The sequence below is a fragment of the Lysinibacillus sp. NPDC056220 genome, assembly GCF_049315265.1.
In the GTDB taxonomy this organism is placed as follows: domain Bacteria; phylum Bacillota; class Bacilli; order Bacillales_A; family Planococcaceae; genus Lysinibacillus; species Lysinibacillus pinottii.
This window is the reverse complement of the sequence record NZ_JBMOXD010000001.1, coordinates 115,343-173,013: the sequence shown is the minus strand read 5'-3', so window position 1 is coordinate 173,013 and position 57,671 is coordinate 115,343. Positions and strand designations below refer to the sequence as shown.

Annotated in this window: 57 protein-coding genes, 1 pseudogene and 1 riboswitch (1 of these 59 cut by a window edge); of the genes and pseudogenes, 35 read left to right on the top strand and 23 right to left on the bottom strand. The window is 35.9% G+C overall.

Annotation, left to right across the window (positions count from 1 at the left end; genetic code table 11):
- The 4 genes from ACOZBY_RS00825 to ACOZBY_RS00810 all read left to right on the top strand — a co-directional run.
- On the top strand, positions 1-712 hold the 3' portion of the coding sequence (locus tag ACOZBY_RS00825) for a helix-turn-helix transcriptional regulator (RefSeq protein ID WP_197150374.1). The gene continues 116 nt to the left of window position 1, outside the view; only the last 712 of its 828 coding nucleotides appear in the window; its start codon lies off the left edge, out of view; the stop codon is at positions 710-712.
- An 83-nt stretch (positions 713-795) separates the two neighbouring features.
- Positions 796-1,776, top strand: coding sequence for an ABC transporter substrate-binding protein (locus ACOZBY_RS00820; RefSeq protein ID WP_422761254.1), 981 nt, complete (start codon positions 796-798; stop codon positions 1,774-1,776).
- A 27-nt stretch (positions 1,777-1,803) separates the two neighbouring features.
- A complete protein-coding gene (locus ACOZBY_RS00815) occupies positions 1,804-2,133 on the top strand; it encodes a cupin domain-containing protein (protein WP_012293526.1) in 330 nt (109 codons plus the stop codon).
- Between the two features lie 246 nt (positions 2,134-2,379).
- On the top strand, positions 2,380-2,586 hold the full coding sequence (locus ACOZBY_RS00810; protein WP_012293527.1) for a TM2 domain-containing protein: 207 nt from the start codon (positions 2,380-2,382) through the stop codon (positions 2,584-2,586).
- A 222-nt stretch (positions 2,587-2,808) separates the two neighbouring features.
- On the opposite strand, the gene ACOZBY_RS00805 is transcribed toward ACOZBY_RS00810, so the two are convergent.
- The 3 genes from ACOZBY_RS00805 to ACOZBY_RS00795 form a co-directional block, all read right to left on the bottom strand.
- Complete coding sequence (locus ACOZBY_RS00805) at positions 2,809-3,132, bottom strand: zinc-ribbon domain-containing protein (protein WP_036161079.1); 324 nt, start codon at positions 3,130-3,132, stop codon at positions 2,809-2,811.
- A 170-nt stretch (positions 3,133-3,302) separates the two neighbouring features.
- The gene (locus tag ACOZBY_RS00800) at positions 3,303-3,584 is read right to left on the bottom strand and encodes a zinc-ribbon domain-containing protein (protein ID WP_031417829.1); all 282 of its coding nucleotides are present in this window, start codon (positions 3,582-3,584) and stop codon (positions 3,303-3,305) included.
- Between the two features lie 18 nt (positions 3,585-3,602).
- Complete coding sequence (locus ACOZBY_RS00795) at positions 3,603-3,941, bottom strand: DUF2085 domain-containing protein (RefSeq protein WP_063389796.1); 339 nt, start codon at positions 3,939-3,941, stop codon at positions 3,603-3,605.
- A 701-nt stretch (positions 3,942-4,642) separates the two neighbouring features.
- Between ACOZBY_RS00795 and ACOZBY_RS00790 the strand changes: the two genes are divergently transcribed.
- The 9 genes from ACOZBY_RS00790 (at position 4,643) to ACOZBY_RS00750 (ending at position 17,430) form a co-directional block, all read left to right on the top strand.
- Positions 4,643-6,508: an S-layer homology domain-containing protein gene (locus tag ACOZBY_RS00790; RefSeq protein WP_422761251.1), complete on the top strand. Its 1,866-nt coding sequence runs from the start codon at positions 4,643-4,645 to the stop codon at positions 6,506-6,508.
- Positions 6,509-6,587: 79 nt separating this feature from the next.
- The gene (locus ACOZBY_RS00785) at positions 6,588-10,736 is read left to right on the top strand and encodes a chitobiase/beta-hexosaminidase C-terminal domain-containing protein (protein WP_422761249.1); all 4,149 of its coding nucleotides are present in this window, start codon (positions 6,588-6,590) and stop codon (positions 10,734-10,736) included.
- 466 nt (positions 10,737-11,202) lie between these two features.
- A complete protein-coding gene (locus ACOZBY_RS00780) occupies positions 11,203-12,108 on the top strand; it encodes an NAD(P)/FAD-dependent oxidoreductase (protein ID WP_325881247.1) in 906 nt (301 codons plus the stop codon).
- Positions 12,109-12,633: 525 nt separating this feature from the next.
- Positions 12,634-12,811: riboswitch (cobalamin riboswitch) on the top strand.
- 117 nt (positions 12,812-12,928) lie between these two features.
- Positions 12,929-13,153: a glutaredoxin family protein gene (locus ACOZBY_RS00775; protein WP_031417836.1), complete on the top strand. Its 225-nt coding sequence runs from the start codon at positions 12,929-12,931 to the stop codon at positions 13,151-13,153.
- The gene (gene nrdI, locus ACOZBY_RS00770; RefSeq protein ID WP_012293534.1) at positions 13,150-13,509 is read left to right on the top strand and encodes a class Ib ribonucleoside-diphosphate reductase assembly flavoprotein NrdI; all 360 of its coding nucleotides are present in this window, start codon (positions 13,150-13,152) and stop codon (positions 13,507-13,509) included. The genes ACOZBY_RS00775 and nrdI overlap by 4 nt, the downstream gene beginning before the upstream one ends.
- On the top strand, positions 13,506-15,599 hold the full coding sequence (nrdE, locus tag ACOZBY_RS00765) for a class 1b ribonucleoside-diphosphate reductase subunit alpha (RefSeq protein WP_031417837.1): 2,094 nt from the start codon (positions 13,506-13,508) through the stop codon (positions 15,597-15,599). Before nrdI ends, nrdE begins: the two co-directional genes overlap by 4 nt.
- Complete coding sequence (gene nrdF, locus ACOZBY_RS00760) at positions 15,587-16,555, top strand: class 1b ribonucleoside-diphosphate reductase subunit beta (protein WP_031417839.1); 969 nt, start codon at positions 15,587-15,589, stop codon at positions 16,553-16,555. The genes nrdE and nrdF overlap by 13 nt, the downstream gene beginning before the upstream one ends.
- 11 nt (positions 16,556-16,566) lie before the next feature.
- Positions 16,567-17,004 carry a dUTP diphosphatase gene (dut, locus tag ACOZBY_RS00755; RefSeq protein WP_012293537.1) on the top strand — a complete coding sequence of 146 codons (438 nt, stop codon included), beginning with the start codon at positions 16,567-16,569 and terminating at the stop codon, positions 17,002-17,004.
- Positions 17,005-17,163: 159 nt separating this feature from the next.
- The gene (locus tag ACOZBY_RS00750) at positions 17,164-17,430 is read left to right on the top strand and encodes a hypothetical protein (protein WP_289449272.1); all 267 of its coding nucleotides are present in this window, start codon (positions 17,164-17,166) and stop codon (positions 17,428-17,430) included.
- 152 nt (positions 17,431-17,582) lie between these two features.
- Here ACOZBY_RS00750 and ACOZBY_RS00745 read toward each other — a convergent pair whose 3' ends face one another.
- Both ACOZBY_RS00745 and ACOZBY_RS00740 read right to left on the bottom strand, forming a co-directional pair.
- Complete coding sequence (locus tag ACOZBY_RS00745; RefSeq protein ID WP_031417842.1) at positions 17,583-17,819, bottom strand: indolepyruvate ferredoxin oxidoreductase subunit alpha; 237 nt, start codon at positions 17,817-17,819, stop codon at positions 17,583-17,585.
- Positions 17,819-18,334 carry a YwhD family protein gene (locus tag ACOZBY_RS00740; protein WP_036215124.1) on the bottom strand — a complete coding sequence of 172 codons (516 nt, stop codon included), beginning with the start codon at positions 18,332-18,334 and terminating at the stop codon, positions 17,819-17,821. The genes ACOZBY_RS00745 and ACOZBY_RS00740 overlap by 1 nt, the downstream gene beginning before the upstream one ends.
- Before the next feature lie 1,048 nt (positions 18,335-19,382).
- On the opposite strand from ACOZBY_RS00740, the gene ACOZBY_RS00735 reads away from it, so the two are divergent.
- A complete protein-coding gene (locus ACOZBY_RS00735) occupies positions 19,383-21,860 on the top strand; it encodes an S-layer homology domain-containing protein (RefSeq protein WP_422761246.1) in 2,478 nt (825 codons plus the stop codon).
- A gap of 92 nt (positions 21,861-21,952) precedes the next feature.
- On the opposite strand, the gene ACOZBY_RS00730 is transcribed toward ACOZBY_RS00735, so the two are convergent.
- Positions 21,953-23,080 (bottom strand): acyltransferase, encoded by a 1,128-nt coding sequence (locus ACOZBY_RS00730; RefSeq protein ID WP_031417847.1) that lies wholly within the window; start codon positions 23,078-23,080, stop codon positions 21,953-21,955.
- A 290-nt stretch (positions 23,081-23,370) separates the two neighbouring features.
- Positions 23,371-24,363 (bottom strand): NADPH:quinone oxidoreductase family protein, encoded by a 993-nt coding sequence (locus ACOZBY_RS00725; RefSeq protein ID WP_099805122.1) that lies wholly within the window; start codon positions 24,361-24,363, stop codon positions 23,371-23,373.
- 126 nt (positions 24,364-24,489) lie between these two features.
- Here ACOZBY_RS00725 and ACOZBY_RS00720 point away from each other — a divergent pair, with 126 nt between their 5' ends.
- From ACOZBY_RS00720 to ACOZBY_RS00665, 12 genes and pseudogenes are all read left to right on the top strand, one after another.
- Positions 24,490-25,080: a TetR/AcrR family transcriptional regulator gene (locus ACOZBY_RS00720; protein WP_099805123.1), complete on the top strand. Its 591-nt coding sequence runs from the start codon at positions 24,490-24,492 to the stop codon at positions 25,078-25,080.
- A gap of 279 nt (positions 25,081-25,359) precedes the next feature.
- Positions 25,360-25,694 (top strand): annotated as a pseudogene (locus ACOZBY_RS00715) (transposase); the annotation flags it as partial.
- 489 nt (positions 25,695-26,183) lie between these two features.
- Positions 26,184-27,089, top strand: coding sequence for an arginase (gene rocF / locus ACOZBY_RS00710; protein ID WP_200991037.1), 906 nt, complete (start codon positions 26,184-26,186; stop codon positions 27,087-27,089).
- Between the two features lie 276 nt (positions 27,090-27,365).
- Positions 27,366-28,793, top strand: coding sequence for an amino acid permease (locus ACOZBY_RS00705; protein WP_031417916.1), 1,428 nt, complete (start codon positions 27,366-27,368; stop codon positions 28,791-28,793).
- Positions 28,794-29,031: 238 nt separating this feature from the next.
- Complete coding sequence (locus ACOZBY_RS00700; RefSeq protein ID WP_422761245.1) at positions 29,032-29,805, top strand: DUF817 domain-containing protein; 774 nt, start codon at positions 29,032-29,034, stop codon at positions 29,803-29,805.
- Positions 29,806-29,935: 130 nt separating this feature from the next.
- Positions 29,936-30,523: a pyridoxamine 5'-phosphate oxidase family protein gene (locus tag ACOZBY_RS00695; protein WP_031417918.1), complete on the top strand. Its 588-nt coding sequence runs from the start codon at positions 29,936-29,938 to the stop codon at positions 30,521-30,523.
- A gap of 227 nt (positions 30,524-30,750) precedes the next feature.
- On the top strand, positions 30,751-31,443 hold the full coding sequence (gene vanR, locus ACOZBY_RS00690) for a VanR-ABDEGLN family response regulator transcription factor (RefSeq protein WP_036166074.1): 693 nt from the start codon (positions 30,751-30,753) through the stop codon (positions 31,441-31,443).
- Positions 31,444-31,465: 22 nt separating this feature from the next.
- Complete coding sequence (locus ACOZBY_RS00685) at positions 31,466-32,560, top strand: sensor histidine kinase (protein WP_051800228.1); 1,095 nt, start codon at positions 31,466-31,468, stop codon at positions 32,558-32,560.
- 90 nt (positions 32,561-32,650) lie between these two features.
- Positions 32,651-33,565, top strand: a complete 915-nt coding sequence (locus tag ACOZBY_RS00680) for a D-alanyl-D-alanine carboxypeptidase family protein (RefSeq protein WP_031417922.1) — start codon at positions 32,651-32,653, stop codon at positions 33,563-33,565.
- Between the two features lie 148 nt (positions 33,566-33,713).
- Positions 33,714-34,109, top strand: coding sequence for a VOC family protein (locus ACOZBY_RS00675; protein ID WP_422761244.1), 396 nt, complete (start codon positions 33,714-33,716; stop codon positions 34,107-34,109).
- A gap of 280 nt (positions 34,110-34,389) precedes the next feature.
- Complete coding sequence (locus tag ACOZBY_RS00670) at positions 34,390-35,520, top strand: CamS family sex pheromone protein (protein ID WP_422761243.1); 1,131 nt, start codon at positions 34,390-34,392, stop codon at positions 35,518-35,520.
- 226 nt (positions 35,521-35,746) lie between these two features.
- Positions 35,747-37,030, top strand: a complete 1,284-nt coding sequence (locus ACOZBY_RS00665) for an NtaA/DmoA family FMN-dependent monooxygenase (protein ID WP_197223748.1) — start codon at positions 35,747-35,749, stop codon at positions 37,028-37,030.
- 38 nt (positions 37,031-37,068) lie between these two features.
- On the opposite strand, the gene ACOZBY_RS00660 is transcribed toward ACOZBY_RS00665, so the two are convergent.
- Together ACOZBY_RS00660 and ACOZBY_RS00655 are read right to left on the bottom strand one after the other, a co-directional pair.
- A complete protein-coding gene (locus ACOZBY_RS00660) occupies positions 37,069-37,344 on the bottom strand; it encodes a hypothetical protein (protein ID WP_324611333.1) in 276 nt (91 codons plus the stop codon).
- Complete coding sequence (locus ACOZBY_RS00655) at positions 37,235-38,425, bottom strand: AraC family transcriptional regulator (RefSeq protein ID WP_422761241.1); 1,191 nt, start codon at positions 38,423-38,425, stop codon at positions 37,235-37,237. Before ACOZBY_RS00655 ends, ACOZBY_RS00660 begins: the two co-directional genes overlap by 110 nt.
- 165 nt (positions 38,426-38,590) lie before the next feature.
- Here ACOZBY_RS00655 and ACOZBY_RS00650 point away from each other — a divergent pair, with 165 nt between their 5' ends.
- Positions 38,591-39,349 (top strand): SDR family NAD(P)-dependent oxidoreductase, encoded by a 759-nt coding sequence (locus ACOZBY_RS00650; RefSeq protein WP_099806150.1) that lies wholly within the window; start codon positions 38,591-38,593, stop codon positions 39,347-39,349.
- Positions 39,350-39,404: 55 nt separating this feature from the next.
- On the opposite strand, the gene ACOZBY_RS00645 is transcribed toward ACOZBY_RS00650, so the two are convergent.
- The 7 genes from ACOZBY_RS00645 to ACOZBY_RS00615 all read right to left on the bottom strand — a co-directional run bounded on the left by ACOZBY_RS00645 (position 39,405) and on the right by ACOZBY_RS00615 (position 45,099).
- Entirely contained in the window at positions 39,405-41,066 is a 1,662-nt protein-coding gene (locus tag ACOZBY_RS00645) for a methyl-accepting chemotaxis protein (protein ID WP_036161109.1), read from the bottom strand.
- The gene (locus ACOZBY_RS00640; protein ID WP_036215168.1) at positions 41,063-42,049 is read right to left on the bottom strand and encodes a BMP family lipoprotein; all 987 of its coding nucleotides are present in this window, start codon (positions 42,047-42,049) and stop codon (positions 41,063-41,065) included. The genes ACOZBY_RS00645 and ACOZBY_RS00640 overlap by 4 nt, the downstream gene beginning before the upstream one ends.
- A 265-nt stretch (positions 42,050-42,314) precedes the next feature.
- Positions 42,315-43,583 (bottom strand): PTS ascorbate transporter subunit IIC, encoded by a 1,269-nt coding sequence (locus ACOZBY_RS00635; protein ID WP_012293562.1) that lies wholly within the window; start codon positions 43,581-43,583, stop codon positions 42,315-42,317.
- Between the two features lie 33 nt (positions 43,584-43,616).
- The gene (locus tag ACOZBY_RS00630; RefSeq protein ID WP_008174366.1) at positions 43,617-43,880 is read right to left on the bottom strand and encodes a PTS sugar transporter subunit IIB; all 264 of its coding nucleotides are present in this window, start codon (positions 43,878-43,880) and stop codon (positions 43,617-43,619) included.
- A complete protein-coding gene (locus ACOZBY_RS00625; RefSeq protein ID WP_099806152.1) occupies positions 43,877-44,335 on the bottom strand; it encodes a PTS sugar transporter subunit IIA in 459 nt (152 codons plus the stop codon). The genes ACOZBY_RS00630 and ACOZBY_RS00625 overlap by 4 nt, the downstream gene beginning before the upstream one ends.
- A 61-nt stretch (positions 44,336-44,396) precedes the next feature.
- Positions 44,397-44,525, bottom strand: a complete 129-nt coding sequence (locus ACOZBY_RS00620; protein WP_012293564.1) for a hypothetical protein — start codon at positions 44,523-44,525, stop codon at positions 44,397-44,399.
- Between the two features lie 88 nt (positions 44,526-44,613).
- On the bottom strand, positions 44,614-45,099 hold the full coding sequence (locus ACOZBY_RS00615) for a LysR substrate-binding domain-containing protein (RefSeq protein WP_422761238.1): 486 nt from the start codon (positions 45,097-45,099) through the stop codon (positions 44,614-44,616).
- Between the two features lie 331 nt (positions 45,100-45,430).
- Between ACOZBY_RS00615 and ACOZBY_RS00610 the strand changes: the two genes are divergently transcribed.
- From ACOZBY_RS00610 to ACOZBY_RS00600, 3 genes are all read left to right on the top strand, one after another.
- Positions 45,431-46,729 (top strand): M48 family metallopeptidase, encoded by a 1,299-nt coding sequence (locus ACOZBY_RS00610; RefSeq protein ID WP_031417934.1) that lies wholly within the window; start codon positions 45,431-45,433, stop codon positions 46,727-46,729.
- A gap of 83 nt (positions 46,730-46,812) precedes the next feature.
- Positions 46,813-47,631: a YitT family protein gene (locus ACOZBY_RS00605; protein WP_012293567.1), complete on the top strand. Its 819-nt coding sequence runs from the start codon at positions 46,813-46,815 to the stop codon at positions 47,629-47,631.
- A gap of 98 nt (positions 47,632-47,729) precedes the next feature.
- Complete coding sequence (locus tag ACOZBY_RS00600) at positions 47,730-48,104, top strand: MmcQ/YjbR family DNA-binding protein (protein WP_031417935.1); 375 nt, start codon at positions 47,730-47,732, stop codon at positions 48,102-48,104.
- Positions 48,105-48,170: 66 nt separating this feature from the next.
- Here ACOZBY_RS00600 and ACOZBY_RS00595 read toward each other — a convergent pair whose 3' ends face one another.
- From ACOZBY_RS00595 to ACOZBY_RS00570, 6 genes are all read right to left on the bottom strand, one after another.
- Positions 48,171-48,512: a GIY-YIG nuclease family protein gene (locus tag ACOZBY_RS00595; protein WP_036162625.1), complete on the bottom strand. Its 342-nt coding sequence runs from the start codon at positions 48,510-48,512 to the stop codon at positions 48,171-48,173.
- Positions 48,513-48,529: 17 nt separating this feature from the next.
- Entirely contained in the window at positions 48,530-49,285 is a 756-nt protein-coding gene (locus ACOZBY_RS00590) for a DUF2087 domain-containing protein (RefSeq protein WP_422761235.1), read from the bottom strand.
- 134 nt (positions 49,286-49,419) lie between these two features.
- Positions 49,420-50,295 (bottom strand): ABC transporter permease, encoded by an 876-nt coding sequence (locus ACOZBY_RS00585; RefSeq protein ID WP_197150403.1) that lies wholly within the window; start codon positions 50,293-50,295, stop codon positions 49,420-49,422.
- Complete coding sequence (locus ACOZBY_RS00580) at positions 50,295-51,215, bottom strand: ABC transporter ATP-binding protein (protein WP_036165936.1); 921 nt, start codon at positions 51,213-51,215, stop codon at positions 50,295-50,297. Before ACOZBY_RS00580 ends, ACOZBY_RS00585 begins: the two co-directional genes overlap by 1 nt.
- A gap of 5 nt (positions 51,216-51,220) precedes the next feature.
- The gene (locus ACOZBY_RS00575) at positions 51,221-51,625 is read right to left on the bottom strand and encodes a DUF3021 domain-containing protein (RefSeq protein ID WP_422761233.1); all 405 of its coding nucleotides are present in this window, start codon (positions 51,623-51,625) and stop codon (positions 51,221-51,223) included.
- A gap of 1 nt (position 51,626) precedes the next feature.
- Complete coding sequence (locus ACOZBY_RS00570; RefSeq protein ID WP_031417941.1) at positions 51,627-52,076, bottom strand: LytTR family DNA-binding domain-containing protein; 450 nt, start codon at positions 52,074-52,076, stop codon at positions 51,627-51,629.
- A gap of 223 nt (positions 52,077-52,299) precedes the next feature.
- Between ACOZBY_RS00570 and ACOZBY_RS00565 the strand changes: the two genes are divergently transcribed.
- The 4 genes from ACOZBY_RS00565 to ACOZBY_RS00550 all read left to right on the top strand — a co-directional run bounded on the left by ACOZBY_RS00565 (position 52,300) and on the right by ACOZBY_RS00550 (position 56,432).
- Positions 52,300-53,328, top strand: a complete 1,029-nt coding sequence (locus ACOZBY_RS00565; protein WP_422761231.1) for an AbrB family transcriptional regulator — start codon at positions 52,300-52,302, stop codon at positions 53,326-53,328.
- A 272-nt stretch (positions 53,329-53,600) separates the two neighbouring features.
- Entirely contained in the window at positions 53,601-53,741 is a 141-nt protein-coding gene (locus tag ACOZBY_RS00560) for an RAxF-45 family protein (protein ID WP_012293577.1), read from the top strand.
- A gap of 104 nt (positions 53,742-53,845) precedes the next feature.
- Positions 53,846-55,648 carry a ribosomal protection-like ABC-F family protein gene (abc-f, locus tag ACOZBY_RS00555; RefSeq protein WP_422761229.1) on the top strand — a complete coding sequence of 601 codons (1,803 nt, stop codon included), beginning with the start codon at positions 53,846-53,848 and terminating at the stop codon, positions 55,646-55,648.
- Positions 55,641-56,432, top strand: coding sequence for a GNAT family N-acetyltransferase (locus tag ACOZBY_RS00550; protein ID WP_031417944.1), 792 nt, complete (start codon positions 55,641-55,643; stop codon positions 56,430-56,432). Before abc-f ends, ACOZBY_RS00550 begins: the two co-directional genes overlap by 8 nt.
- A gap of 117 nt (positions 56,433-56,549) precedes the next feature.
- Here ACOZBY_RS00550 and ACOZBY_RS00545 read toward each other — a convergent pair whose 3' ends face one another.
- Positions 56,550-56,744: a hypothetical protein gene (locus tag ACOZBY_RS00545; protein ID WP_036165948.1), complete on the bottom strand. Its 195-nt coding sequence runs from the start codon at positions 56,742-56,744 to the stop codon at positions 56,550-56,552.
- Positions 56,745-56,901: 157 nt separating this feature from the next.
- On the opposite strand from ACOZBY_RS00545, the gene ACOZBY_RS00540 reads away from it, so the two are divergent.
- Positions 56,902-57,636, top strand: a complete 735-nt coding sequence (locus tag ACOZBY_RS00540) for a hypothetical protein (protein ID WP_012293581.1) — start codon at positions 56,902-56,904, stop codon at positions 57,634-57,636.
- The last annotated feature ends 35 nt before the right edge of the window (positions 57,637-57,671 follow it).

The window sequence follows — 57,671 nt, the reverse complement described above, 5'->3', positions numbered from 1 at the left end:
TTTTCCTGGATTTATTTTTCCGCTTAATGGAAAAATACAATTTCATTTCAATGGCACACCTTATATCTTTTCTCCAGGAAAAATTGTGCATGGCGGTGCAAAAATGAAACTGGATCAAAAGAATTTTGATAATACGAATTGGGAATATATCCTTGTTCTCTATCGCATATGTAACTCAGAACCGCAGGAGGCAGGCTTTTCTCATCAACATTTTGAATTATCAACTGGACAATCTCCTCGTCTTATCGAATTAGTTATGCGTCTTTGGCATGTGTATAATCAGCGCGGAGGCATTTCTAGGTTTCAGACTGAAATGCTATTTCGTGATGTATTGAATGAGGCTTTATTATGTGTGGTTAATCGGCAAAATAGCTGTCAATCACATATTTTATTTGAGCAGGTATCTTCCTATATTCATGAACACTATTATCAAAGCCTTACAATTCCCTTGCTTGCAGAACAATATAACGTGAATCGAAATCGGCTATCTTATGTATTTAGAAAACATGCAGGGATGGGACCAGCAGAATATTTATTGAAATACCGTATAAACATGGCACAAGAAATGCTCTTTAAAAGTGATGCTCCTGTACAACAAATTGCGCAGGCTGTTGGAATGGATGACCCCTTTTATTTTAGTAGAGTGTTTAAGAAACAATTTGGTATACCTCCTAAAGAGTTTCGTGAGAAGTTCATTAATAATCCATGCTAGTTTCAACAAGCATCCATTCAAATCTATCAATGCCTTTACTATACTAATGGCATATCAAAGATCATATGTTGGAGGAATTTAGGATGCAAAAGATGAAAGGATTGTGTTTCTCAATACTTTTATTAGCTGGAATACTAGGAGGCTGTAATGAAACACCAACTGAAAATAAAGGAATATCTACAAAAGAGACATCTACTTCAGCGATTCAGCAGGATACTACTGATTGGCCAAGAACCATTAAGGATGCCTTAGGTAAAGAAATAGTTATCGAGAAGAAACCTGAAAAAATAGCGTCGCTTTGGTATTTTTACCCAGAAATATTAGTTGCACTGGGTGAGCCGCCTACAGCTTCTACAGATAAAGAGTATCTATCTTCTTTAGCCTATTTAAATGGAAAACTAGATTCAACCGAAGAATTAGGAGATAAATTGTCTCCTATTATTGAAAAAACTCTATCGACCGAGCCTGATTTTATTTTAGCAACAGAACATCATGAAAAACTGTATGAATCACTTGAAAAAATAGCGCCAGTCATTACTTTAAAATACCAGGATATTTATGAAGATTGGCAATATGGTCTCCGTACAGTAGCCGAGATTATTGGCAAAGAGGACGAAGCTGAAAAAGTAATTGAAAAAATGATGCAAGCAATTACAACTGGGCGTGAAGATTTAAAATCGATTGAAGGAGAGTCAGTAGCACTTATAGTGTCATGGGATGGAAAAACTTTTAATGTTTTGGGTGAAGATAACCCTGTTTATACACTTGCGTTTGATAAAGAAAAGGGGTTGGGACTTACACCAGATATCACATTTAATGGTAAGAGCAATCAGTTTTCTGCGTTCGAAGGAATTTCAACTATTCAAGCAGACCATATTTTCCTTATAGGGGATATAACCAAAAAAGAAACATTACTGAGTGAGTTAAATGAAAATAATGTTTGGAATAATATGAACGCGGTAAAGAAAGGAAATATTCATTTGATGGATACATCTGCTATTACTGGTGGCCCACTAGCTATGGAATACGCTTTGCAAAATATAACAAAAGCTCTAAAAAATTAAGTAGAACAAATAAAGGGAGAGAAGTATATGTATTATCAAGCTATTAATCTGAATGAGAGTGCAGCTCAAATAAATGAACTATGGGCACCAAAAGTTATTGGTGAAATACACGATTTCCAATTCAAGCTGGTTAAGATTGATGGAGATTTTATATGGCATGAGCATCAAGGAGCGGATAAAGTATTTATTGTCCTCCAAGGAGAGCTATTTATCGCTTTTCGCGATGGCCAGGTGAAAATTTCACAAGGGGAGATGGTTATAATTCCAGGTGGCCCTGCGCATAAGCCTTTTGCCGAAAAAGAATGCCATATTATGCTAGTGGAGCCTAAAGGCATAGTAAATACTGATAGTAAATAAAATAACAAAAATTCTAGAGCTGCATAGTCAGCTCTTTTTTATTGTACGAACGAGGCAAGCTAGAGATGGAGATAAGTGTGTTAATAACAATATATCGACCTTCAGAAGAACTATTTTATAGGAGTAAAGTATCAAAAAAATAGAATGAATTTCGAGGAAAAAAATGTTGAAAAATACTTAAATTGTAATATACTTATTTGGTAGGGTCTCATACTATAGTATTTATAAATTTATTGGAGGTATTTTATGTCAGACAGAAGTTTCGTAGCAACATTATTACTTTGTTTCTTTTTAGGAAGTCTAGGTGTTCACCGTTTTTATGCTGGTAAAATCGGTACAGGAATTTTAATGTTTTTAACATTAGGTGGATTGGGTATTTGGACAATTATTGATTTAATTATGATAATCGTTGGTAAATTTACTGATAAGGACGGCAACATTATTAAATCGTAATAGAACATAATTAGTAAATTATTGAAATATAAAAACGATGGGCTTGTACATAGATTATTTTCAGCTTGTTGATTTTATTTATAGTAATGCGATAAAAGAAGGGAGACTTTTCTAAATGTCTACCCTTCTTATTTATTTAGTGGTTAACTAATTGAGCGGATCTTATTGTTTAAGTACTTTAAGCTAACAGTATACTGCAGCTACATTAAAATAATCACTTTTTTAGTAATAATAGCTATCATTCATCATCTCTACTACAACGCCTATTACAAATGAAATAATCGTGATAATGATTGATATAGCTATACCAAACAAAGCATATATTAAAGCTGATTTTGCTGCTTTAGGTTGTGTATCTTTCCATACAAAATAGATAATAATTCCAAGTATAGGGAAACAGCATAAACTGAGTACATTAATCCAAATGTTTGGTGTATCATTTTTTGCCGCAGTTACTTGACCGCTAAATTTTAATATGTTAACGCCACAGTGTAGACAAATTTCGGCATTCTCGTTAACGCTAGAACCACAATTGGGACAATACATATTAAAGACCTCCTGCATCTTAGAAAATGCCCATTTACCAACTTTTTTCTGCTGTTCAGCTAATTAGTATAGTATCGATAACGGTTGAACGTACATCCCTTATAGAGCATATTTAGCTAAAAAAGATTATGTTCACTACAATAAATACCTTACATATGTAATCACTCGATTTAGGAACTAAATAATCCTATAAGGAGCATGGCAATATAGAATAATATGATAAGTCCTAAGTTAATAAAGAAGAAAGTTAAAGCAGATTTAGCCGCAATTGGTTTTTCGTCTTTCCAAACAAAGAACAACACTAATCCAACAAGTGGCACACAGCAAAGTGTAAGTATGTTAACGGCCCAGTTGGGTTTGTCTTCACCACTTGCATTTTTTACGCGGACTCCACAGTGGATACAAATTTCTGCGTGCTCCGAAATTTGTTCGCCGCAATTTTTACAATACATAATAGGTCCTCCAGTATTTTATAGATTTCTTCCAACATATTGGCCAAGTAAAAAAAATTGGTAACCAATAGTATAGAAAAGATAAATAATGCCGATTCCACCAGGTAATCCAGTGAGGAACCGCCTATTATTATTACTTGTCCATTTACCAAATAATTGTCCTATACCATCGATAGCCATTGGTAAAATTAATAAGGCTATAATCCATAAATCAAATCTTCCTAAAAGTATGACTAATAGTATGGATAAGAGATAGCCTACTGCCATACCAGTACACCTTGCACATAGTGGGAATTTTTTTCCATTATAATGAAATGACCGGTCTGGTCTTTGATGGCAAAAGAAAACAACCTTCAAAAGAAAATTAATACTATTTTCCAAAACTGTAACTCCTTTATTATTCTAGCGTATAGTATATAACATAAATAGAATTTATGGAATATACTACATAATTTAGTTTTAAATATATAATTTTTTAAATATTGATTGAATGAGAAATTAGTTGTTCGGAAAGATAGTTCAAAAGAGCGTTTGACAGAGGATAATAAAGTTTTTTTTGAGCTATTAAGAAGTCGACAGCTTCGGCAAAGATATATAGGCCATCTTTATATTATGGGGGGTCAATAGTAATAAATAAGTGCGGTTTCCAAAGCTGATTGAGTAGCTGAAACTCATCAGCTTTTTTCAGTTAAAGTGATTATCGCATTGTGAAAAAGGTTGAGGAGAAAGGGGCAAATGTTTCAATTTCTTTAAAAGTGATAGAGCGTTTACCTTGTCTCTGGCTTATATAAGCGGAAAAATTTAGTGTAACGGCAGGGGAAAAAGACAAAGAGCTGATATTACTTCTCTTATTCATATTGTTAAAGTTTACTATAGATTATTTTACATAGTATTTAGAATATTAATAATAAATTAGAATGTTTTTATTATTTTTCTGTTAAAATTACTATGTTAACCAATATTTTGGTAGTGTTAATTTTGACAATTACCTTGAATTCATTCATTGGATTAAACAATACCCTTATTAAATAGGAAAATGGGGAGGTATTACTCTAAGTATGAGTAAATGGAGGAAATCGAAGTATTTAAAAGCAATAACAGCAATGGCATTAACGGCTTCAACAGTAGTGGTGGTAGCACCGATTGCATCAGAAGCAAGTAGCTTTAAGGATGTCCATCGAACGCATCCATTTTATGACGACATTAAGCATTTACATGATCGTGGCATGATTAATGGGTTCCAAGATGGCACATTTAAACCTGAACAAAACTTAACACGTGGACAAGCTGCTAAAATTATTGCAAGTGTTTTAGGACTAGACACATCCAATGTTAGCAATCCCAATTTTAAAGATATTTCTACTACTCAGCCATATTTTGGAGCTATTGCGGCTTTAAAGCAAGAGGGGATTATTGATGGGTATGAAGATGGAACATTTCGTCAGGGTGATTATATTCAACGTAACCATGTAGCAAAGATTTTAGCGAACGCGTTTCATTTAAAAGCTTCGAATACAAATTCATTACCATTCACGGATGTGCGTGCTGAGTACAAAGAAGCGATTGCTGCTTTATATGAAAACAACGTAACGAATGGCAAGACAGCTACATTATTTGATGGTTCTTCAAATGTAACACGAGGGCAAATGGCTGCATTTATTAATCGTTCAGAAGCGGTTGGTCCTTCGATTTCTCACCCCTCTCAAAGTGTAACGTTTAAAGTTGAAGACTATACAGCGAATGAAATTACTATTAATGGCAAGACCTATCTTTTTAATGATTCAGTAAAGTCAATTTTTACCACTGAAAACAGAACCGCACTATTGGAGGCTGAAATTACAGCAACAATTAAAAATGGTGTGATGACAAAAGTAAATAATGTTGTTTTAAATAATGCAGGTTCAGTAGAGAAGGGAGTTGTATTCAATACAAATGCAACGCTTGATTCCATAACAATTAACGCAGATGGTGTGACAGTTAAAAATATATCGGTTACAGGAAAAGCGACTATTACCCCAACTGTTAAAACAAAAGTGGAATTTGATGGAGCCACAGTTACTGACGGAATTTTAGTAGATACCATGGATGGAGCTAATGCTTCTTTAGAAAATAAAATTGCAAATCAAAGTACACCTGTATTGAAAATTAAAAATTCGCATACTGGAAAAGTACATGTCAAACGAAATAATATTTCGATTGTGTCGAACACAGTCATTCCTGAAATTATTATGACAGCTGCTATATCCGCTATCAATATTGATGGAGCAGCAAATAAGGTAACAATAGATTCTACGGCAAAACTGAATATGACTGGAAATGTAAAGTTTGAACGACTTTTGCTTTCCACGCCCGCGGAATTAGCGTTAAATGCTGCTGGTGTAGTTAATTATTTAACGATTCTAAACCCTGATGCAAGAGTTTCAATCGGTTCAGATTTACTAATAAATAACTTATCGATCCCAACAGGTTCATCTGTAACAAAGATTATTACGAATTATGCCTCGGTGGCTAGCAAAATTAAGGCAATTATTGGAGGTTCTTCGCCGAGTACTGGGGCACCAAACACAGGTGGAGGAAATGTGGCCCCTGATCCAGTTATTCCCCCAGAAAAAGTGAATGAATTTAATGTTAAGAATGCTGAGGAATTAAAACAAGCATTAAAAAAAGCTAAAGCAGGAGACGTAATTAAATTAATAGCTCCAGTGTCTTCAGATGTAACATTAACAGATTTAGTCATGATTGATTTGAATGGTCATACCTTGATGGGGAATGTAACGATAACAGCTCCAACAGCTAAAGGGAGATATTCTTTAATGCCAACTGGTAGTACTGGTATTATTGCAGGTGATTTAATCATTGATGCACCAAATGTTAACATCAGTTTAGATGGGTTATCTGTTGAAGGAAACACAGTAATTGAGTAATTGACTAATAACTTTTCTGTAAATTCCTTTGCAAGATAGAGAAAAGGTTAAAAGATAAAAAATCTAAGGAGCTAAATGAATGAAGAAATATGAATTTAATGTCGTTTCCAAAATAGCGTTATCATTTTTACTTGTAATTTCTATGATTTTGCCCTACCTAACAGTTGTAAAGGCGGAAACGACAGAAGCTATTGGAGTGGGGGAAGCTGTCAACCAATTTGATCCCAATTCAGCTAGGAATAATGTTACTGTGGAAGGATATATAGTTGGGTTTGTTAAAGGTGAAACTTCGTATTCAGTGATAGCAGATAGCGACACAAATCTGGCTATTGCCGACACACCTGGTGAAACAGATGTCACGAAAATGCTGTATATTCAATTACCAACCTCCCCAAGCTCATATAGAGCCAACTTTGGTTTAAAAACAAACCCAAGTAATCTTGGGAAAAAAATTAAAATAACAGGGACACTAGATAAATATTTTGGTAGTCATGCAGGGCTAAAATCACCCACTTCAATTGAGTTCGTTGGAAGTGAACCAACAGAACCGACTGAACCGACTAATCCTTCTGTCACAGAAGGGACAATTGCCGAAGCTCGTGCAGCTGTTGGAACAGACCGTATAGTTCAGATTCAAGGGACCGTTACAGCAACACCTGGTAGCTGGGGTGGCAAGGCCTTCTATGTACAGGATGAGTCTGCAGGGGTATATGTTTTCTCTAATTCAACTGAAGCAGGGAGCTTAGCTGTTGGAGATATTGTCAAAATCACAGGGAAAACGAGTTTATTTAGTGGAGAAGTTCAATTTAATTCGCCAACAATTGAACGCATTTCTTCAGGGACAGCACCAGCACCACAAATAGTTAATCTACCCATTGATGACAGTATACAAGGTAAGTTAATTACACTGGAAAATGTGAAGATTAAAGATTTAGCGTCATCTGGTACGTATGGAACATTTGAGTTTAAAGCAGTTGATGCAGAAAATAACGAGCTTTTAATTCGCCATGATAACCGTACGGGCTATCAGTTCTCTCAATTTGAAGCAGGTGGGTTCAATAACAATGATGTGATTACAGTGACAGGGATTGCTTCCATTTTTAACGGGGCATATCAGTTAAAAACGTTAAACGCGGAAAGCTTTCAATTAGTATTAAATTATGAGCCTACAGAAGTAACGAATGTGAAAGCTTTTCCAGCAACGGGTGAAGTTTTTGCAGGTACAAAGGTAACATTGTCTACAGATACACCAAATGCAACAATCTATTACACGTTAGATGGTTCCGAACCGTCAACAGCTAGTGAGGTTTATAATACAGCAGCGGGCATTGTTGTAAATGAAGCAATGACGATTAAAGCATTTGCTACAGCAACGGGCTTAAACGATAGTGGAATGACGACCTTTAATTTTACAATTAAAGATGCACCAACCCATATTTCGATTACGGAAGCACGTAATAAAGAAATAGGACAAGTGGTAACCGTATCAGGTATTGTAACAGCAAAATTAGAAACAGCGACTGCTCACATTCAAGATGAAGACGGAGCGGCGATAGCTATTTATCCTGTAGATAGTCTTACTGCAAAAGTCGGTGATCGGGTGTTGGTGCAAGGTAAAGTAGATGAATATAGTGGACTAAAGCAATTAACGAATATTTCGCTTGTTGGCATGCCTGTTCCTTCTCCAATACCAGAGGCACATATTATTAAAAGTATTGAGGTTGGAGAAGACAATGAATCGAAATTAGTAACCATTAAAAATGTTGCTATTACTGGTTCAGGTCAAAACTTTACCGGAACTGATGATGCAGGCACATTTGCTATTTATGATAAAACAAGAGACTCTGGTTTAGTAAGTGGAAAAACGTATGGGGAAATTACAGGCATTGTTGGTCAATATACAAACCATCAACTCCTCCCGCTTCGCATTATTGAAGATGTAACAAAGGTTCAGGATATCAAAGCTTCTCACGTTGGTGGAATAACAGCTGGTACGAAGGTTACGCTTTCTACCATGACAGAAGGTGCAACGATCTATTACACATTGGACGGCTCTGCACCAACAACAGCTAGTACAAAGTATACAGGGGAAATTATTGTTAATCAGCCATTGACGATTAAAGCGATTGCAGTGAAAGAAGGTTTAACGAATAGTGCGATTGCTACATTTGTTTATGAGATGATTGATACTAACAATGCCACAATTAGCGATATTCAAGGGGCAAGCCACCTATCACCATATGTCAATTTAGCAGTAAATGATGTAGAAGGAATTGTAACATTCGTTATTAATTCAAGTAGCTTCATTATGCAAGAAGGCGATACAGCATTCGATGGCGTAAAATCGACAGCGATCAAGGTAAGTAAGTCGGCACATAATGTAGTAGTAGGGGACGTTATTAAAGTATCAGGAAATGTAACTGAAGCGGGTGGCAACTCTCGATTAAGAGATACGCAAATTTCAGCAACCAATATTACAAAAACAGGTAAAGCAGTAATTCCAGAGCCTCTTGTGATAGGAGAGGATCTATTCCCGCCAAATAAAATTATTGATAATGATGGCTTGGCAATTTTTGATCCACAAGAAGATGGCATCGATTTTTGGGAATCCATTGAGTATATGCGAGTATCGTTCCCAGAGGCGAGAGTGATTGGACCAATGTACAATAATGATTCACCAATTGTTGTACCAAGCACAACAAATAATACATTTAATGTGAATGGCGGTTTAAATATTGCAGCCGATGATTATAATCCGGAAAAAATTATGCTTGAAGGAGTAGCTGGAAAAAATTATGATTCAGGGGATCGCTTTAATGAACCGCTTATCGGATTTGTAGAAAACTTTACAGATGGCTATCGACTGAACACGAATAATGTTTTTCCTAATGTAACAAAGGCACATCTTCAACAAGAAGTGACGCATCTTCAACCAGTAGCGGACAAATTAAATGTCGCTTCTTATAATATCGAAAACTTTTCGAATAATCCTGCCAATACATCTAACGAAAAAGTAGACAGAATTGCAGCGACATTTGTAAATAATATGAAGTCACCAGATATTATTACATTAGTCGAAGTTCAAGATAACGATGGTCAAATTGATTCAGGAAATGCAGATGCATCTGAAAGCTACATGCGATTAATTCATGCGATAAAAGCTGCGGGTGGTCCTGCTTATGATTGGATTGATGTCATGCCAATTAACAATACAGTAGGCGGTGCACCAGGCGGTAATATTCGTGTTGGCTATCTATATAATCCGACAAGTGTTTCATTAGTGTCAGGTATAAAAGGGTTAGGCAACCAAGCGAATACATGGACAGCAGATGGAAGCCTTGCTTTAAATCCTGGCTTTGTTGATCCATCAAAATTTGTAGATACACGAAAACCAATTGCAGCGGAATTTGAATTCCAAGATGAACGTGTAGTTATTATCGGAGCTCACTTAAATTCTAAAGGTGGGGATGGTTCACTTTGGGGACCAACACAGCCACCAGTTTTAGAATCAGTTAAGAAACGTATTCAACTTGCTCAGGCCATCAATGATTTTATCGATGAAGGACTTGCCATAAATCCGAATTTAAATTTCATAGTGGCAGGGGACATGAATGACTTTGAGTTCACACCAGCACTTGAAACATTGAAAGGAGATGTTTTAACGAATATGATAGATAAAGCCCCAGAGCAAGATCGTTTTACGTACTTCTTCCAAGGGAACAATCAAGTGTTGGATCATATTTTAGTTTCGAATCATCTTGCGGATGTTACGGAAATTGACCTAATTCATATGAATGCGAACTTTACAGAGGCACAAGGCAGAGCATCGGATCATGACCCTGTATTAGTTCAAATTGATTTGCAAGCAGGAAAAGAAGAAATACCAACACCAATAGTACCTGAAAATGTATATAGCTTTAATCACTACAAGACTGGTAAATTAATAGTGAATCGTCCAAGCATTTCATTAACGTTAGGGGAAAATACCATTATTAAAAATGGCATTGCAGTATTTAGTCAATATGCCGAATTCCATGGCGAAGGATTTGCAAACAAAACTGTAGTGATCAGTCCTAAAAAAGGAAATGCGATTATTGACTTTAAAGGTACGAAAATTGGTTCCATTATTATTGAAGGAAAAAATGTAAAAGAAATCCGTAATTTACCTGCTGGATCGACCATAACGTATACAAAAGGGGCATCGGCAGAGGAAATTGAATTTAAGTAATGACTACTTGCAGGAACAATGTAAAGCATATGCTAATCATACTTTATTTTGATAATTAAACAGTATGGACAGTATTCATGAAGTACAGTAAAAAAATTAGCCATTCCAAACTTTTGGAGTGGCTTTTACTTTACCTCATTCATAACTAGCCTATAGTAGATTCATTTCTGTGGACAAGAATTCTTTCAACGGCAGATATTTGATGGTCCTATGTATTTTAAATATGAAAACGAAAAAATTGACGAAAAAAAACTAAATAGATATTATAGATATGTTAAGTCTTTAATAGGGCGGTAAGACCCGACAAACTAAACGTTATTTTATGCTACGTAATCTTTAATGAGGTAGTTAAACATTAAGGGTTTAATGACTCATAATTGAAAAGGTATATAACTTTTGCGGTGTCTTTTGCCTTAATTACAGATATTAAAGGTCTATAATATATTTTGATGTGGAGGAAAAAAGGATGAATAAATACGATTGTGTAATTATAGGTGGTGGCCCTGCTGGTTTAAGTGCTGCCTTAACATTGGGAAGGGCGCGCAGAAAGATTGCTATATTTGATAATGGAACTAATCGAAATCGTGTAACTCAAGAGTCGCATGGTTTTTTAACAAGAGATGGGATAAAGCCACAAGAATTTAAGAATATAGCTAGTAAAGAAATAAAATCTTACCCATCTATATCTATGTTAGATCAAACAATTATCGAGATAACTAAAGATGATAAAAGCGGTTTATTTCTTGTCAAAACTTCGGAAAATAAATCATATATGTCTGCAAAAGTATTGTTAGCTACTGGAATACAAGAGGAGTTTCCCCTCCCGCAAATCAGACAATATTATGGTAAAAGCTTGTTTAGCTGTCCTTATTGCGATGGTTGGGAGCTGAGAGACAAGCCATTGGCTATCATAGCAGAAAAAGAGGAGCATATTAAACATATGACCAAATTGGTTTTTAATTGGTCACAGGATTTAATCGTTTTTACGAATGGTCATCAACTTTCCGATAACGTTCAAAGTGAATTTGAACGTAAAAAAATTAAACTGTATACAGAATGTGTAAAAAACTTGCATGGGGAAGATAGTAACTTAATTAGTATTGAATTAGAAACAGGTGAACATATTTTAAGAAGTGGTGGATTTGTCGTACCTAATTTTTATCGTCCAAATAAATTTGCTAAACAGCTAAATTGCCAAGTTGATGAAAATGGGACAATTATTACTGATGGTACTGGACGAACAACAGCGGCTGGAATATATGTTGCAGGTGAAACGGAAAAGGGGGGTGCCTCTTCTTTAATGATCGCTGCTGCGGAAGGTTTTAAGACAGCCTCTAGTATAAATTTGGATATCACAATAGATAGGTTTTAAGTAAAAGGTTAGCTGATGAGTATAGAAAATTCATCAGCTATTTTTGTAAATAAAGGATAAAGTTAATATACCTAGTTGAGCGGACAGAGAAAGAACTTGGATATGTTATACTATGAATACAGAATAACTGGATAAAGGTACCTGTTTATTATGAATAGTTGCAAAGGGACAAGTACAACGAAAAATCTGCAAAGATAGGATAAATTGAGTATGATGAATGATATACATCTTTCTCAAAGTGGGTTGACGATTATGTAGTTTTAGTCATAATTGCATCTTTACTATTATGGAAAGATGCCTTTTTTATGAATAAAATTTCAATTGGGCCTCCGTTATTAGGTAAATAAATGATCAGCATGTAACTTCCTATTTTTTTATAGTTATATTTTTATATGATTATGTTTTATCTCTTTCGATTAAGGTTATGTCAGAAAATATGAATAGTCTCAAATTGATGAACTTTTATTTCGCGATTTACTTTTTATATAAAGGATGGTACACTTAAAACTATTGAAAAACAATATATTGTGTTCGTTTTGTATAGGTACTACTATATGTAGTTTAATAGGGAAGTTCGGTACTATTCCGACGCTGTCCCCGCAACTGTAAAGCTGACGATGATTGTAACCACTGTGCATTCGCATGGGAAGGAAATCAGAGATTGAAGCAAAGCCAGGAGACCTGCCTTTATAAAACAAATTTATCATTTCTTCGGGGATTAAGAGATGGGAACGTCAGTATTTTTAGTATGTTAACGTTTCCATGTAAGCTATCTCTTTAGAAGAGGTAGCTTTTTTATTTTATGAAAAGAGGGATTACTATGAAACTTTATACGAAAACAATCTGTCCAAAATGCCTTTGGGTAAAATCCGAATTACAACGAGCAGGACTTGAAGCAGAAATTGTTAATATTGATCACGATGAACAAGCTAAACAAACAATTATTGATGCAGGTTTTTTAAGTGTGCCTGTTTTAGAGGTGGATGAAACATTTATAGGGGATGTTCAGGAAATTGTTTCTCGTATTGAGATGATTACACTATGATCGTTTACGCTAGTCGTACAGGAAATGTCCGCAATGTAGTATCTAAACTAAGGGCAGAATCTATTGAACTCTCAGAGGAATTAAGCTTGAATAAGCCTTATCTTTTAATTACATACACAGATGGTTTAGGCGACATTCCAGCAAAAGTGCAACGTTTCTTAGATAAAAACAGAGATTTTTGTAAAGGAGTAGTTGCTAGTGGCAACAGTAACTTTGGACATCATGTATTTGGCGCAGCAGGAGAGAAAATTGCTACTACCTATCATGTACCATTAGTGAGGAAATTAGATTTGCGCGGCAATCAAACAGATTATGAAGCTATACAAACGTTTTATGAAACGAGGGTAATGGGATGAAAACTTATTTAAAGCTTAATAATGACGTACTGAATCGTTATAGTACAACGGGGCTACTAGAGTTAGAAAAGGATCGTGAGGCTACGCGCCGCTACTTTTTAGAATATGTCAACGTACGTTTACGTTACTTTATAGATATAGAGGAAAAAATCCGCTATTTAGTTGATGAAGGCTACTACGAAAAAGCTTTTATCGACATGTACGAGATGGATTTTATTAAAAAGTTGTACAAAAAAGCGTATGATTATAATTTCCGTTTCCCATCATTTATGAGTGCTAGCAAATTTTATGACAGCTACGCTATGAAAAGTCGTGATGGAGAAGAAATCTTAGAAAAATATGAGGACCGGATTGTCATTATTGCCTTGTACTTGGCACAGGGGAACACGGTACTAGCAGAACGTTCTGTAGAAGCGATGATGGAAGCCTATCAACCTGCAACGCCTACTGCATTAAATAGTGGGAAGAAAGCTCGTGGCGAATTAGTAAGTTGCTTTAAATTATCCATGGATGACTCCATGAATAGCATCGCTGAAAATATTGGTTATTGTTTAGAGCTATCACGTCTAGGTGGAGGGGTCGGGGTCAACTTAACGGATTTACGTCCTTTAGGTGATCCAATTAAAGAAATACTAAATCGTGCAAGTGGTGTGATTCCAGTGGCGAAACTATTAGAAAATTCTTTTAGTTATTCTAATCAGCTTGGTCAGCGTAATGGCTCAGGAGTTGTTTACCTAAATATTTTCCATGCAGATATAGAGAATTTTATTTCATCAAAAAAACCAAATGCTGATGATAAAATTCGCCTCGCAACACTATCAACAGGTATTATTATACCAAGTATTTTCTTCGAACTGATGAAGCGTGATAAAGATATAGTGTTATTTAGTCCATATGATATTTTTAAAGTATATGGTAAACGAATGTCGGAAATTTCAATTTCTGATATGTACTATGAACTACTAGATAATCCTAAAATCCGTAAAATTAAACGTTTGAATGCGCGTAGACTCTATACAGAGGTAAAAAAAGCTCAATTCGAATCCGGTTATCCCTTTGAAATTTTTGATGATAATGTTAATGACGTACATCCACTAAAAAATATCGGTCGCGTAAAAATGTCAAACTTATGTACTGAAATCTTGCAAGTTCAAGAAACTAGTGTTATCACAGATCAAGATCAACCTAACGAATATGGGTTAGATGTGTCGTGTAATTTAGGGTCAATTGATATCCACGCAGCGAGTAAAGTAAATGATTTTGAAGCATTAATCGATACAGCTATGCACTTATTAACAAATGTATCCCAAATGACGCACATCAAAAATGTTCCGTCGGTCGCAAAAGCCAATCAATTAATGCACTCAGTAGGTCTAGGGTGTATGAATCTCCATGGACATCTTGTTACGGAGGGAATTATGTATGGCTCGAAAGATTCTATTCATTTCATGGACCGCTTTATGGAAGCAATGAACTATTATTCTCTAAAATCATCGATGGAAATGGCTAAAGAAAAAGCAGAAACGTTCTATCGATTTGAAGATAGCGATTATGCTTCAGGTATCTATTTTGATCAATATGTAAATAAGACTGAAGAAGAGCTTTCACCTGCTGTATTAAAAGCACTCGGAAACATTCCAATCATTACTAGTAAAATGTGGGAATTATTAAAGCAAGATGTTATGCAATATGGCTTATTCCATTCATATCGTTTAGCTATAGCACCAACTGGTAGTATATCGTACATTCGTAGCTGTACGGCCTCCATCTCTCCATGTACAGAACGTGTAGAGGTTCGTGATTATGCAGATAGTCGAACAATTTATCCAATGCCACATTTAACAAATGAAAACAGTCATCTATATGTAGAGGCATATGATGTTGATCCTTATGATTTAATTGATTTATACGCAGCTTCTCAAAAACATGTTGACCAAGGTATTTCAATGACTCTTTATGTCACTGATAATTGGACAACAGAACAACTAGCTAAAGTATACATTTATGCATGGGTTAAAGGGATTAAGTCCGTTTACTATGTTCGTCAACGATTACAAAGCTTAGAGGAGTGTGTAGCATGTCAAATATAGTGTATGAGGCAGTCAACTGGAACAAAGCAACAAGTGAACTGGCCCAAATTTTTTGGGACCAGCAATGGAAGCAAATTTGGTTTCCCGAAGAAATTGCAGTGAGTAAAGATATTCAACAGTGGAAAAGTTTTGAGCATCAGGACACGTATAAAAAAGTGTTTGCAGGATTAACCTTGCTGGATACCGTTCAGACAAATATTGGGATGAATCGTGTTGCTGCTTATACAGATGATTTACAGGAAAAGGCTGTATTAACCGTTTTTGATGCATTTGAGGCAATACATGCTAAATCATATTCTTATATATTTACAACGCTTTGTACAAACGAGGAAATAGACGAGCTCTTTGAATGGGTAAAGAAAAATGAATATTTACAATATAAGGCAAATAAAATAGCGGATATTTATAATAGTATTGAAGAAGGGGACGCTGAGAGCTTATGGAAAGCGATGTTTTCATCCGTTATGCTTGAATCCTTCCTTTTCTATTCTGGCTTTTTCTACCCATTATACTTAGGTGGGCAAGGTTTTTTAAGAAACAGTGCTGAAATTATTTCCCTCATTTTGCGCGACGAATCCATTCATGGTGTTGCAGTAGGATTTTTTGCTCAAAATCTATATAAGCAATTTTCAAAAGAAAAGCAAGAAGCTTTACAATTATGGGGCTATGAATTACTGCTGGATTTATATCAGAATGAAATGAAATATACAGAGGACATTTATGCGGAGACAGGATTATCGCCTGAGGTAAAAGCCTATGTGCGTTATAATGCAAATAAAGCCTTAATGAATGTTGGTTTTGAAGCTATGTTTCCTGAAGAAGAAGTGAATCCAATCGTTATGAATGGAATTCGTAATGAGGGCTCCACATATGATTTCTTTTCACAAAAGGGGGCTACCTATGCTAAGGCAAAAGTAGCGCCAATTACAGATGACACATTTAATTTTAATCGTTAGGATGAAGAACAATGAATGTAGAAGTAAAAATCAAAAGAATGCATGAAGATGCAATGCTACCCATGCAAGCTAACCCTGGCGATGCTGGGATGGACCTCTATTCCATTGAAACTGTAGAGATACCTGCTGGTGGGACTAAATTAATTAAAACAGGAATTCAAATTGAATTACCAAAAGGAACGGAAGCACAAATTCGACCAAGAAGTGGACTAGCCTTAAAACATAGTATTACAGTGCTCAATAGCCCAGGAACAATCGATGAAGGCTATAGAGGGGAAATCGGTGTAATTTTAATTAATCATGGTCAAGATACGTTCTTCGTAGAAAAATCTATGCGAATTGCCCAGATGGTGATTCAATTTGTCCCTACTATTCAACTCTTGGAAGTTAATGAATTATCTCAAACGGTTCGTGGAACTTCGGGATTTGGAGCGAGTGGTACAAAATAAGATTAAGTTTTCAATAGGCGTTTGTAAGGATTGAGTTTGGTATGTACTGAACTCAATCCTTTTTATTTTTCCCTAGAATAATCTAATCAATTTATATTTAAACATAGGTTGTCACATTTGTGTAACGTAGGTTCAGTAGGATTTATATGAGGTGATAATATGGCAGAAGAGTTTGGCATTAACCGAATGGTTGCTGGAGCGGATCAATATATCAAGTATTTAATGGATATTTTTAATGATTATGGCTGTCATTGGGCATTTTATGCATTTCGTGAAGATACGTGGGATGGTATAGATTTTGAATTAGGTAATAAACCTGTCGGGGAGGCATATTGGAATGCGAAGGCTAATAGAGAGCTACCCTATAGACAAGCAATAGAAGTAGATAATTCTATTTGGGAGGTCTTAAAAATAGATAGCAAGTAATATGGTTTGTTCGCTAAGATCAAATAAAAAGTATATGAGTAGTACAAACCATCGTTTGTACTACTTTTTCACATGACGTTCAGAGCTCTAAATCATGACATCTATTCAATCAATATATTGCTGCTGGAATTAGATAGTAAGCTGTATATCATCTAGTTCCGAAAATAGTTACGTGCTAGTAGAGTGGAAGAATGATATTCAGCAGGCAATTCATCCTCAAAAAAAATAGCCTCTACGGGACAAACTAATTCACAAGCGCCACAATCGATACAGATATCAGGGTTAATGACATATTGTGTATCTGTATTTACAATGCAATTTACGGGACAGACATCTAAACAAACGGCTGCTTTTTCATCCCTACATAATTCTGTAATTACAAAGGCCATTATAAATCCTCCCCTAATTGATGTTTTAATTCTTCAGGCGAGTGCTTCCAATACTGTTCATTAAATTCAGATAAAAATTGGAAAAGTAGTTTTTTTGAATTGGGATCGACATGACTTAGGATAAATGTCCCTTTAAGTGCTTTATCTAAATAATTTACTTGCTCTGGCAACGATTTATAGCCAAGTTTAATGCGTCGTTCTTCCTTTGCTACCCGTACTTCACTTGCAGTACATCCCGCATAATAAGGTCCATTTTCCCCGACCTGAAGAGCTACCCAAACGATCCAATAACGATTATAATCGTCACTAGCATGAGCTAAATCTGGTGAAAAACGCACTTTTTTTTCAATAATACTTCGCCCATGTAAGGCTTCTAGGTCTATAAATACGTGTTTTTTTTCACAATCTATAATAATAGGCGTTACATTATTTAAATCAAGGGTACCTACGCCGTAACCCCCATCTCCATCGGTTGAATCATTACTTAAGATGGTAAAATGTATCTTTTCTTTCATAGAAAACACCCCCACATACTTTCTACAATATTTACATGTTCCGATTTCCAAACAATTTATAGTACAAAAAATAGCACACTTATTACGATAGCTTTAAAAAAGAATCTAATTGAACGTTTTAGTAGCAATTTTAAACTATGCGTAAGGGCTGCCTAGGATTTCTCCTTATACTTTTTAGATTAAAAAGTATAACTGAACTATACAGCTTATTATCCTTTGTTGTCTTCGGACTTACGTCTGAATTGTTATGATCTGGTAAATTAACTATATACAGTTATGGATATTTCGCTTAAAAATTTTGGAATTTCACGTAATTAAGGAACTTGAAAAATAGTCTATTAAGAGGATGATTTAGGATAAATGGAGCTCAACCATTCTCCTAGTCTGTTGAAAAAGTTTACTTGACTAAGGGGAGGTAGTGCCATCCACAGACATTCTGCTGCACGACAACATTCAATTCTTCTGCCATCATTATGAAAAAACGCATCTTTCCTATATTTATTTTCATCCATCCCTTCAAAAAAACGATATATAATTTCAAGCTCACTCAATTAGCGAAACAATGATTTTAACAATTTATATTTTATTAGCATAGAATTTAGTCTGTTAATATTTTACATTTATATCGTTAGAAAAGCTATTAGCCCTACTATTATTTTAAAAAATAAATGGAATCTAAAAAAATAGAAAGTTAAAGTTTCCAGCAATAAATAACTGTTTTTTCTGCATCTTGTCTTCATTTCTCTATGAGTTTCTATTTATAGGTAATTATTTATGAAATAATTACCTATACGACCAATTTGGTATTAAAATTACCTTATTTTTAGCGTTTATTTATTGGTAATGTAGTTATATTATTGTCTTGTAAAGCAAATTTAAGATTGATTGGTATATTTCATCATGAAAATTTTTGAAGGCTGCTTTATCCATAACTATTAGTAATTATTATTTGAGAGAACGTATTATACATATTAATAAAATTTAATAGAGCGGTAATATTGTTCTCACAGAATAATATAATTTATTTGAATTCTGGAGGAATATACAAATGACGAAACATAACAAAGGTCGTAAATTTTTTGCAACTACTGCTACAGCAGCACTTGTAGCATCAGCAATCGTACCGGTAGCATCAGCTGCTGAATTTAATGATGCAGGTAGCATTTCATCATGGGCAAAAGAAGCAGTACAGTTTTTAACTGACAAAGGTTTCATCCAAGGTGACGAAAAAGGAAACTTCAACCCAGCTGGTACACTTACTCGTGCTGAAGCAGCTGAAATTTTATCAAAAGCATTAGACTTAAAAGCTACTGGAACAGAAGATTTTACAGATGTAAATGAAAATGACTGGTTCTATAATGCAGTGCTTGCCACTTCACCAGAATTATTTGATGGTATGGGTAATGGTAAATTTGAACCGAAAGCACAATTAACAAGAGAACAAGCTGCAAAAGTTATCGTACAAGGTTATCAATTAACTGGTAAAGCAGACCTTAGTCAATTCTCAGATGCTTCTAAAGCTTCTAAATGGGCTGTATCTTACTTAGAAACAGCTGTTGAAAATGGTGTAATTAATGGTAAAGGATCATTATTAGCACCACAGGATAAAATTAGCCGCGAAGAATTTGCTACTATGGTAAAGCGTACAATTGATGCAGTTCAAGAAGTAACACCAGCAGTAGAATCTGTAAAAGGGCTTAACGCAAAAGAATTTGAAGTGAAGTTCAACACAGCTGTTGATGCAAAAGATGCTGCTGTAACAGCGAAATACGCTATTGACGGGGTAGCTATTACGAACGCAAAAGTTTCTGAAGACGGAATGACTGTTATTTTAACAACTGATAAAGAAATTAAATTAACAAATGGCAAAGTAACTGTAAACCCAATCAAAACAAAAGCAGATGCAAAAGTTCTAACTGAAGAGTTTAATAAATTAATCACATTTGCTGATACAACTCCTGTTAGCGTAAATTCTGTTGAAGCAAAAGGCACAACAGCAGTAATCACTTTCGATGAGCTTGTACAAAACGAAGGAACAGTTAGCTTAAATGGTACTGAACTTGCTAAAGATCGTTATACTTTATCTGGAAAGACATTAACAATCAAAGGCTTAACTGCTGAGCAGACTTATAAAGTAGACATCGTAGGAGCAACTGACTTTGCTAATAATATTGCAAATCCCATTGCAGTGAACTTCACGGTTCTAAAAGCAGACGTTGATAATTCAAAACCAACTGTTTCAACTGCTGTGAATGGTACAGAAATTACGTTTGATTTCTCAGAAGAATTAATGAAGCAAAATCTTGATGCAGATGCGGGCGCTACTGCTGAAGAATATGCAAAAGTAACGGTTGGTTCTACGGTTTACTACTTAAAAGATGCTGATATGAAAGATGCAGAAGATAAAACTGTATTTACTATTGATGCAAAAGCTGCATTAGGTACAGCTACATTCATTAATGCGGACGTTAAAGTAGAAGGACAAAAAGATTTAGCTGGCAATGCAGGAGATGCATTTGAGTTCAAGGCTATTCTATCTAAAGATTTAACGCCTGCTACACTTGTATCTGCTTCTACTAAAATGTTAGTAGCTGATGATGTAAATGCTACTACTGATGTAGATGCGCTATACCTTACTTTTAGCGAACCAGTAAAAGTAGATGGTAAATTAACTCTTAAAACTCAAAATGGTATTGCTTACACTACTGGAAAAGAAACAGCTGTAAAAGCAGATGCTGGTTATGATGTAGATGGTAACGGTAAAATTGAGGGTGCAGAGAAAAATACGGTGAAAGTGGACATTGATTTAGATAGTAATTCAACATATACATTTGAATTATCTGCTAAAGCAGTGGCTGACTTAGCTGGCAACGTAACTGCAGATACAATTACATTCAATGTGACAACTGGAACGTATGAAGCTACACCAGAAACTACTACAGATTCATTAGTACTTGGGACAACACCAGTTGTTGTAACAGATAACAATGTATTCACTGTTGAATATGCTGTTGATGTGACTGCAACAGCAACAAATGCTTCTAACTACACACTTGGAGGAAAAGAGCTACCTGCTGGCACTCAACTTCAATTTGTGGACGGCACTAAAAAAGTACGATTCACTTTACCAGAAGGTTCTATCACGGCAAATGGTAATTATGTACTTGAAGCTAAAAATGTAGTAGATACAAAAGGTAACACTCTTAAAAATGGAAAAGCTACAACTCTAGTGGCTCTTAAAGAAAATATTGTACCTGTAGCTTCTAAAGTAACAGTAGTAGATAGCAAAACATTTACAGTTGACTTCACTGAAAGTATTGCTGATCAAGCTACACCAACAGGTTTAACAGTAAAAATTGCTGGTTCAACTGTAGAAGTGGCTAAAGCTGCTGTAGCTAATGGTAAATTAACTGTGACAACTAAAGCTGACTATGCTTTAACTGATAGCATTGTAGTTGAATTTAAAGCTACAAACCTTGTTGATGCTAATAACAACAAAGTAAAAGACGGTTCAATTTCAAAATAATTAAGCCGATTATTGAAAAAAGCTCTGTGGAACAATTTCCACAGGGCTTTTTTGTTAGTCAATATAGTTTCTACTATTATAAGAGGCAACATTTATTTATAAGGAAATTCTTTTGGAATCGGTCCGAATGCAATCCAATGATATTTAAAATATTTCCCCACCAAAAATACCACAATCCACGTAATAAATAGAGCAACAATAAAACCTCCGACACTCCAAACATGAAATAAGAGACTATTACCGCTGACAGGAATTTGGCGATAAAGGAAGAGGAAAAAAGGATGTAGTAGATAAATGCCAAATGATAATGTACCAAGATTAATAAGGGCATTTACCAAGGCTTTATTCCCTCTATTAAAAATCCAGAAAGAAAGCTGTAACAAGACGATACAGGCCGTTAAAGATTGTAGCTGAAAGACTAGTTCAAATACGATACTGTTGGCTAAATAGGTTGAAGATGAATAAACAAAGTAATATAGATAAATATTATAAATTGTAGAAAATAACCAAATAGCCCAAATGAAATAAATAGAAATCGGAAAGTTTTTTTGGGTTAGTTGGAACCACCGTTTATATTTTTCAAAATAAACCCCTAAAAATCCACCAGCCAAGAAATAAAGTATATAAGAGAATGAAATACTCCCTCTATAAGGATACTGCCAATACTCAGCATTTAATAGGATAAAAATCCATTGAAGAGCTAGTCCTGTCCAAATCAGAAGAGGGGATAGGGCAGGTTTTTTCTTTAAAATATATAAGAATAACGGGAACATTAGATAGAACTGCACCATAATAAATATATAATATAAATGAGTATATGCTTTTCCAATTAATAGTTTCTGAAGAAATTCAACACTAAAAAGGGCGTGCCATGCTAATGAAAAATCGCGCGTCACATAAAATTGCATAGCGGCAAAATAAAAGACAGAAAAAAATAGATAGGGAATAAGTATTTGGGTCACTCTTTTTTTATAAAAACAAACAATCAGTTTTTTGGTGAAATCCTTTTGGATATAGTTGTAAAATAAAACAAACCCACTTAAAAAAATAAAAACAGGGACAGCAAATTTAGGAAAAATATTGAAGAAAACATAAATAGAGTAGAGTTTTGATTCGCTGGACAAAGCTGTAACAGGTGTACTAGTAGAATGGATAAGAAGTACAGCTAGTATAGCTAAGGCTCTAGTAATATTTAATTCATCAATATGTGCACGTTTCATATAATCATCTCCAAAAATAGTTGATAGTTTTTGAGTTCCCTGAATGTAATGCTCATATACATTAATGGTATGTTTAGAACCATGAATTTAGACAATTTTTTATCAGAATCGTCTAGTGGTACGGTCATGGCTTACTATAATGAATTTTTATGTCAGGCGGGTGTCAAACAATAAAAAAGCTACCATGCCTGATGCATAGTAGCTTGAAGTACTGAAAAAAGTATTTTAAAAGCCTTCCTACATTCATATGTAAGAAGGCTTTCGTTCGCACTTTATATAGGAGTATCTATTTATAATTTCACAAGAAATCGACCTCTTGCTTGACCTTTCAATAAAATAGGTAAAACATTTGGAAGTTGCTGTAATGTTACCTCTTGATAAATGAAGCCTTCAAGGTTAGCTGGTTTAAAATCAGTTGCTAAACGATCCCATATGTTCAATCGTACATCCATTGGACAATAAACAGAATCAATTCCAAGTAAATTTACACCTCTTAAAATAAAGGGGAAGACGCTTGTAGGAAGGTTTGTTCCTGCTGTTAACCCACTGCTAGCAACAGCACCGCCATACTGAATTTGACTTAATAAAGAGGCAAGTGGTTCTCCTCCAACAGAATCGACAGCTGCAGCCCATTTTTGTTTGCCTAATGCTCTAATCTTCCCATCAAATACCTCTTCACGAGCTACAATTGAAGTGGCCCCCAGGTTATTCAAGTATTCATGTTCTGAATCTTTCCCTGTACTTGCTTCTACTTGATAACCTAGTGTTGAGAGAATTGAGACAGCGAAACTACCTACACCACCAGTTGCCCCCGTAACAAGGATTTTTCCATTCTCAGGACTAATGCCATTTTCCTGTAATCTTTGAATCGACAAAGCAGCCGTAAATCCTGCTGTTCCTATAATCATTGCCTCTTTGAGAGAAAGACCGCTTGGACATGGAACAATCCATTTAGAAGGGATTCGAGCGTATTCACTAAATCCTCCAAAATGAGATACGCCAATTTCATAGCTTGTTGCAATTACCTTGTCACCCTCTTGAAAGCGAGAATCTTCAGAGGATACAACAATCCCAGCTAAATCAATCCCAGGTACGAAAGGATAGGAAGTAACGATTTTACCATCCTGTATAGCTGCCAGACTGTCTTTATAATTAATGCCAGAGTAGCTTACTTTAATTAATACCTCACCATTCGGAAGATCATTTAAAGTAAGATCATTAACTTTCACTGTAAAATTTTCATCTTGATTGACTACCAACGCTTTAAAGTTTTCTAATGTCATCGTAAACATCCTCCTACAATCTAATTCCATTAAACAGTATCAAAATTATTCTGACTGGTCAACATAAAATTGGAAAATGCACTCTGTTCATGTATAATGACTTGTATCAAGTCATTGGAGGCTTCTATGAAAAAGAAAGAGGAAGAACGAAAAAAACAGATAATGAAAGCAGCCTTTGATGCTGTTTCAAAATTAGGCTACGATAATGTCACATTACAAGATATAGCCAATCATGCAAATGTTTCGAAAGGGGTAGTCCACTATTACTTTACGAGCAAGCAAAACATATTATTAGAATTACTGGAATCCACAACAAACAAAATCTATAGTTTTGAAATAAAAGAAATCGCCAAATACGAGACAGCAATTGAAAAACTTCACGCCTATTTAAATGCTGTTTTTGTATCCCCTCAAGATAATAAAAAATTTTACAGAGTGTATTTAGATTTTTTAGCCCAAGCGAATGGAAATGAAGCGTATAAGAAAATAAACTTAAAATTTTATGAGAATTGCTGGGGAATCGGACAAGAAATTATTAAGTTGGGACAACATGAGGGTGTGTTTTGTCAGGATATGGATTCCCTCGCAAGTGCAAAAATGATGAGGGCGATGATTGATGGTTCTTTGATACAATGGTTAACCGATGATTTAAAAGAACAACATCAATATTATAAAGAAATATGTTTGAATAGTATTTTAAAATTATTAAAAACGTAGAAATTTTAAAGCCTTACAGCTATGATGTAAGGCTTCAGACTGTAGACAAACTCAATGAAATAAAGTAAAGCCGTTGATTTCCACTACGGGCGGACGCTTTCCGCGGGCGGGGTCGAGCTGCTTCCCTCGCTTCACTCAGTCCAGGATCTCGACTTTCCCGCTTTTCCCGCTGGAGTCACCGCCCTTCGTTCCCATCAACTTCTACATAAAGTACCCATCTACATAGGTAAATTTTTGGGGTGATAATACATCGAAACCTTTGAATGGTACTAAGTGTCAAGCCTTTCCCAATGTACAGAAAGTAAGAATCACAAAAAATTTATTCAACGCCATATTGGGGAACTGTATGTGGAGGAAGCAGAACATTTACGCCATTCCTATGACATCAAACAAATTTATGCAAGCGTAAAGAAACGATTGAGCATGTCTTTGCCGATACAAAGGAAAAGCATGGTATACGATGGACAACCTAGAGGTCTGAAAAATTGTCCATGCAGGCCTATACTTACTCTCTTGCTACCATGAATTTAAAGAAACTAGCCGTGGCAGGCGGCTTCAAAGAGTTCTTATACTTGAAGAGTCTGTTTTATTGGATATCAAATTATCATTTTTAAACATAATGAAAGAGAAAAAATGACAAAAGGAATCGAGTGTGAACTTCTCAATTCCTTTTGTCGACAGACTGAAGCCTTACAGCTATGATGTAAGGCTTTTTTTCTGTCCAAAAATGAAAAGGTAAATCTACTTAATAGAATTTTTAGTAGTAAAAAATGGTCCTGATATAACCAAATAAGGATACATTTTTAATATTATACCTTTAAATTGTATTAAAATCTTAAATTACCATTTAAATTTTCGGAAAAAACTATAAAAAAAGAATAGTTTTACTGTTTCAATATTGAAATTTCTTACAATAAAAGATGTGAAATTGTAAAATACTGTTTTTGTATGCATTGGTTTGCTCTTTATGCAGTCATTTATGCATGATAAAATCTATGTTTTCAATAATCCAAACTGTATAAAAATTAAAAATAATGTCGAGTTGAGTCAATTTTTCATTTTCTTTATACTGTGAAAGTAATTATTGGAGAGGAGAAATTATTATGCGCAAAGAAGTTACGATTATTGGGGTGCCAATGGATTTGGGTCAAACAAGAAGAGGAGTTGATATGGGGCCAAGTGCCATACGATATGCTGGGCTAACAGATCGACTTGAGGGTCTTGGATATTCCATTCAAGACGAAGGGGATTTGACTATCGAACTTGTTAATAAAGAAGTAGAAATAGAAGCAACAACTAACTTAAAAAATTTAAAAACGGTAGCAGATGCTAATGACAAGCTTGGTCAAAAAGTAGATCAAGTTATTTCCTCAAAACGCTTTCCTTTAGTTCTAGGAGGAGATCATAGTATTGCCATTGGTACATTAGCAGGTGTTTCCAAACATTATGAGAATCTAGGTGTTATTTGGTACGATGCCCATGGTGATTTAAATACTGGTGAAACTTCACCTTCAGGTAATATTCATGGAATGTCTTTGGCAGTAAGCATAGGACTTGGTCATCCGGCACTTACAAATATTGGTGGTTATGCGCCAAAAGTTAAGCCTGAAAATGTTGTTATTATTGGGGCACGTGATTTAGATCCAGGTGAGAAGCAACTAATTAAGGAAATTGGTATAAAGGTCTATACGATGCATGAAATCGATCGTTTAGGCATGACGACCGTAATGGCTGAAACGATTGAATATTTAAAGGAGCGCACTGATGGTGTCCATTTATCGTTAGATTTAGATGGCCTTGATCCTAATGATGCTCCGGGTGTAGGAACGCCAGTGGCAGGTGGTATTAGCTACCGTGAAAGTCATCTAGCTATGGAAATGCTATCAGAATCAAATATTATTACTTCTGCAGAGTTTGTAGAGACAAACCCGGTATTAGATAAATATAATAAAACAGCTATCGCTGCCGTAGCTTTAATCAGCTCACTCTTTGGCGATACATTACTTTAAGCAAACGATAGGGAAGTTGCAAGAGCGATAAGGAAGAACTTTTTAATAAAATTAGGTCGCCACAACCGAACATTAGAAAATTGCTCTCCCTAATGGTAGTTTACAATAGAACGAATTAATGCTCTAGACTAAACGGGAACTTTTATTTGTCAGAAAATTGACTGTTCACAAAATAGATTAAATTTTAAAAATCAAATCTATTGATATTTCTAATAGTTATCTTTTTGCACCTACAAAAGTAAGTGCTTACAAGATAGTAGCATAAGGGGTTTTTTTATGGCATCAGAACAATATGAATTAAAAAGAAGTATGAAAGCTAGACACTTGTTTATGATCTCACTTGGAGGCTGTATAGGAACAGGGTTTTTCCTTGGATCAGGCTTTACCATTAATCAAGCCGGCCCAACAGGTGCTATTCTTTCGTATTTAGTAGGCGGGTTAGTGATGTATCTAACGATGCTTTGTTTAGGTGAATTATCAGTAGCTATGCCAGTATCTGGTTCATTTCAAACATACACGACGAAATTTATTGGTCCTGCTACAGGCTTTGCTGTTGGCTGGCTTTATTGGCTGGGGTGGGCGGTAACGGTTGCCCTTGAATTTTTAGGGGCTGGACAACTTATGCAAAGATGGTTTCCTGAATCACCCGTATGGATGTGGTGTTTAATTTTCGGGGCCTTGCTCTTTTTATTAAATGGTTTATCAGCAAAGGCATTTGGTGAAGCAGAGTTTGTTTTTTCTAGCATTAAAATTTTAGCTATCATAATGTTCCTAGGAGTTGGGGGAGCAGCGATGTTTGGCTTGATCGATATGAAGGATGGAACGAATGCCCCATTCCTTACTCATTTTTATGAGGGTGGACTATTTCCAAATGGTGTAACAGCATTGCTTATAACGATGATCACTGTGAATTTTTCATTCCAAGGGACAGAGTTAATTGGTATTGCTGCAGGTGAAAGTGAAAATCCAGAAAAAACGATTCCTAAATCTATTAAACAAACCGTATGGCGTACGCTTTTCTTCTTTGTTCTATCCGTTGTTGTGCTTGCAGGTATGATTCCTATGGATAAAGCTGGAGTTGTTGAAAGCCCATTTGTAGTTGTATTGGATAGTATAGGTATACCTTATGCGGCTGACATCATGAACTTCGTTATTTTAACAGCGTTATTATCGGTTGCTAACTCGGGTCTATATGCAGCAACGCGTATGTTATTCTCTCTTTCCGTTGAAAAAATGGCTAGCCCAGCTTTAGGGAAGGTGAATAAGAGAGGGATTCCTATGAACGCATTATTAATAACACTTGCTGTAGCTGGATTATCACTTCTGTCTAGTGTTTTCGCTGCAAAAACTGTTTTTGTTTGGCTTTTATCGCTTGCAGGTTTAGGCGCTCAAATAGGCTGGATTGCCATTACAGCATCACAAATCGCTTTTAGACGTTCCTATGTACGACAAGGTGGAAAAGTGGAGGATTTAAAATTCAAAGCTCCACTTTATCCCATTATTCCAATTATCGGTTTAGTCGCAAACTGTATTGTTATGGCAAGTTTGGCATTTGATCCATCGCAACGATTAGCACTTTATTGTGGTGGAGCATTCTTTATCGGCTGTTACGTCGTTTATTACGTAAAAGTGAAGAAGACTAAGGTGATGAAAATAAGCCAACAAGAAGTACAGTTAAAATTAGATCAAAAAATGTATCTTTAACTATGGGAGTAGCTGCTAAGACGGCTACTCTTTTCTATTTTCCCTTTTAAATTCCACAAATTTAGAAAATGAAGGACGTATTTCATAAAAAAATGTTCCTATAAAAAGTGGGGAAATTTATTGATTATCGATAAAAAAATATTGAAATAAGATAATTAATCGTATATTCTTCATACAAGAAGAATTTAGTTTTGCAAGCTAAGTTCCTCAAACTTTGTATCATTACTGAGGTGGATGAATGATGAAGAATTTTTTGAAAGACTTAGGGTACTTTACGTACCATCAATCATTATCTTGTATTTTTCCTGTAGTTATATTTATGACTCTCGCGCTCTCAAAAGTAATTCATATACCAGGCGTTGCAAGATACGATTTCATTTTAATAATCTGTCTAGTGACACAATACTTGATGTATAAATTTGGTCTAGAATCGAAAGATGAAATAAAAGTAATCTGTCTGTTTCATATTATTGGGCTTATTCTTGAACTTTATAAAGTGAATGTTAATTCTTGGTCTTATCCAGAAGAGGCTTGGTCAAAAATTGGAGGTGTGCCATTATATAGTGGCTTTATGTATGCGAGTGTAGCCAGTTATATTTGCCAAGCGTGGCGCAGGTTTGATTTAAAGATTGTCAATTGGCCAAAAAGTTATATAGCTATTCCACTGGGGGCCATGATTTACTTGAATTTTTTCACACATCATTTTATGTATGATTTGAGATGGCTGTTAATGGCTTTACTTTTCATAGTGTTTTACCGTACTGTTGTCAAATTTACTGTACGGGATAACATCTATCAAATGCCAATTGTCGTGTCATTCTTTTTAATTGGATTTTTCATTTGGATTGCGGAAAATATTGCTACATTTTTTGGTGCATGGTCATACCCCAATCAAGAGGTAGCTTGGACGATCGTTCATTTTGGGAAGATTAGTTCTTGGTTTTTACTAGTCGTTATTAGCATTATGATAGTGGCACAGCTCAAATTATTTTATCGAGATTCGGAAGAGTAAAAGAGAAAAATAAAATCTTCCCTAATTCGATAGTTTGAAGTTGTACCCACCGGTTTTCATCAAACTGTGCCTTTTTTACGTGTCCTTCCTGCTGTAGACTCCTCTGTAGAAGAGAATTGGGGGTTGAAAAATGGAAACGGACATTCGAATGCATCTAAAAGTATGTACAGATGACAGCCATATCAAGCAATTTTTAGAAGACGCACAAACTGCTTTTCTTGGATTAGTGGATGAACATATGCCTTATGTTATTCCATTAAATTATGTCTTTAAAGATGGATATTTTTATTTTCATGGAGCGAATGAGGGGAGAAAAATAAATATTATCGAGAACAATCCAAATGCATGCATTACTGTATGCGAATCATTTGGAACAATGGTAGATCCCATTCCTGCTGAAACGGATACGGCATATATGAGTGTTGTGGCGAATGGTCAAATAGAAATAGTAACAGATTTGAATGAATCAACGGCTGCCATGCAGGCAATGCTTGATAAATATGTGCCGAGCTATTACCTTACTCATTTATCGAAAACACATATCGAAAAGTATCAGTCTTCTTTAGGGAGTAAAACATTGGTACTGAAGGTGAAACCTATTACCATAACAGCCAAAGAAAATAAATTAAATGAACAAATGAAATTTTATCCAGGGAGAATAGTAACGCAAGATATGTCTCGAAAAACTTCTTCTACTGCCATCGATTCATCCAATTAATACACTTAAAAGATGAAATTGAAGCGAAGCGAGGGGAGCCGCTCCTTCCCGTGGAAATGAAAGACTTTACTTATTTCGATATACAAAAAGATTTGGAAATATGTTATTTCCGAATCTTTTTTATTTGGTTTTCAAAATAAACTATTCTTATTTATAGATATAGCTATAAGTAAATGCTATAATGCCTGTGAAAAATCATGGGAAATAAGAGGATAGAAAGAGGGGCTATTCGTTTGAACATTTTAGTAGTCGACGATGAAAAAGAAATTGCAGATTTAATTGAGCTTTATTTAAAAAATGAAAATTATAATGTATTTAAATATTATTCAGCTCAAGAGGCATTAGCTTGTATTGAGCGTGAAGGTTTAGATTTAGCTATTTTAGATATTATGATGCCAGAGATTGATGGCTTTACCATTTTGCAAAAAATACGTGAAACCTATAATTTCCCTGTGATTATGCTAACGGCGAAGGAAGAAGAAATTGATAAAATAAATGGCTTTTCTTTAGGAGCAGATGATTATATTACGAAGCCTTTTCGACCATTAGAGCTGGTCGCTCGCGTTAAAGCACAGTTGCGAAGATTTACGTTATACAATCAAAGTTCCAAGCCACATGAGGATACAATTGATTTTGCAGGTTTAATGATTAACAAAAATACAAGACAAGTCTTGTTAAATGAAAGACAATTATCCCTTACACCTACAGAGTTTTCTATATTGTGGTATTTAAGCTCGAATAGAGGGAAGGTTATTAGCTCAGAAGAGTTATTTCAGGAAATTTGGGGAGAGAAGTATTTCAATAGTAATAATACGGTTATGGTTCATATACGGCATTTGCGCGAGAAAATGAGAGATTCTGTAGAGAACCCAAAATTTATTAAAACGGTTTGGGGAGTGGGGTATACCATTGAAAAATGAGTTTGGAAGACTGAAGAGGAAAATGATTTTACAAATTATCTTTATTCTTGTCGTGGCCATTTTATTTGGTCTTATTATCAACTTCGCCCTCATCGATGGTGTTTTGCAAGCGCCTTTTGCTAATGCTTTTATGTCCTTCTGTGAAAATGTTTTACAATTAGATTATTATGCAGCCCGACAAGCTTATTTTGTATTATTCCAACAAAATAAACCCCTTTGGCTAACGATTGGATTCATTTTATTACTTCTAGTTATTTTTTATATGGCCCTATCTCGTTTTACTCGCTATTTTCATCAAATTAGTTCTAGTATTTCCATGCTTTCTGACGAGTCAGAACAGGAGATCCGTCTTCCCGCAGAGCTAGATTTTTTAGAGAAAAAATTAAATGATGTAAAAAATAAATTAGAAAAACGAGCGAGGGATGCGCAAGAGGCGGAGCAACGGAAGAATGACCTCGTTGTTTATTTAGCACACGATATTAAAACTCCTTTGACTTCGATGATTGGCTACTTAAGCCTTTTAGACGAGGCTAAGGACATGCCTATAGAGCAAAAAGAAAAATATGTAACGATTACGCTCGAAAAATCTTATCGGCTTGAGCATTTAATTAACGAGTTTTTTGAAATCACTCGATTTAATTTACAATCCATTATTTTAGAGAAAGAATCAATACCTTTAAACTATATGTTGATGCAAGTCGCCGATGAATTTTATCCATTGTTAGCACCTAGAGGCCAAAAGGCAATCGTCCATATAGATGGAGAAATTACGATATATGCAGATGGAAATAAATTAGCAAGAGTATTTAATAATATTTTAAAAAATGCAATGGCCTATAGTGATCCAAACAGTACAATTGAAATTAGTGCTAAAAACGAAGATAACGAGACATTTATTTCGTTTTCGAATACAGGAAAGACGATTCCTCCAGAAAAATTAAAGATGATATTTGAAAAGTTTTATCGTTTAGATAATGCAAGATCCACACAAACTGGTGGTGCGGGACTAGGATTAGCTATTTCAAATGAAATTGTACAAGCCCATGGAGGAACCATTACAGCTACTTCAAGTAACGAAAAAACTATATTTACTGTCATGCTTCCGAGTAATTCTTAAGAAACCTTAAGAATTCACTAATAGTTAATTAAAATAAAGCTCCTCTTTTTATGTTTGAATAAAGACATAATGAGAAGGAGTTGTTTTTATATGTTCAAGAGAAAAGGAATTTTTACTATACTATTCATGTTCGTCATGCTGTTTGTTTATTTTATATGGGCTAAAGAAACACCTGTATCCTTACAAGTCAACACACAATCATTCGACACGCCAACAAAGAGTGGCGATATGATGAATGTTAATTTATATAGCTCAAATGCTATTTTAGTGAATTTGGATGATAATAAAGTTTTGATAGATAAAAATAGCGAGGAAGTTATCTATCCAGCATCATTAACAAAAATGATGACGGTTTTAGTTGCTATCGAGCAGATTCCTAATTTACAGGAAGAAATTGTTTTAGGGAACAATATATTTAATAATTTATACGAAGCGAATGCATCACTTGCTGGTTTTCTCCCAAATGAAAAGCTAACGCTAGAGGATTTATTATATGGTTCTATGCTGCCATCAGGGGCAGAGGCTTCCATCGGTTTAGCTGAATATATTGCTGGTTCGGAAAGAAAATTTGTAAATCTAATGAATGAAAAGGCCCAACAGTTAGGCATGAAAAATACTCATTTTATGAATACTACTGGATTGCATCATTCAGATCATTATACGACTGTTAAAGATATGTCTTTACTGTTGCAATATGCATTAACAAATGATGAGTTTCGTCAAGTTTATACAGCCGAAAGATATTCTATCAAACCTACAAATCGTCATCCTGAGGGGATAACTTTTACAAATAAAATGTTTCAAAATATGACAACAAGAGCATTACCAGGCGGAGAAATTTTAGGTGGAAAAACAGGTTATACTGACGACGCGGGTTTATGCTTAGCAAGTTTAGCTACAATAAATGGACAAGAATACATCCTAGTAACAGTGGGAGCGGAAGGAAATTCCCGAACAGAACAATATAATATAACAGATGCATTTTCCGTGTATAGTCAATTATAAATTAGTGTAGAAGATTAACCTTTAGAGAATCGTCATAAATCAACCAATGCTGAATTAATAGAAAATTACTAATTGTTTTATTTTTCATCCTTCAAAAAATGCTTTATAGTAAATGTATTCAAACATGTTTGCTACTAAGGAGGATACAATGGGGAGATTAGTGCATTTTGAAATTCATGTAAGTGACATGGAGAGAACAAAGAATTTCTATGGGAACGTTTTTGGTTGGTCATTTCAAGATTGGAGTGACTACGCAGGGATGCCCTATTTTGGGGCAGTAACAGGTGGTGAGGATGAGCATGGCATTGATGGCGCTTTAATGCAACGTCAAGGTCCTCCTCCGGAGCCAAACCAAGCTATGAATGGATTCGCCTGTACGATGGGTGTAGAAAGTTATGATGTAACAGAAGCAAGTATTCTTGAAAATGGTGGTCAAGTAGCCATGCCCAAGTATGCATTACCCGGTATGGCATGGCAGGGATACTATATGGATACGGAAGGGAATGTATTTGGTATTCATCAGCCAGATAAAAATGCAAAATAAGCAAACTGATGTAGCATTTGCCTAGTAAGTAGGGAAAAGTGCTTGAAGGGTCATAAAAACTCAGAGCAAACCGACTTCATCAAAACTAACCCCCTATGCAAACAACTAGTAAGACTTATGTTCTTTTACGGACATAGGTCTTTTTTTAATTGGTGGTAACGCATCGTCAGAAGGGATGAAAGTGGTTAAATTTTCAAATTGATAATGTTTTATTTTGGTAAATTTGGTATCTTTAATAAAGGAGTTTGAATTGCTACATAGTGATCAAGGAGTAAATGGAATGAAAAGAAGAAAACGAATGTTATTATCAGTGGCATCCCTCTTGTTATTAAGTTCTTGTAATAGTGAGATGGAGGAGGTCACGAAGGATGAGAAAAAGTATATATCGTCTATTCAAAAAAAGGAAACGTATGAAATTCAACAACCTGCTAAATTTAATATTGCTAGAGGCTCCATTATTAAGAATATGAATAATGCATTAAATATGAATGAAATAGAAAGAGGTTTAATGGAATTATCAGTCAGTCATTTTTCCACAGAGAAGTTCTATATGCAGGAAGGTCAATATTTAAGTGGTAAAACAATTAGCCAATGGCTAAGTAGAAAAACCAATGAAGATGTGGGTTTAAACCCCGCTATTGAACATCAAACCGATAATGTATTAGAGGATGAAAAGAGGTATCCCTTAATCCTTTCTCATGTATTGGAACAAGATTTTATTAATAAAGAAACTAATAAAATAGAGGGAATGTCAATCGCCATATCGTTAAATGAATATTATGATATACGAGTAACTGATGATGAAGGTTTAATTTACACTGGGCAAGTGAAGGTAGACCAAAATAATGATGAAATTGATGATGTCAAAATCTTTGGTAAAAAAGTAGCTGAAAAGATAGTTAAAGATATTAGGGGAAATGTAAAAATACCGAATGTTCCTATTTACCTTACGTTATTTCAGGAATCGAATATAAATGATATTATTCCAGGGGTATTTTTAGCAGAAACGTTTATTCCTCATGGGGAAGCTACCATCACAAAATGGGCTGAAATAGATAAGAAATTTTATATATTCCCTTCGGAAGCGTTATATACTTTAGACCAGAATATGTATACAAAACTATTGCTTTTCAAAGAGGATATTCAGAAAGGATTTAAACATTTAAACCTAAAAATATTTGGCAAGCTACAATATGAAAAAGGCAAATTAACAGATATTCAAATAGAGGTGAACGCTCCACTTATAAATGAACCAGAGCTGATTGGTCTATTACAGCTCATAAGTACCAATTTAAATAGGATATTAATCGATTATATTCCCATTACAGTTCGGATCATTGATCAGCAACAAGATGTAGGAATTGTGCTTTGGGACCCTCTTGAAAAACAAATTTTTGCAAAGCCTATTTAACTTCTCGACATCGTAAATGTTTATTTTAGGCTAGCTGTTAATAAAGAGGTCAAACTTTTCATGGATGATAATACCTATATTATCCTTTATAGTAAGTGTTTAAAAAGTACAGGTGCCCATATAACTGAGGCACCTCTTTTTTTATGGCAAATGGCATTGCAATCTTTAAAATGAATGGGTATGATGAAAATGATAATCATTTTCATTTAAAAGGAGTGAAGTATCTATGAAAAGACATCTCATTATTGGTATGCATCTAGCTGTGCATGACAAAGATGGTGAGAAAGGTGCATTGATTGATGAACATATTGCATTCGCAAAGCGTGCGGAGGCGGCTAAATTAGATTTTCTATTTAAGGCAGATTATTTAATGGCTCATCCAGAATTAATGGCTAAAACAAAAGGTACAGTTGGGTTAGACCCTAGCTTTTTATTGGCAACAGTGGCCAGAGAAACGAAGCAAATAGGATTAGTAACGACCATTTCTACATCCTTTACACCACCCTATTTGATTGCCCGTCAATTACAATCCTTGAATTGGATTAGTGGTGGGCGTGTAGGGTGGAATATTGTGACTTCCATTGATGGTGCCTATAATTTTAGTAACGAGCCTATGCCTTCCTCAGAGGAGCGCTATGCTAAAGCGGCTGAATGTACTAAGATTGTGAAGCAGCTATGGCATAGTCATCCATATGAAATGTTAGAAACAGATGGTGATATAGAGAAAATAAAAGAACTTATGAAGCCTATCAATCATGAGGGAGAGTTTTTCCATATAAAGGGGCCGTTAAATATACCGATGCATCCGGCAGGAGAAATTCCATTATTTCAAGCAGGAGCATCGGACGTAGGGCGACAATTTGCAGCAGCCGTATCGAATGCCATTTTTGCGGCGACACCAGCTATGGAGGTTGGTATTGAAATGCGCAATGATTTACGGAAACGTGCTGTTAACGTGGGACGTACAGCAGATGATATACGGTTATTACCAGGACTCTATTTCTTTATTGGAGATACATATGAAGAAGCATTAGACATGTACCATCAAGCACACGCACATTTAACCCTGGAGCGTCGTTACAATGCTTTAGAGTCAGTCATTGGTTTGAATGTTCGACATATGGCACTTCATGATCCTGTAACAGTGGATATGTTACCACCTGAGAATCAGAAAGTACGCAGTCGAACACATGCTAAACTTGTTCGTCGTTACATCATGGAAAATGAACCATCTGTTGAGGGATTGCTTGCTCGTCCAGAAGTAATTGGATCTGCACATCTTGTAGCAATCGGCACATCACATGATATTGTCGATCAAATCGTTACTTTTTATGAGAAGGGGGCATTGGATGGCTTTATTGCTGTTCCAGGTGGTCCTGCGAAATCTTTGGATTTATTCTTTAGCGATGTTATCCCTATGTTAGTAGAGCGTGGGTTATTCCGGGCTGAATATGAAGGTAGCACATTACGGTCCCATTTAGGCTTAAATGTACAATTATCTAATAAATAAACGTAAAAGGGCAAACAAATCGTTTTGCCCTTTTATTGCTAGAAGCTCATCCGAATATTAATAGGATAAAGATAGGGTGATTCGGGTTGTTCAATTGCTACCCAATTATCAATATGGATGACAGGTAAGCTTGCCCCCTCATAAGTTGTTTGACCAATTGTGCCGACTACTTCGAGCCATGTATCTTCTGTGAGCGTAGGTGCCTCAGAGAATTCTGTTAGAAAGCCTACGATATTGCTTAGGGGTGATACCCGTAAATTTCTTAAAAACTTTAATAAAATAGCTTTGGTCTGTGAAATTAAGTAAAGAGCCAATATCTAAAATTGGATAGTTTGTAAATGTTAAAAGCTTTTTCGCCTCATCGATTCTTTGTTGCTGAATATATTCAGTAAAGGAAATCCCAACTTCCTTTTTAAATAAAGAAGAAAGATAATTAGGGCTTAAATGGCAAATAGCTGAAAGCTGATCGAGAGTTATATCCCCATATAATTGATTTTCAATAAAATGGACACAAGTAGTAATGGGTGCTGAAAATTTCCTTGTACTAGCTTGTGCCACTCGGCTAGTATAGTCGTAAATAGCTTCCTCCATTAACGAAAGAATGTCGATTAAATTATTTTGATCCTCTAGTTTTTGAATATAAAAATCACTTAATGTAAAGGCTGTTTCTTCGTTTAACCCACCTTCAATCGCTGCACGACAAATTAGGGCAATCCCAGTAATCATCAAATATTGTACACTTTTTAAATTATTGCGTTTTGAAAGTACTCCTAGTTCCGCTTGTTCAACAATGGAATAATTCAAGACTTCTGTTAATTTCTCCATACGCCCATTTTTCACATTGTCTAACAATATTTTTTCGTAGTAAAGATTTGTATGAACGATATCATTTCTTCTGGCATACGAAAGCTCAAGCGCTGTATGTCCCTCATGACGAATGAGGGGCTTTAGCTCTTGATTATAATGAATAACCGCTGTTTTATTTAATTTTTGCTGATAGATGGAATAATAAACAAATAAACTAATAGCTAAGTATTCCTGATAATGAAGAGTAGGAATAGGCTCATGCTCATAATCAGTGATTTCCTCCATTTGTGGTGAAAGAGAGGGTCCGACAATTAAGGCTCCTAAATATTGTTCGTTTATCGTGAGGTTGATAAAGAAAAAATTAACATTAGAGATCGTGAAAAAAATCGGGTAGTCGGTTGAAGACGTATGGTAAGGATATGTTTTCAATTGTTCCTTTATAGAACAATAGGATGAATGATTGAGACATTCCGCTGATGCATATTCAAAAATTATTTCTCCCGATGCATGAATATAAGAAACAGGAAGATGATGTATTTCATAAATTAATTGACTTATGTATTGAAGGTCGATAGTGGATATTTTCACGTTCTACACACCTCAGTCCTTAATGGTGCTATCAAAATGAAAGCAGTTTCAATTTTTATGAATAGACAATGGGAAAGTACTATTTTGTGTAAAATAATACAATAAAAAAGGGGAAAGTAGCAATAAAATAGACCATGTATTCAACATACTAGGGAGGAATGGAAGATGGAACTTTTAAATAAAATTGCAGTTGTAACGGGTGCAGGGAGCGGTATTGGAAGAGCAAGCAGTTTAAAGCTTGCTAGCAACGGTGCAAAAGTCGTGGTTGTTGATTTCAACAAGGAAACGGGAGAAGAGACATTAAACTTGATGAAAGAGCAAGGCGGAGAAGGAATCTTCGTTCAGGCCGATGTTTCGAACAGTGAAGATGTAGAGAAATATGTGAATGCTGCTGTTGAAACATATGGTCGTATTGATGTGTTTTTCAATAATGCAGGCGTGATTCAGAAAATCTCCCCATTAACAGAGATTACTGATCATGAATATGATCGTATTATGGCAATCAACGTAAAAGGTGTTTTTCTTGGCTTAAAACATGTGATTAAAGTTATGGAAGGACAAGGTAGCGGCTCGATTATAAATACGGCTTCAACAGCGGGCGTTCGTAGCGAGCATAGTATGGCCATTTATTCTGCAAGTAAGCATGCGGTTGTAGGTTTAACGAAATCTGCTTCATTAGAATATGTGAAAAAAGGTATTCGTATCAATGCGATTTGTCCTGGCGGAGTAGAAACAGCGTTAACAAACAGTGTCACTGCTATGTTTGAAACAGGTGGCTATATTCCAGAGGAAATTCCAAATATGAGAATGGGACGCTACGCTAAACCAGAAGAGTTAGCAGAAATGGTTGTTTTCCTAGCTTCAGACAAAGCAAGCTATATGACAGGCTCTATCGTAGTGGTTGATGGCGGCTTAACATTGTAAAATGAAGAAATCCAGTGCACGACTAGCCACTGGATTTTTTCATGTTTGATTGGGGCTATAAAGTGAATTTTTTTAGCTCATTCATTAATGTATCCGTCATTTTTTGAAGATCGACGATTTTTGTATTTATTTTCTGGAAGGATACTAGTTGTTCCTGCGTGGATGCTGAAATTTCCTCTGTACCCGCCGCTGTTTCTTCTGTAATCGCAGAGATATTTTCAATCGTCCCATTCACTTGCTGGCTCATTTCATTTGTTTGCATCATTTCCTTAGTAAGATGCTGTAAATCTTGATGGATATCAGTGATATGATTAGTAATGGCTGCAAATGAATGTTCCGTTTCTAGCATTGATTGTGCTTGCTCATTTGAAAGCTCATGCCCTCTTTCAGCCGTAACTAGAATGTGGTCGATACCATCTTTAATATGAGTCACCATCGAAGAAATTAAATTTGTGGCATTTTCAGTTTCCGAAGAAAGCTTTTTAACTTCATCGGCTACAACGGCAAATCCTTTTCCTGCTTCGCCAGCACGGGCTGCTTCAATAGCCGCATTTAAAGCTAATAAATTTGTTTGACTGGCAATGGTATGAACAGCATTAGCTGCTCCTTCAATTTCTGTTGTAAATTGTGAAAATTGAGTAACTGCATTCTTTATTGCTAGTGAAGCGCCTTGAATATCTTTTGCAATGGTAGATTGTTTTTCCAATGTATATTGCCCATTTTGAACGGCATCCAATGCCTGTTTACCATGTATAGCTGATTGCTCCGTTGTGTGAGCAACGGATTTAAATTGATCCGACATATTATTCATGAGCATCGCGACCGATTGTATATCTTCTGACATCGTGTAACTACCCTTTGCTAATTCGTCAGTAGATACGGCTACTTGATTGCTACCTTCGTTAATATTTTGCATATGGCTTGTTACATCCTGTGTAAATAAACTAACATCCTTGCCTATTTGATCAATGGACAACACAGTGCTCCTTAAATTCGTCATCATTTGTGAAAAACTTTCCGTCAATCGATCAATCTCATAACGGCTATTTGATTGATAGGAAAGGGTGGAGGTATCTATTGTAAGGTCCCCAGTAGCTGCGCTCTGTGCACATTCTACAATTTGGTTGATAGGTTTGGTAATTCTTTTAGCAGCTACATAGGAATAAATAATCGTTGCTAAGATTAATAGGATACTGCCTATGATAGCTGTTGTAATAATAAAACCAATTTTTTGCTTTGTTACTTGTATCATCTCTTGATACCATTCATTTGTTTCTTTTTTTAACAAATACATATCATTTAAAATGCCTTTAATTCGAAGAGATTGCTTTTTAATTTCTGAACGATTGTCATCTTGGAAACCCGATTTTGTAGCTTTTTCAAGCTCTGCAAATTTATTCGATATTTTATTGATTAATTTTTGATGTTCAGGAATTTTTGTCAGAGATGCTAATGCATCTAAATTGACTTTTGTTTCTTGTAATATAGCAAGCGCTTCGTTTTTATTGGCCTCACTATCTAAATAGGTGTAGTTGTTTAATGATTGGCTAGCAACTACGAAGCTTTGTTCAAGCTCTTTCACTGAGAGTAATAGTGCGGTATCGTCTTGTGCTGTTGTTTGAATGGAAAATGTTTGAACAATAATAAAACCAATCATCCCCATTGCCAGCAAGATGGGGATCAACGTGTTCATAAATAATTTCTTTCGTAGTGTCACTGGCTATCCCTCTTTTCTGCAGAAACTTTTATCGAGCCTGCAACAATCGCTTCACGGGCTTTTTCAATAGCGACTTGTTGCTCAGACGTTAATGTAATCACACGGATATCAGCTAGTCCAACACCTTGCTCGGCTAGCCCTAGAGCCAAGGATTTTTCAGTTAATTTACCTTCGTCCACCAATGTTTTTGCGAGTTGAAAAACAGCATGGTCAACATTCTTTAACATAGAAGTGACGACTGTTTTTTCAGCAATATAAAATTGATCGATATCAACCCCAGCTGCATAAATTCCCATCTCTTCAGCTTTTTTAATCGCCCCAAAGCCTGTAAAACCAGCAGCGTGGTAAATAAAATCAACTTGATGTTGAATATATTTATCAGCGATTGCCGCACCAGCCTGTGTATCATCAAAGGTTCCTGCATAGTCACTCATAATTTCAATATTTGGGTTTACATAGTGAGCTCCTTCTATAAAACCATTTTCAAAGTGATGGATAACAGGAGCATCTGCCCCACCAATAAAGCCGATTTTTCCTGTTTTGCTTGTCATAGCAGCCACCATACCAACTAAGAAGCTTCCTTCCTGCTCCTTAAAGGTAATAGAAATAATGTTGTTCACATCTGACTGTCCATCAATCAATACAAACTGTTGCTCCGGGAATTGCTTCGCAGTCTTTTCTAGTGCCTCTTGTACAGAGAAACCGAGACCAATGATAATATCATATTTTTCTTCTACAAGCTCCTGTAGTTTTTCCTCATAATTTCCATCTGGTGCCTCTTTATAATCAAATAAAATACCAAGCTCATCCCGCGCCTTTTCAAGTCCTTTAAACGCAGAATCGTTGAATGATTCATCTCCAAGTCCAGCATCCGATAGTAAAACGCCTATCTTATAGTCTTCCTTTGATGTTTCTGTCTGAGCCGATGAACAACCTGCTATTAATAGAGCAATCAAAAGACAAGCCACCATTAATTTCTTCAAAATGTGTACTACCTCCTGTTGTTTCCTAGTTATAAAGTATATATCGGCAAAAATTTAATATTTTTAGTCTGATGTCAGACGACGAATAAAATAAATTTCTGTAGAATCTATAAGAATATATATCCAAATCTATATACATAATAAGTTAATAATCTAAAGCTTGATGACTAATCAAGTAATAAATTTATTAAAGTTTCCCACTTTCCCACGTATGTACAATAACAAAAAAGCCCAACGCAATTTGCGTAGGGCTTTTATCTAAATTTTAAACAGCTCCAAATAATTTTAATAAATTAATAATAATAATGCCGATAACACCAAAGTCTGAATCACCAAATGTTGTGCCTTCGTAGCCGATGTCTCCCATAAAAATCAGAAGTATCGCAGGAATAAAGCTAATCAATAAACCGTTGGCAAAGGCACCTGACATGGCACCAACTCTGCCTCCTGTAGCATTACCAAACACACCTGCTGCAGCGCCAGTGAAGAAGTGGGGAACTAGCCCTGGAACAATCACTTTCAGTCCGATGAAAGGTAGTATAAACATTGAAACAAGTCCAGCTAAAAAACTAAATAAGAAACCGATGATAACAGCATTTGGGGCGAAGGGGAAAATAGTTGGGCAATCGAGTGCAGGCTTTGTATTTGGTACAAGTTTATCAGCAATGCCTTTAAAGGCTGGAATAATTTCAGCAATTAACATCCGTACACCAGCTAAAATGATATAAACACCAGCTGCAAATGTAATCGCTTGCATAATGGCGAAAATAATGAAGTTAGATCCATCAGATAGTTGAGCCTCAATATAGGAAGGCCCTGCGAAAAACGCTACAATGATAAAGAATACACTCATAGTTAAAGAGATGGCGACAGAGGTATCTCGTAAAAAGCCAAGTGACTTAGGTACCTGTATATCCTCTGTTGATTTTGCTTTATTGCCAAAGAGCTTTCCGATTTTAGCTGATACATAGTAACCAACACTACCAAAGTGACCGACAGCAAAATCATCATTGCCTGTTATTTGGCGGACAGTTGGTTGCAAAATAGCAGGGAATACTACCATACAAAGCCCCAGTATAATAGAGCCGACGATGATAAGAGGTGTCCCACTCATTCCACCAACAGATAAAGAAGCAGCGATTAAGCAAGCCATGAATAATGTATGATGCCCAGTTAAAAAGATATATTTTAATGGCGTAAATCGCGCAAGTAATAAGTTGAAAATCATCCCAAATACCATAATGAGTGCAGTTGCTGTTCCGAAATTAGTTTGGGCAGCTGCTACGATAGCTTCGTTGTTAGGAATAACTCCCTGAACTTGAAAAGCATGGTCGAACATTTTACTAAAATGATCTAACGAGCCAATTAGGACAGTTGCTCCTGCCCCAAGAATCACGAAGCCCATAATTGTTTTTAAAGTACCAGAAAGAACAGTGGAGCTTGATTTCTTTTGAATTAATAAACCAACAAATGCGAATAGGCCGACTAATATAGCTGGTGTTCCTAAAATGTCATGCATGATAACATCTAACATACCAACACCTCATCCTATCCAATTTTTTTTTGCTTAAAGCCAAGGTTCCAGCTTTTCCTTAATTTCCGATATATTCATCATATTGACGATACTCACGATGATTGCGTTGTCTTTCGCTAATTCATTCACAATATCGGCCGCACCTAAATAAATATCAGCTTTCTCCGCCTTTGCGGATGCTAAATCCGTATGGGTCACCTCAGCCTCTTTGCCCATAGCCTCTAATGCCTTCTTTACATTTAATTCTAAAATAAAGCTACTTCCTAATCCGCTACCGCACACGACTAATATTTTCATCCTGCTGACTCCTTTGTCGTAAATTGTTTAATTTTCTCACTTATGTCTTCCTCATGCTGACAAGCAATTAGGCTATCAACCTGATCCGGATGTTGTAGCACTAAGGTTAGATCAGCCAATGCCTGTAGATGTGAAGTATTGTCCATAGCAGCTAAAACAAAAATTAAAAAGACAGGCTGATTAGGGCTGAAAAAAACAGGCTGCTGTAAACATAGCAAACTTACTGCTAGAGCATAGACACCGTCTGATGGTCGTGCATGTGGAAGAGCGACTTTCGGTGTAATAACGACATAAGGACCATATTGCTCAATGGATTGAATCATTGCCTCGATATACCGCTGTTCAATTTTGTTTTGACGGACTAATGGGGTGGCAGCTAAACGAATAGCTTCTTGCCAGGACGGAACAACGTTTGCAATTTGGATACAATCCTTTGTCAGCAATTTGGTTAGCAAATACTTTCCTCCTTTCTAATAAATATATCCCCATTGCATTTTATTACGGCTATCTGTGGAATTATGTCAGAACTGAAGACATTTTTAATCGCTGTGCTACTTTGTAAATCGACATTTTGACAAACTCATCAATGGCATTATCTAAACGAGTTTTAGGATATATAAATTGAATCTTTCTCTGAAGCGTCACATCCTGTAAATCCTTTTCATTAGTAGACCTGATTTTAACTATTCTTCAATTAAGGCATCAGAAACGAAGGCTAAGTTCTTTAAGAAGGTCAGCCTTTTTTTATTGTACTCACAGAATCCAATTCGATGGTATAAGTAGAAGGCTGAAAAGGGTCCATCCTCTTTTCGATAAAGTGATTCGTGGAGCTAGAAGAAGTATGCAATAAAAGCTTATTTTTAAGAACATCCTCTTTGGTGATGCTCTTTTTAGAAGCAAGTTCATGTGTTGGACTGAATGCCAAAACAAGGGAATCCTCTCCGATTGTCTCGTATTGAAGGGCAGTATTTTCCTGTTTAGTTTCCATAATGAGCCCAAAATCTATTTCCTGAAGCGCCCCTTTATTTTCAATTTCAGGAGCTGTTTTTACCTCTAACGAAATACGAATCTCTGGATAAGCCAGTGAAACTTGATGAATTAAATCTGGCATAAAAATATGTGCAGGTAATCCGCTTGCTCCTAGTCGTAGGGAGCCAATATGGCCAGCTAATAGGTTTTCAATAAAGCGAAGCGAAACATGCAGGAGCAGCAAAAGCATAGGTTGATTTATCAGATGAAGGGCAAAAGCTTGTAGCAGATGCTTACTTATTACGAGGAAACAAAGAGATACCATTTATTATCCGCAAGCTATTTAAGTGAAGATCAACGTGGGAAAACAACATTTGTAATGGATAAATAATAAGCACTATCTTAAATTCACGACATTTTAAAACAATGAGAAGGATATATGGTCCTCATTGTTAGAAATGGAGCGAATTTTTTCTTGCAAAAAAGAGATGATAAAAAGTAGTCCATATTTGTTCTAACTTTGATAATTTCGCTTACACTGACTATAGGACGAACTTTGTTTGATATGAGGGGGAATTGATATAGCTAAAAAAATCGGCATTGTTGCGCTACTATTTTTCGGTGTTTACGTGCTTTGTATGTACTGGTATATATTCCACAGTGGAGGGGGCAAAATTCCAAGTGCCTTACAGGGAACTGCTGCTGATCCAGTGATGTTTATGTCTGGTAAGGAACTATTATTAAGTGGTGAATACTCAAAAATACGGAACTTTTTATTTTTTGTAGCTACTCCCTTGGAATGGCTTGTTTACTTCATGATATTACTGTTTGGTGTCTCACGTTATTTTGAGAAAGTGAGCACATCCCAAACAAAGTGGAAGCTTTTGCAAAATGCAACCTACTTATTTTTATTGTCATTACTAGTCTATGTCGTTTTATTCCCACTGGACTATTATCGTTATTATCTCAGTAAAAGCTATGGCATCAGCACGCAAGCATTTGGATCTTGGATGAAGGATGGTGTCATTGATTTTTGGGTGAACTTTGGAATGACCTTGATCATAGTGACAGTGCTCTATTGGCTCATTAAAAAGAGTGAAAAAAGATGGTGGCTCTATGCATGGCTATTAACCATCCCCTTTTCAATTTTTGTGATGTTTATTCAGCCAGTTGTGATCGACCCTTTGTACAATGATTTTTATCCGTTAAAAAATAAAGAGCTGGAAAGCAAAATACTTTCACTTGCTACCCAGGCACATATCCCAGCAGAGCATGTTTACGAGGTGAATATGGCTGAGAAGACGAATGCCCTAAATGCTTATGTGACAGGGATCGGTAGCAATTCAAGAATTGTTCTTTGGGATACTACATTAAACAGATTGACGGATAATGAAATTTTGTTTATTATGGCGCATGAAATGGGGCATTATGTTGAAAAACATATTTATTTTGGCATTGTAGGCTATCTTTTACTCTCTTTAGTTGGTTTATGGCTAACCGCCAAAATTATGCGACGCTTAGTTTCACGATATGGACAGGTATTCAACATTAATAAAATTAGTAATATTAGCTCCTACCCATTATTTTTACTAATTACTTCCATATTATTATTTGCTTCCAATCCCGTGTCTAATTACGTATCCAGATACCAGGAATCGAGAGCAGATCAATATGCGATTAACTTGATGAATGATCGGGAAGCGGCTGTAACGGCATTTCAAAAGCTAACCATTTCAGGCTTAAGCGAGGTCAATCCACCGCTTTTGGTGAAATGGTTCCGTTATACACATCCTCCAATGCTGGAGCGTATTGATAAGGTCGCTGATAATGGCGAACAGAAACAAGAGGGTCCTTTAAAGGAAGAACAGAAGAAAAAGTAAATAAATAGGTTTTCTCAGTAAGTAAGTTGGGTAGTCTATGGAAAAGATGTATCAAAATTTGGTCGTTTATAGGGGACATCATCATGCGTAATGTGATTATTATTACACTTTCTTCCGTTTTAGTAGCCTTTGCTTATAATTTTTTGTTAATTCCTCATGAAATTTTAAGTGGGGGATTAAGCGGTATTGCTATTATGCTTGGGATTATAACGCCGTTGAATACCGGGGTATTAAACTTACTATTGAACTTACCTCTGCTCATTTTAGGTGTGATGAAGCTTGGGAAACGATTTATTAGCTATACAATTCTATCGGTGGCTGTTTTATCAGTAAGTTTATATATTATTCCGATTTACAAGGCCACACAAGAGCCAATTCTTGCTTCCTTATTTGGTGGGGTCATCGTAGGTGTTGCAATGGGGTTGATTTTCCGAGCAGCAGGCTCCTCTGGAGGCTTTGATATTATTGCTATGCTACTAAGCCGTAAACGTGATTTTCCGCTTGGTACTTTAATTGCTGCTATGAATGGTATCGTAGTGGCAGCTTCCGGCTTTGTCTTTAGCTGGGATGCAGCGCTATTAACGCTTGTTTCCATTTATGCTACCGGAAAAGTAGTGGACACGATTCATACAAGCCATATTAAATTAACCCTTATGATTATTACGAATAAAGGCGAAGAGGTCAAACAGCAGTTATTAGAAAAGCTTCATCGAGGGGTAACGATTATCGATGCGAAAGGAGCCTATTCTGGCGAAGGCCGTAAAGTGTTAATTACGGTTATTACACGCTATCAACTGGCTGATGTAAAAAGTACGATTAAGGAAACCGATCCTAAGTCGTTTGTGAATATTTTGCAAACAACCGAGGTGATGGGGATGTTTGATCGTGGTACAAGTAAATAACGCTATTCTCAACACATGATTTCGATTATACTAATTATAATCGAACGTGTGTTTTTTTATTTTAGAGGTAACTAGTTGATCTTGGAAGGGGAATGGAAATGGAAAAGGAAACGATTCATGCAAATTGTCTTCAGCTGCAAGGAACAACGTATGACTATAAGGAAGAATGGCAAGCAGATCGCTATCATATAGGCGGGAAGATGTATGCCATGATTGGAGGAAATACCACAGGTAGGCCAGTGCTAACGTTAAAATGTGAGCCTGCGCGAGCAGAGGAATTAAGAGAAGCCTATGCCAGCATTATACCTGGCTACTATATGAATAAAACGCATTGGAACTCCATTTATATGGATGCTGAAGATGTCCCGATGGATTTGGTAGAGAATCTTATTAAGCATTCGTATGAACTTGTTTTTAGTAAATTAACGAAAACAGCACAGCAGGAAATCTACCTATTGGAAGCAAAAGAATAACAAGACTCCTATGAGTAAGGGATAGCGCATCTACCTTGATTATTGGTAAATGCGCTTATTTTATAATCAATTATAACCACGCTCACCATAAGGATTTAGTGTGTCGAGCCATTTTTGCTCTAGCTTTTCAAGCTCTTTTTTAGCATCGAAATAACCCTCTTCCTTCTTCTTTAAATACTCAACGATTTTCACCTCGAAGGCATCTTGACCAAATGAATTGTAGTCCGCCTGAAGCTCCTTATTCGTATGTGTATTAGTTTTGAGCATAAATTGAAAACCATTTAACCGTTTCAAATTATTAAAGCTACCGACAAATACTTTATCTGTTTGTGTATTCGTCATTGTAAAAACACCCGCTTCAATTTTCATGTCCTTATACATTTCTTTTAGTTCTTTTTTATGATCCATTTTCATGACCTGCCTTCTTATTTTTTTACCCAGTAAGCACTACCGTCTGCTTGGCGGTCCAGAAAACCGTATTCAATTAAGTAACGGCGTATATGAACATAGTCTTCATACATGGGTTTGATGATTTCATTCAATTCTTTTTCCGTATATTGTTTTTCTTTGTCAAAAAGCATTGATATGGCACGAAGTACTATAATTTTTTGTTTTTCACGCTTAGGAAAACGAACTAGCTCCTTACCAACACCATATGGAAATAATTTCGCTAATACTTGTTGTTCTTCTGAGAGAGTGACATTATAGCGATCGTCAACCATTGTAGCTGTTTTATGAATAGACACAAACGTATCCTCCTTTCGATCTTGTTCCTTCAGTAATTCCATCATTACTAATAACGTCTTGGCTTGGCGTTCTTTTTCCTTTAACGCAAAACGGTGATGACGAATAGTCGTGGCACTGCCAATTTCTAATTCTTTTTTTATATCCTGATCTGATTTACCTTCATAAAATAAGCGTAAAATATGACTTTGATGCTCAGTTAAGCCGGTCATTTTTTTATTGAGTCCATTTAAGTAATGAAATACAGACTGGTGTGTAATTGTAATATGGTGCTGCATCATTTTTTCGGCTTCATACAGTAAGCCATCGTACGGGTAAATAATTCCTTTTTCTATTTCTTCTCCACATAGTAGACAAGTGAAATGTGTCTCATCGTCGATATAACCCTTTTTTAGATTATCGATAGGCGCTTGCCAAAATAGTTCATTTACATCCATTAGGAATCCTCCGTTAAAAACAAACGATTTTTATATTTGTTTGCTTATTTATTATTAAAATAACAAATTGTTTGTTATAAAGCAATAAAAAACACATCGTTTTCTAAACGATGTGTAAAAACGTTGGCAACTATTTATTTATATTTTCTTTTAAACAAAAGGAGGGAGGCAATTGCTAGGATGAGTATTGTACCAACGATAATGAGGATGCTCGTTGAGGCATGAAGGGTATTACCATGAAGCTCATAGACAATACCATAATTAATTTTATAGTCATTCACATAGGAGACCGGTGTACCTTCAAAGACATTGGTAATGGAGCTTTCCATAAATGTGTTTCGTAAGAGTAATGTAGTATGACTAACCGGAAAATACATAATTAAATTTTGTGCAAAGCTTGGTAGTGCACCGAGTGGGACATAGACTCCGCATAAAAATCCGAGTAATGTACCGACAATAGTTCCTAATGTTGAAAAGGCATTTTGTGTCGATACAAATAACGAAAGAAAAAGATTCAAGACACTCGCGAGTAAGACAGATAATAAGATAATGCCAAGTACCTGAACAAAATGCGCTAGGCTTAAAAGCTTACCACCTGTTGCTACTATAAAAATTTCACAGCCAATTAGTGCGATAAAGGAAAAAATACTGCCAATTATTAATGCATTGAGTACATAGCTCATTTGTATTGTGGCGCGGGAAAGAGGGGCAGTTAAAAAATCGGCCATTGCCTTTGATTCCTGATCCTTTATGGCAATACCATATGCACCAAGTGTTGTTGAAACGGCAATCATCGATAGTAACCCTGCTACAACCCATTCGTTCACCATGGTAATCACTTCAGGTGTGGCTTCCGTGATTCGTTCAATGGCATCTACTTGCATTTTTTGGAGGAATACGGCGTAAAGCACAATGACGATAATCACCGATAGTAGAGAGAAGAACACTTGTGTTTTATCTCGCCTAAATACTTTGTTATTTCGTTGTACTAAGCTCATTAAGGCTTCCATTATGCAACATCCCCCTCTGCCATAATATGAAGAAAGACATCGTCCATCGTTCCTTTAATCACTTCAAAGGAGGCGATGAGTGGCTCCGCTTTCTTTAAAAGGGAGAGAGCTTGTAGGGTGGACTCCAAACGGATTGTATAGATCTCCTGTTTCTCGGTATAGGAAATGGCGTGTTCTTCCAGCCATTTAACACCGTCTATTGGATTATTGAAAACAACGGCCATAGAGTCATAGGCATACTTAGTTTTCAACGCATCAGGCGTACCTTGTGCGACAATTTTTCCTGCCTTTAATACAAGGACCTGATGGGCGACTGCTGCTTCCTCCATATAATGGGTTGTTAAAAACACAGTCATATTCGTTTCGAGTTGGAGCTGCTTGATGGCCTGCCAAACTAATTGTCGTGTTTGTGGATCTAAGCCAGTTGTAGGTTCATCTAGAAATAATATAGTTGGACGATGAATAAGTGCACGTGCAATGTCTGCTCGTCTTTTTTGACCGCCTGATAATGTTCCATATTTTTGCTTTTCTATATCCTCTAAATGCAAATAGGAGGAAACAAATTGATAGTTTTCAGCAAGCTGTGTTTTTGACAATCCATAGGTTCTGCCTCGGTGTAGAATGTTTTCCTGCACAGTTAAACGATCATCTAATAGGCTTTGTTGGAACACAACACCAATGGATTTACGGATATCTGCGTTATGATTGCTGACATCTAGTGTAAAGTTATTAATAGTGACATTGCCGCTGGATTTTTTTAATAAAGTACAAAGGATTTCAATTGTTGTCGATTTGCCAGCACCGTTTGCTCCTAAAAAAGCAAAGAGGGTACCTCGTTCAACTGTGAATGAAATGTCGTTAACCGCATGGTGGTCACCATATTGTTTACATAAATTCTCAACTTTTACCGCGAAGGTCATCTAGATTATTCCTTTCTCTTTCGGATTTCTCGATTTATTTTTTCAATATCATTTAATTGAAGGATATAAAGAATACACCAAACGATGATGTAAATAACGGCTTCAGAAAGCAGCACATATTTCACACCAGAATGCATAAACCAGCCACCAAAATAGCCAGCAATTAAAACACAGATTGTCACAGCGATTAAATGCAAGAGTAGCTGCGCCATAAAAGGAATTGATTCAATCTCAAAAATACCAGATATAAGTCCGATGGCAATGCCAAGTATGGCTGCAATTACAGTTTGCTCCAGTAATTCTGTGCCGGACACCATCGCATTATTTGATAGGACGCTAAATGTCACTAAGACATAAGAAGAGCTAAGGGATATGAGTAGTCCGATAATCATCATGCTTATATATTTCATGTTATAGATCCCTCCCAATACCTAAGTGTCGCTTCAATTCTTTTATATATTTACGACTAACATGAATGGTTACATCATTTTCAAGCAGTAATTGTGTTGTACCGATTTTGCCCATTTGAATAGAGGAGATTTTATGGATATTGACAAGTGTAGATTTACTTACTCGTACAAAGTCCTTTGAAAGCTGTGCCTCTAGTTCATATAATTTTCGTTTAGACTCAAACTCTTGCTCATTCGTTTGTAAAAATACTTTGGCATCCTCTGCATAGATGGAATAAATATCAGTAATTTTTAGTAGATGAATTTCTTGTTGAAAGTACCCATCTAGCATAGTAGTTTGGGACGCTTGTAATTGCTGCATGAGTCTTTCAATTTGTTCGTTGTATTCTTTCGCATGTATATGAACCTCTGTTTCTTCAAGTTCATGGTGAATCGTTAAATGAATTTTCATAGGAGACCTCCTTTACTTTCCCCATCAAGGAGAAAACGCTGAATCAGGTAATAATAATGTAGCATAGAAAATTTTAGCAAAGGTAAATTATTGGATAAGAGGTTCAATTTTATCGATAAGAGGTCATTTTTGAACGATAGCAAACCATACAAAAGTCGCTTCAATAGAAAAAAAGGTTAAGAAACGTCATAATATAGTTATCTAGTTGTAAGGGGTTGCTAGTATGTTTGTTTTTGGTAGGCATATATTGATTACATTATGCATTGGCCTCATAGGTGCTGTCGTTTTTCAACTACTTCATATACCAATGCCTTGGTTGCTTGGCGCTATTACAGCGGTACTTATCGTGCAATTGTCGACCAATGTACAATTGAGATGGCATTCTTCCTTCCGTAATTTTGGTTTAATCGTAGCAGGGTATTCTATCGGCTTTGCCTTTACTCCAGAAGCGGTGCAGGATATTAAGCTTTTTTTAGGGAGTATCGTCGTTTTAAATGTGATTTTTATATTGTTATTTTTTGGTGTCAGTTATTTAGTAGCCAAACGTACAGATTTGGATTTTGCAACGGCATTGACATGCTGTGTACCTGGTGGCATGGCACAGGTTGTGGCTTTTGCTGAGGAGCAAGGCGATATGGATATGGTGGTCATTACATTCTTTCAAATCCTCCGTGTTCTTTTAATCGTCGGCTTTGTCCCGCTCATGTTGACAGATGTTGGTGGAAACAGCACTATGAGCAACGGAATGTATACATGGGGCCTTGTCGGTATACTAATTGTTTGTGGCTTAGCAGGGTGGATTGCTCAAAAGCTTAAAATTCCAACAGGTTATATGCTCGGCCCCGTATTTTTATTGATGGGTATTAATATGGTGGGGATAGAAGTGCCTAGAATACCCATATCTCTTCTACATATTGCTCAATTGATGGTTGGAATCCATATCGGGTTATTGTTGAAAAAAGAAGATCTACATTTATCAAAGAGGCATATTTTTTATGCATTTGTATCAGCTGGCATTTATATAGGGGCAGCGTATGGCTTAACATTTTTAATGAAAAGTTTATACAGTCTCGACTTTAGGACAGGCTTTTTAAGTATTGTGCCTGGGGGACTTGATCAAATGGGGATTATTGCGGCTTCTGTACATGCCAATGTGACAATCGTCACAGCTTTTCAACTCTTCCGAATCCTAGTGATTTCAATTTTCCTTGTGCCTGTCGTCAAAATGTTTGTAAAAAAAGTGAAAACATGAAGGATAGTTATCAATTAATCCCTCATGTTTTTTTGCTGGTTATATTTCAATTGATGGATTAAATCCTGCAATGTTTCGGCATTCGCTGTTAGCAGTAATGCTGCGCTATTAATAGCATCCATGCTTAAATGAATTACTATTTTTTACTGGTATATAACTAGATTGCCAGTTTGTATATTTATAAAATAAAACGATTGTTAATTTAGCCCCTTTTCAAAAAATCTGAAAAATGGTATTATATGTTTAACTATAACGAACGGAGGTGAAAAAGAATGAATAAAAACGCTACGGACGCATGTGTAAAAGTGGATACGGCTATGTATTTTGCACGCGTCATTACTTTCGATTTTGCGAACAACGGGATAGGTCTGTCCATTTTTAAGCAAAATCAAATAACAAACGTAGCGAATTAACCATTCTTTTTCACACATTTTAATGAGAAGAAGACTGCTTGTTAATGAGCAGTCTTTTTTGTGTTGACTAGATGTTTTCGCGCGTTTCATTGGAGGAAAAAACGATGCAAATGAAAGCTGAGCAAATACAAAAAATTATGGGTGGCAATATATTATTTGAGCATTTACAACTAGAAGTAAATAGTGGTGAACATGTTGCGATTGTTGGGGTAAATGGTAGTGGTAAAACAACTTTATTGCAGCTTCTATCGGGTATAGATATGCCAGATCGAGGACGTATCATAAAAAGTAAAGATGCCACGATTGGCTATTTACATCAAATTCCACATTATCCAGGACATTCAGTGAAGGAAGTATTAGAAGAGGCATTTGCTGATATTTATGCATTAAAGGCTAGAATGACGATACTGGAGCAAGAAATGCAGTCAACCGTAACGGATAAAACTTTATGGCAATATGGGCAAGTGCAGGAGCAATTCATGCTACAGGGGGGCTATGAGGTGGAAGCCCAATTAGCGATGATTGCTAATGGCTTAGGTATTATGGAAATGTTGGCGCAACCGTTTAGTAGTTTAAGTGGAGGCGAGAAGACGAAGGTAATGCTAGGGCAAATTTTATTGAGCCAGCCAGCTATTTTATTATTAGATGAACCAACGAATCATCTTGATATGCAGGCGATCGAATGGCTTGAAAATTATGTGCGCAGCTTTGAGGGGATTGTTATTGTCGTATCTCATGACCGACATTTTATGAATCAGATTGCACATAAAATAATTGAAATTGAAGATGGAGAGGCATTTACGTACAGCGGTAATTACGATGCATTTCTTGCGCAGAAAGAGGCAAAGATCGAACAACAATTTTCTGATTATGAAGAGCAACAAAAGAAAATTAAGAAAATGCAAGAAACGATAAAACGCTTAAAACAATGGGCTAATGAAGCAAATCCACCAAATGCTTCTATGCATAGACGTGCAAAAAGTATGGAAAAAGCATTAGCACGTATCGAACGGGTGAAGAAGCCACTCTCAAAAAAGAAAATGAATCTGGCTTTAACGATGGCTGAACGTAGCGGCAAAGAGGTAGTACAATTACAAGACATACACCACGGCTATGATAAGCCTTTATTGATAGACAGTAATCTGGCTATCTATTTTGGAGAAAGACTTGCGATTGTTGGGAGCAACGGTAGTGGTAAATCAACTTTATTAAAAATGATGTTAGGGGAGGTCGTTCCTAACCAAGGTGTTTGCCACGTAGGCAGTAATGTGAAAATTGGCTATCTGTCTCAACAGTTTGAACATAAAAATCCAGCTATCCGATTAATTGATGCCTTTCGAGAAAATGTAGCGGTGTCTGAGGCTGAAGCGCGCCATATTCTCGCACGATTTTTGTTCTATGGCTATGATGTCTTCAAACAAGTGAAGAATTTAAGCGGTGGAGAAAAAATGCGCCTTCGATTAGCTCAATTAATGCATGAGGATATTAATGTGCTCATTTTGGATGAACCAACGAACCATTTAGATATAGAAGCAAGAGAAGTATTGGAGGAAACGCTAGAATCCTTTGAAGGAACTATTATTGGTGTGTCCCATGACCGCTATTTCTTACAAAAAATATTTACAAAAACAGCATGGCTAAAGGATCAAACTATTCATGTGTTTGAAGGAGATTACGAGTGGGCTAGACAAAAGCTACAGGAACTCTCTAAGAAAAAAGAAGTTGTAAATGAACGGGTGCCTAAAATACAACCTGTCAAAAAAGAGCTATCCATTGAACAACAAATTGAAAAATTAGAGGTAAAACTAGAGGAACCTTCACTTGTTGAAGAGCAACGGCAAAAGCTGGAACAGCACATAGAGGAATTATATAAAAAATGGGTGGAAGAGGGAACGGAACATGCTTAATTTAGAACGCATTATGCAGCTTGATATAGATTATGTAAAGAGTTTTAGTGAGATGGAAGTATGTCAAGAAGGAGTTTTATTCTACAATAAGGCAATCCCAACTTATTATGATGCTAATCATGCACATGTTTGGCGAAAGATTGAAAATCCTGCTCAGTTTTTACAAGATATAAAAATGTTCTATCAATCTAAGTCGCTTATCCCGCGGTTGTATTTATATAATCTTGAGGACAATCAAGCATGTATGGAGGCTTTAGAGACGCATGGCTTTCAGTATGAGCAGTTTGTCAATGAAATTCAGTGTTGGAATGGTGAGTTTAGTCAACTCTCACCACATCCAGCCATCCAAATTGAACGAGTAACAGATGTAAATATAGACGAAGCCATGGCAGTGGAAATGAGCATTTCTGCCTTTGGAGATCCTGAATTAATTAAAATGGCCTTTGAGCAAGCTTATTCTTCGCCAAGCTTTACGTACTATTTATTAAAACTAGATGGGGTGCCATGCTGTACGGCTAGTATGTTTGTGTCAGGAAAGCAAGGAAGAATTGAGAGTGTAGCAACCATTGAAAGCTATCGAGGACGTGGTTTAATCGGCTATATGTTGCAGCATATCCAACAACAATCAGTGAATCAAAAGCTCGAGCAGCTATGGATATGGCCAATTAACGATCAGGTTGCTAAAGTCTATGATAGGGCAAATTTTAAATCAATTGGATCCATTGCATCCATTCATGCATTTACAGAAGGAAAAAGTATTCAAAATATACGAGAAAATTCTTAAACTAACATAAATAGCAACCCGCCAAATTCCTGTAAGGTTTAGAAGTTGGCGGGTTTTTTAGAACTGTACTTGCCAATTATAATTACATGACGCTTGGGTCATGGTCTGTTATAACAGCTAATCGGCCATGAGCTCGGTCAAATCAATTTGAATCTCTTTCACAACAGGTCGATTTCTTAAAAGGTCAAAATTTGTTTCACCAGTTGCACGATAGCTCATTACGACATCGAAATCTTCCTCCCTATTAATAGCTACGCCATGATATATCGGTGCAGGTACTAAACTAGTCAAAGGATATAATTTTGAATGCAAGCTAGTAAAATTCCTGAATAGTATCGACTATTCAGGAAATTTGTTTTATTCTTATAAAAGAGGAATTTTCATGGATTATAAGTTTTTTACTTGAAAAAATACCGTATTCGATTTATTGTCTTTAGAGATACTTGTTTATGGACTTGGAGGATATGGAATGCACGGAATTTATATACGCTATAATGTCTCAAAAGAAACCTCAGCAGCAAAATGGCCCAAAAAAATGGATGCATTTGCGTATGTTCAACGAGGAAAACCACAACAAGACAATGACAACTTGCTGTCACCAGAAGAGCTAAAAAATCATGCGATTCGCTATATTAAAAGCTTAAAAGACAATGCAAGTGAACATCTAGTAGAGCAACGCAACGGCGAAATTGAGCATTTTGATCGCCGTTATATGGAATCCTTAAAATTAAAGGAAAGCATTGATTCACAGCTGATTAATCTTGAAGAAATCCGTTTATTGCTGCAACTAATGAATGTTTTAAATTTATCGCATGCCTTCGGGGAAAATGCTGGAAAGCTCCTACGTCAAATTACACCATATGCAAAAGAGGTAGAGCATCCAACATTCCAAACTACTCGCGTTGAACGTCATTTTTATACAGAATTAATCGAGCAAATAGAAGTCATTTACACACGAATTATGCGTCAGCATAACCCATCAACAACGGAAATGCAGCATTCAGAAAAGCTCTGGACAACAGTCTGTGAGCAAGCAATAGAAAAGGTAGAAACACGAATTGAACGCTTATCTTCTATCAAATTAAAGCATGAAAACAATTTATTAGAGTTTAATCATTTAAAACAACAAAATATCGAGGCAAAGGAACGCCTAGATTTAGCCGTTCATGAATTGGATGAGATTTTAAATGTACTAGAATCTTAAAAAAGCATGTCTACCGATTGGAATTCCAGTCGGTG

Excerpts from the sequence above, each read along its gene's own strand:
- ACOZBY_RS00805 (WP_036161079.1), bottom strand. The coding sequence starts at position 3,132 with ATGTATTGTCCCAATTGTGGTTCTAGCGTTAACGAGAATGCCGAAATT.
- ACOZBY_RS00810 (WP_012293527.1), top strand. The coding sequence starts at position 2,380 with ATGTCAGACAGAAGTTTCGTAGCAACATTATTACTTTGTTTCTTTTTA.
- ACOZBY_RS00775 (WP_031417836.1), top strand. The coding sequence starts at position 12,929 with ATGAAACTTTATACGAAAACAATCTGTCCAAAATGCCTTTGGGTAAAA.
- ACOZBY_RS00570 (WP_031417941.1), bottom strand. The coding sequence starts at position 52,076 with ATGAAAATTCATTTAACGATTCACCATGAACTTGAAGAAACAGAGGTT.
- ACOZBY_RS00780 (WP_325881247.1), top strand. The coding sequence starts at position 11,203 with ATGAATAAATACGATTGTGTAATTATAGGTGGTGGCCCTGCTGGTTTA.
- ACOZBY_RS00670 (WP_422761243.1), top strand. The coding sequence starts at position 34,390 with ATGAAAAGAAGAAAACGAATGTTATTATCAGTGGCATCCCTCTTGTTA.
- ACOZBY_RS00590 (WP_422761235.1), bottom strand. The coding sequence starts at position 49,285 with ATGGATGTAAATGAACTATTTTGGCAAGCGCCTATCGATAATCTAAAA.
- ACOZBY_RS00650 (WP_099806150.1), top strand. The coding sequence starts at position 38,591 with ATGGAACTTTTAAATAAAATTGCAGTTGTAACGGGTGCAGGGAGCGGT.
- ACOZBY_RS00635 (WP_012293562.1), bottom strand. The coding sequence starts at position 43,583 with ATGTTAGATGTTATCATGCATGACATTTTAGGAACACCAGCTATATTA.
- ACOZBY_RS00580 (WP_036165936.1), bottom strand. The coding sequence starts at position 51,215 with ATGACCTTCGCGGTAAAAGTTGAGAATTTATGTAAACAATATGGTGAC.
- ACOZBY_RS00595 (WP_036162625.1), bottom strand. The coding sequence starts at position 48,512 with ATGGATCATAAAAAAGAACTAAAAGAAATGTATAAGGACATGAAAATT.
- ACOZBY_RS00575 (WP_422761233.1), bottom strand. The coding sequence starts at position 51,625 with ATGAAATATATAAGCATGATGATTATCGGACTACTCATATCCCTTAGC.
- nrdI (WP_012293534.1), top strand. The coding sequence starts at position 13,150 with ATGATCGTTTACGCTAGTCGTACAGGAAATGTCCGCAATGTAGTATCT.
- ACOZBY_RS00680 (WP_031417922.1), top strand. The coding sequence starts at position 32,651 with ATGTTCAAGAGAAAAGGAATTTTTACTATACTATTCATGTTCGTCATG.
- nrdE (WP_031417837.1), top strand. The coding sequence starts at position 13,506 with ATGAAAACTTATTTAAAGCTTAATAATGACGTACTGAATCGTTATAGT.
- ACOZBY_RS00705 (WP_031417916.1), top strand. The coding sequence starts at position 27,366 with ATGGCATCAGAACAATATGAATTAAAAAGAAGTATGAAAGCTAGACAC.
- ACOZBY_RS00700 (WP_422761245.1), top strand. The coding sequence starts at position 29,032 with ATGATGAAGAATTTTTTGAAAGACTTAGGGTACTTTACGTACCATCAA.
- ACOZBY_RS00785 (WP_422761249.1), top strand. The coding sequence starts at position 6,588 with ATGAAGAAATATGAATTTAATGTCGTTTCCAAAATAGCGTTATCATTT.
- ACOZBY_RS00815 (WP_012293526.1), top strand. The coding sequence starts at position 1,804 with ATGTATTATCAAGCTATTAATCTGAATGAGAGTGCAGCTCAAATAAAT.
- dut (WP_012293537.1), top strand. The coding sequence starts at position 16,567 with ATGAATGTAGAAGTAAAAATCAAAAGAATGCATGAAGATGCAATGCTA.
- ACOZBY_RS00565 (WP_422761231.1), top strand. The coding sequence starts at position 52,300 with ATGTTTGTTTTTGGTAGGCATATATTGATTACATTATGCATTGGCCTC.
- rocF (WP_200991037.1), top strand. The coding sequence starts at position 26,184 with ATGCGCAAAGAAGTTACGATTATTGGGGTGCCAATGGATTTGGGTCAA.
- abc-f (WP_422761229.1), top strand. The coding sequence starts at position 53,846 with ATGCAAATGAAAGCTGAGCAAATACAAAAAATTATGGGTGGCAATATA.
- ACOZBY_RS00675 (WP_422761244.1), top strand. The coding sequence starts at position 33,714 with ATGGGGAGATTAGTGCATTTTGAAATTCATGTAAGTGACATGGAGAGA.
- ACOZBY_RS00740 (WP_036215124.1), bottom strand. The coding sequence starts at position 18,334 with ATGAAAGAAAAGATACATTTTACCATCTTAAGTAATGATTCAACCGAT.
- ACOZBY_RS00605 (WP_012293567.1), top strand. The coding sequence starts at position 46,813 with ATGCGTAATGTGATTATTATTACACTTTCTTCCGTTTTAGTAGCCTTT.
- ACOZBY_RS00720 (WP_099805123.1), top strand. The coding sequence starts at position 24,490 with ATGAAAAAGAAAGAGGAAGAACGAAAAAAACAGATAATGAAAGCAGCC.
- ACOZBY_RS00745 (WP_031417842.1), bottom strand. The coding sequence starts at position 17,819 with ATGGCCTTTGTAATTACAGAATTATGTAGGGATGAAAAAGCAGCCGTT.
- ACOZBY_RS00725 (WP_099805122.1), bottom strand. The coding sequence starts at position 24,363 with ATGACATTAGAAAACTTTAAAGCGTTGGTAGTCAATCAAGATGAAAAT.
- ACOZBY_RS00790 (WP_422761251.1), top strand. The coding sequence starts at position 4,643 with ATGAGTAAATGGAGGAAATCGAAGTATTTAAAAGCAATAACAGCAATG.
- ACOZBY_RS00800 (WP_031417829.1), bottom strand. The coding sequence starts at position 3,584 with ATGTATTGTAAAAATTGCGGCGAACAAATTTCGGAGCACGCAGAAATT.
- ACOZBY_RS00630 (WP_008174366.1), bottom strand. The coding sequence starts at position 43,880 with ATGAAAATATTAGTCGTGTGCGGTAGCGGATTAGGAAGTAGCTTTATT.
- ACOZBY_RS00540 (WP_012293581.1), top strand. The coding sequence starts at position 56,902 with ATGCACGGAATTTATATACGCTATAATGTCTCAAAAGAAACCTCAGCA.
- ACOZBY_RS00730 (WP_031417847.1), bottom strand. The coding sequence starts at position 23,080 with ATGAAACGTGCACATATTGATGAATTAAATATTACTAGAGCCTTAGCT.
- nrdF (WP_031417839.1), top strand. The coding sequence starts at position 15,587 with ATGTCAAATATAGTGTATGAGGCAGTCAACTGGAACAAAGCAACAAGT.
- ACOZBY_RS00665 (WP_197223748.1), top strand. The coding sequence starts at position 35,747 with ATGAAAAGACATCTCATTATTGGTATGCATCTAGCTGTGCATGACAAA.
- ACOZBY_RS00615 (WP_422761238.1), bottom strand. The coding sequence starts at position 45,099 with ATGCTTTTGCTGCTCCTGCATGTTTCGCTTCGCTTTATTGAAAACCTA.
- ACOZBY_RS00695 (WP_031417918.1), top strand. The coding sequence starts at position 29,936 with ATGGAAACGGACATTCGAATGCATCTAAAAGTATGTACAGATGACAGC.
- ACOZBY_RS00600 (WP_031417935.1), top strand. The coding sequence starts at position 47,730 with ATGGAAAAGGAAACGATTCATGCAAATTGTCTTCAGCTGCAAGGAACA.
- ACOZBY_RS00560 (WP_012293577.1), top strand. The coding sequence starts at position 53,601 with ATGAATAAAAACGCTACGGACGCATGTGTAAAAGTGGATACGGCTATG.
- ACOZBY_RS00550 (WP_031417944.1), top strand. The coding sequence starts at position 55,641 with ATGCTTAATTTAGAACGCATTATGCAGCTTGATATAGATTATGTAAAG.
- ACOZBY_RS00585 (WP_197150403.1), bottom strand. The coding sequence starts at position 50,295 with ATGGAAGCCTTAATGAGCTTAGTACAACGAAATAACAAAGTATTTAGG.
- ACOZBY_RS00685 (WP_051800228.1), top strand. The coding sequence starts at position 31,466 with ATGATTTTACAAATTATCTTTATTCTTGTCGTGGCCATTTTATTTGGT.
- ACOZBY_RS00820 (WP_422761254.1), top strand. The coding sequence starts at position 796 with ATGCAAAAGATGAAAGGATTGTGTTTCTCAATACTTTTATTAGCTGGA.
- ACOZBY_RS00750 (WP_289449272.1), top strand. The coding sequence starts at position 17,164 with ATGGCAGAAGAGTTTGGCATTAACCGAATGGTTGCTGGAGCGGATCAA.
- ACOZBY_RS00735 (WP_422761246.1), top strand. The coding sequence starts at position 19,383 with ATGACGAAACATAACAAAGGTCGTAAATTTTTTGCAACTACTGCTACA.